This window comes from Thauera sp., from assembly GCF_035444905.1.
Classification (GTDB): Bacteria; Pseudomonadota; Gammaproteobacteria; order Burkholderiales; family Rhodocyclaceae; genus Thauera.
Genome location: NZ_DAOMPS010000033.1, coordinates 1 through 50,421, shown reverse-complemented (window position 1 = coordinate 50,421; position 50,421 = coordinate 1). Strand labels below are relative to the sequence as shown.

Below are 50,421 nucleotides of genomic sequence, written 5' to 3'. Positions count from 1 at the left end.
ACACCGGCGGCTACACCGTGGCGCTGGCCGCGTCGATGAAGCACATCTTCACCGGTGCGGCCGGCGAGACCATGTTCTCGACCTCGGACATCGGCTGGGTGGTCGGTCACAGCTACATCATCTACGGCCCGCTCATCGCCGGCATGGCCACCATCATGTACGAGGGCACGCCGCTGCGCCCCGACGCCGGCATCTGGTGGCAGATCGTCGAGAAGTACAAGGTCAGCGTGATGTTCTCGGCGCCCACCGCGGTGCGCGTGCTCAAGAAGCAGGACCCGGCCTTCCTCAAGAAGTACGACCTGTCCTCGCTCAAGCACCTGTTCCTGGCCGGCGAGCCGCTGGACGAGACCAGCCACGAGTGGATCATGAGTGAGCTCGGCATCCCGGTCATCGACAACTACTGGCAGACCGAGACCGGCTGGCCGATGCTCGCCATCTGCCGCGGCGTCGAGGACAGCCCGATCAAGCTCGGCTCGCCTGCCTTCCCGGTCTACGGCTACGACTTGCGCATCTTCCGCGAGGACGGCACCGAGTGCGGCGCCAATGAGAAGGGCATCGTCGGCATCTTGCCGCCGCTGCCGCCGGGCTGCCTGTCGACCGTGTGGGGTCAGGACGAGCGCTTCGTCAGCACCTACTTCAGCCTGTTCAAGGACCCGGTGGTGTATTCCTCGTCCGACTGGGGCATCAAGGACGACAAGGGCTACCACACCATCCTCGGCCGCATGGACGACGTCATCAACGTCGCCGGCCACCGTCTCGGCACGCGCGAGATCGAGGAAGCGGTGCAGACCCACCCGGCGATTGCCGAAGTGGCGGTGGTGGGTGTGGCCGATCAGCTCAAGGGACAGATGCCGATGGCCTTTGCGGTGGTGAAGGACGCCAGCACGGTCGACACCGCCGACAAGCGCGCCGCGCTCGAGAAGGAAGTGATGAAGAAGGTGGACGAGAGCCTGGGCGCCATCGCCCGTCCGGCCCGGGTGCACTTCATCGGCGGCCTGCCCAAGACGCGCTCGGGCAAGATGCTGCGGCGCTCGATCCAGGCCCTGGCCGAAGGGCGTGATGCGGGGGATCTGACCACGATCGACGATCCGAGTACGCTGGAGCAGATCAGGGAGGCGCTGAAGGGCTGAGGCGTGAGCCAGCCCAGATGAGCGAAGGCCCGCGCAAGCGGGCCTTCGCTCATTCAGGCGGCACGTGTGGCCGCGTCAGCGTTCCGCCATTTCAAAGCTGCGTTCGATCTCCGCGACCACCTCGCGCCACAGCGGTTTCATCAGCGTGCGCATGTTGTCGATCACGTCATGGACGTCGATCATCGACGGGATGCGCGTACCGCGGTGCTCGATTGGTCCGCCGATGCGGGTGATCCTCACCCCGAGCTTTGCGAAGTGGCTGGCCAGGCGCGGCTCCGTCAGCACGAAGAGGGTGTCGATGCCCTGGCGCGCAGCAACCGCGATGGTGCCCATGTAGAGGCCGACCGGGATGTAAGGAAAGCGGGGCTGTTCCTTCGTACCGAAGTCGCCGTCGTCGATGTTATTCACGCTCGACCGCTCTTCGCCCTTACGCCTGCGGTAGGTACGGTGTACCGCCAGGCGGGACACTTCGCCGATGCGGTGGCGCGGCAATGCGGCCGGGTCGATGATCGTGCGATCCAGCGTCTCGGCGCAGGCGCGCTCGAAAGGCAGCAGGGCACTTCGGTCCAGCGGATCCGTAAGGACGACACGTGCGCAGCCGACCGGCTGGTGCGGCGCGTCAACCGTACGCAACAGGCAATGGATGCTGCGCCCGTCATACGCGTCCGTCTCGCGCCCGTCCGCGCGGATCGGCTCGAAGCCGAGGTCCTTGCAGTAAACCTCATGCCGGATGCGGAAGACCTCATCCTGCAGCCCTTCGTCAACGGCGGCGTCGATACGGAAATAGCGGCGAAAGCCGTGACCGAGGTTCAAATGATCGAGAAGTGACACCACTGCCTCCACGGTCGGTGCATCGCACCGACGAGTTCTTCATTCGCGCGTCCGCAGCGCATCGATGATGCTCTGTCGCGACAGCCGCCATGCGGGGTAGATTGCCGCGACCGCGGTGGCAGCAAGACCGATCAGCCACGACTCGATGACCACCGCGGGGACCACCCGTATGAATGCATCGTAGCCCAGGTCGGCATTCGGTGGCGGCGGCATCGGAATGCCCACGCCCGAGATCATGAGCGCGAGCCCGACGCCGAGCACCACGCCGATCGTCGCGCCCAGAACGCCCAGCGTCACCGACTCGCTCATGATCAGCGATGCGACGACGCGCGATCTGTTACCTAATGCACGCATCGTGCCAAATTCCCACGATCGCTCCGCCAGACTCATGTTGATCGTGTTGATCACGCTCAGGCAGACCATGAGCAGCACCATCGCCTTGAGGAAGCCGAACTGCTGCTCGTAGAGCGCCACCGTCTTGCCGTAGAAGTCATTGAGTTGCTGCCAGTCGCGTGCGGCAAGCTCCTGCGCCGCGAGACTGGGGCGGAGGCTGTCGACCACGGCGCGCGTGCTTGCCGTGTCGTGCAGCGAGACGACGAGGCGGCTGACGCCCGTCGTTGCGAGCAGGTCCTGCGCGTCTGGCAGCGCAATGCGGACGGCGCGCGCATCGAAGTCCTTGGAAAAGCTCTGGAACACGCCGATGACCTCGACGTCGAGCGTGTTCATCGCTCCGTCCAGGGTGCTGACGAGCAGCGTTGCCTGATCGCCCGGCCCGAGCCGAAGCGCGCGCGCAACGCCCTCGCCGAGCATCGCGCCAAAGCGGTCGTCGTCTGCCAGCATCCTGCCCGCAACCAGGTGCAGGTGCGTGCCCAGCGCATTCTCCCGCGCGGGCTCCACGCCTTCGGCGATGATCGGATAGTCCGTCTTGCCATTGTTGAGCAGGCCGGAAAACGCCACCCGGCCCATCACATCCTTCACCTCGGGCAGGCTCGCGATGCGTTCGCGCACCGCCTGATGGTTCTCGATCAGGTAGCGCTCCGGCGTGCGCGAGCCATACGTGAACACGGCCTCGCGCCCGACCTGCACGTGCCCGCTCTGGGAATGGATCAGCGCTTCGCCCAGCTGCACGAAGATGTCGCGCACGAATCCGCCGGAGAGGATCAGTCCGCACACGCCGAAGATGATCGCGCCCAGCGTGACCAGCGTACGCACACGATTGCGCCACAGGTTGCGGGCTGCAAGCCGGGTCAGGTTCTGCATGGCGGCGTCCTATTGGCGGGTACGAAGTGCGTCGACGATCTCCAGCCGGGAGGCTCGCCATGCAGGGTAGACGCTGGCGAGCAGCGTGGTCGCCAGCGCGATGCCCGCCGCGGTCATCAGGTTAGCCGGCGACAGCAGGATGCCCGCCTCGTAGCCCCAGCTCATGCCGGGTCCCGGTGGCATCGGAATGCCGACCGCGCTGATGATCAGGGCCAGCACACAGCCAAGCACCAGTCCGGCCGCTGCGCCCACCACGCCCAGGATCAGGCCTTCGAGCAGGAACATGCTGCGGATGCCGCTGCGTCGCGTGCCGAGCGCCATCATCGTGCCGATCTCGCCCACGCGCTCCATCACCGCCATCGTCATCGTGTTGGAGATGGCGAGCACGATGATCACCGCGATGATCAGGTAGATCACGCCGACCTGCTTGGCGAACAGCGCCGAGGTCTTGTTGTAGAAGTCCGCCAGCTCGACCCAGGGCACCACCTGGTAAGTGTCCGCCGGCAGCGCCTGGCGCAGGCGTTCGAGCGCCACAGGCACGGCGTCGGTGTCGTCGAGGAAGACCAGGCGCAGGTGTTCACCGTCGGTCCGCATCAGCTCGCGCGCCAGTTCGATCGGGATGCGCAGCGCGGCGTCGTCGTAGGCCTGGGCGATGGACTCGAAGAAGCCGACGACGGTCGCCTCGACGGCGCTGATGCCGCCGCCTTCGGTGTTGGCGATCAGGACCAGGGGGGCGCCGATGCTGAGGCCGAGGTTCTGTGCGAGCCCGCGCCCGACGATCGCGCTCTTCGGTTCGCCCGGTGCCAGGTTCCGGCCCTCGGGAAAGCGCAGGCCGGACGCCATCGCCTGCTCGGCCAGCGGATCGACGCCCTCGCCGATGAAGGACAGGGTGATCTCGCCCGAACTCGCCAGGCCGGCCAGCAGAAGCCGCGGCGCGGTCAGTCGATAGCCGGGCAGGGCGGCGAGCGCGGACTGCTCGGTCGCGTCAGGGGGCGCCAGCAGATAGGCGTAGGGGTCGGCCCGACCGTTCTCGAGGAAGCCCGGCTTCATCAACTGCAGGTGGCCGAGCTGGGTCTGGATGGTGTTGTCGCGACCGAAGCGCAGGTTCCAGTCGATGAAGCCGGCGGCGAGGATCATGGCGACCACGCCGAAAACCACTGCCACGAGCGCTGCACGGCTGCGGTTGATCTGTCGGAGGACGTTGCGTATGGCGGACGTGAGAACGCTAGAGCGGGGCATGGGCGCGGACTGATCCAGGACGGACGGAGTCTAGCAGCCCCAGCCACCTCGACACCATTATTCCCTCGTCACTCTGCGATGAATGGAAGGCAAAAAGAAAAAACCGCGGACCGACGTGGTCCGCGGTTTCATAGGGCCTGAACTCAGCGCGTCAAGCCTTGCGGTTTGCCCGGCGGCCCAAGCCAATACCCAGAAGCCCCAGCCCGAGGAGAGCGAGCACGCTCGGTTCGGGTACGGTGGCGAAGGTGGCGCTTCCGTCTAGCGCCGTCTGCCACATGTAGGTGTCGCTCGCGGCCTGGCAAGCTGCCAGGGAGACGCCGGCACCGGATCCTGCGCACCACAGTTGGCTATTGGTCGGAATGGGAGGATCAACGTCGGTGTCAAGACGGAACGTGATCGAATTCGCCGTCGGGTCCGCCAGCCAGATGTCGTAGAAGCTCTGACCGCTCGCCGAATCGTTGAACAGGTTCTGGATGAAGGTGTTGCCGCCCGTATCATCCGTTCCGTTGTTGTCGAAGTCGAAGGAGACAAAGCCGGTCAGCAGAAGGCTGACCCCGGAAATCGCGGAAGCGGTGATGTTGATGCGCAAGACCTGAAGCGGTCCGGTTCCGTCTTCGTAGTAGAGCGCGAAATCGCCGGTGTTGAAGTTGACGCCGGTCGGCGTCAGCACGCCGCCGATTGAGTAGTCATATGTCAGACCCCACGCCGTTCCACCGTAGCCAACCCCGAGGAGCGACAAATCCGTTCCATACGGCGGGATGCCAATGCCACTGACGAAGCCTTCCGTGTCGGCCGAGCCGCCCGATGCATTGAGCGAATCAATGTTGACCTGGCCGGGCGAAACCGGGTAGGCGAAGGTGCCAACCGGAGTCAGGTTGCCCGTATCGGCTACTCCGCCGATGATGTTCGTCTTTGCGCCGGCGCTGAAACCGTAGGCGTTCATGACGCTCGCGCGATTGGTGTCGATGACCTGCGTGCCTGCGTCAGTGGGCAGCGCCCCCGCCGCCGGGATATAGATCGACGTCGCCAGCGTGCCGGTAAATCCCAACTCGTTGATGTCTGCCGTGACACTGTCGCCGTCGAGGGTGCCGCGATCGTTGCCAACGTCGAAGTAGAACGGTGCCGCCTGTGCCGCACTCATGCCGAGGGACAGGGTCGCAGCAACGAGTCCGCTCAGGATTTTAACTTTCATGACCATCTCCTTGTGGAGTTCTTGAATATCGTAGGCCGCCTAGGGTACGACCCCACGGAGTGCATAGCAAATCGCGTTCCAGGTTAACGTGAGATTTCCGAAAGGCTTGAAAATAAATAGGAAAAAAATTTGATGGCAGCATTTCTCGCAGGCTGCGGGCGCGCTCTGGATCAAGGAGTGTAAAAAAAACCGACACTGCTGGAAGCGTGCTGAATGCTTGTGCTGCTGGTGCGTCCGTGTCCTTGGTTCGGTAGCAGGCATCGCAGGCGTGCCTTGCCGCGCCCTGCAAGCTCATCGCACGGTCTGCACTGACCGGATCGGTACATCTGACCGGATCGGTACATCTGACCGGATCGGTACATAATTGCGGCCGGAACAGAGAACTGGGCTCTTCGTGATGACTACCGTATTCGACTACCAGCGCGCCTTTTCCCGCAACATCGGCTGGGTCTCGGCGGATGAGCAGGCGCGTCTGCGCCGCGCGCGTGTCGCCATCGCCGGGCTCGGTGGGGTGGGTGGGGGGCATCTGCTGACCCTGACTCGCCTCGGGATTGGCCGGTTTCACCTTGCCGACTTCGACCAGTTTGATGTGCATAATTTCAATCGTCAGGCCGGTGCGTTCATGTCGACGGTGGGTGAGAACAAGCTCGACGTGATGGCGAGCATGGCGCTGGAGGTCAATCCGGAAGCCGAAGTCGACCGCTTCCCGGCAGGGGTGACGGCAGACAACCTGGAGGCCTTCCTCGACGGTGTGGACGTCTACGTCGATGCGCTCGACTTCTTTGCGATGGATGCGCGCCGGATGGTGTTCAAGGCCTGTGCGGATCGCGGCATCCCGGCATTGACGGCCGCACCGCTGGGCATGGGGGTGGCGTTCCTGTACTTCAGGCCGGGCGGCATGAGCTTCGAAGAGTACTTTGGCGTCGAGGGGCAGGCGCGCAACGAACAGTTCGCGCGCTTCATCGCCGGTTTGTCGCCGGCGATGCTGCAGCGCACCTACCTGGCCGTGCCCGAGGCGGTGAACTTTGGCGAACAGCGTGGCCCGTCGACGGCCATGGCCTGTGAGCTGTGCGCCGGCGTGATGGGGACGGCGGTGCTGAAGGTGTTGCTTGGCAGGGGCGGGCTGCGTGCGGCGCCATGGGGCATGCATTTCGATGCCTACCGGCAGAAGCTGCGCTTCACCTGGCGGCCCCTTGGCAACCGCAACCCGCTTCAGAAGCTGCTGCTGGCTTTCATCCGGCCACGTCTGCACATGAAGTGAGGCGCAAAGAAGAAGCCGCTCCAGGGAGCGGCTTCTTTGGCCGGGCGGCTCGGGTTGGTGCGACCCGGCGACGTCTCAGGCGGCCTTGCGGCGACGCAGGCTGGCGCCGGCACCCAGCAGACCCAGTCCGAGCAATGCCAGCGTGCCAGGTTCGGGGACGCTCACCGAGATGGGCTCGGTGGTCACCGCGAATGCGAACTGCGCGGTGGTCGCCTGACCCTCTGCGGTCAGGAAGCCCTGGCAGATGTTGCTCGTTGTGGTGCTGTTCAGGGGCGCGCTGCCGAAGCCGAGGGCGGCGCACTGACCGTCGTTGAGGAAGGCGATCGGGCTTGCCGCGCCGCCTGGGCCGAGCACGAAGACCTGAGCGTAGTAGGTGATTCCGGCCAGCACGAAAGCCTGGTTCAGGTTGGGAAGACCCGCGAAGCCGAACAGGTCACCGCAGGGGGTGGTGGTGCCACCGGCACACGGGCCCGCATTGGACGTTTCGCGAAAGTCGAAATTGAAGGTGATGGTCGGGGCATTGACTGCGCCCGGATTCGGATCGCCGGCGGGATCCCATGCGGTGGGGGTGAGCGTCAGCGTATCGAGCAGGCTCCCGGTGAGCAGCGTGTTGTAGCTGGCGCTGATCGGGTTGTTCCAGTGCGTCAGCGAGATGCCGTTCGCTGTCACCAAGGGGACGGGGCCAATCGTGGTGGCGATGCTGCCGCTCACCGGGCCACCGCCAATGCGGGCGTTACCGGTGTCGCCCGAGCCGACGGTCAATGCGCTCCTGTCAGAAGTCGGACTCTGGAAGTCTGCCCCCGTCGCGCCCCATGACAGTTCATAAGGGGAGGTCGTCGTCGTTCCCGTGCCGCCTGTTTCATAGGTTGCGGCGATAAAGGTCGCGTTGGTCGAATAATTCCAGTTCGTTACCAGCGGTAGTGCGTTGGCGCTGCTGGCCGCGAAGCCCGCCGCGATCAGTGCGGCGACGGTGAGCGGCTTGACCGCCTTCAAGATCTGCATCCTGGCTTTCATTTTGCTTCTCCTCACGCGTGACGGTTGCGATTCCGTTCCTACGCTTTAGATGAAGCATGATCTGTGCCAAGAAAATAGGAAGCTATCTGGAATATGGCTTCATGCTGAATGAGGTGCTCAATGCGCTGACGGCAAATGAGAATTCGGATGCGTCAACAATTTCTGCCCAAAGTGGGTCGCGAATGGAATGCAGTTCAGGTCACAGGGAGTGTAAGAAAAGCCGACGCGGATCCGGCGTTCTGACCTAGCGTCCGACCATGTTGTCGCGATGAATCATCTCAGGCTCGTCGATGTAACCCAGCAGCCGCTCGATCTCCGCCGTCGGCCTGCGCGCGATGCGCCGGCACTCCGACGCCGAATAATTCACCAGCCCGCGCGCCACCTCCACGCCCGCGAGCGTGCGACAGGCCACCGCCGCGCCGCGCTTGAAGTCGCCGCGCACCTCGACCACGCCCACCGGCAGCAGGCTCTTGCCGCTCTTGAGCGCGGCCACCGCGCCGTCGTCGATGATCAGGTCCCCGGCGAGCTGCAGGTGGTCGGCGATCCACTGCTTGCGCGCCTGCAGCGGCGTGCTGCTGGCGTAGAGCAGGGTGCCGAGGGCCTCGCCCGCGGCCAGGCGCAGCAGCGGGTCGGCCTCGCGGCCGCTGGCGATGCAGGTGTGGGCGCCGCTGCGGGCGGCGCGCTGGGCGGCGCGGATCTTGGTGATCATGCCGCCCTTGCTGATCGCGCTGCCCGAGCCGCCGGCCATGGTCTCGTACTGGCGGTCCTCGGCGCGGCCCTCGGCGATCAGCGTGGCCGTCGGGTCCTTGCGCGGGTCGGCGGTGTAGAGCCCCTGCTGGTCCGTGAGGATGATCAGCGCGTCGGCCTCGATCAGGTTGGCGACCAGCGCACCCAGGGTGTCGTTGTCGCCGAACTTGATCTCGTCGGTGACCACGGTGTCGTTCTCGTTGATGATCGGCACCACGCCGAGCTGCAGCAAGGTGGTGAGCGTGCTGCGGGCGTTGAGGTAGCGGGTGCGGTCGGACAGGTCCTCGTGGGTGAGCAGGATCTGTGCGGTGTGCAGGCCGTGGCGCGAGAAGGCCTTCTCGTAGGCTTCGACCAGGCCCATCTGGCCGACGGCGGCGGCGGCCTGCAGCTTGTTCATCTCGTGCGGGCGCCGGGTCCAGCCCAGGCGCTGCATGCCGGCGGCGATGGCGCCGGAGGACACCAGCGCCACTTCGCGGCCTTCGGCGCGCAGCGCGGCGATCTGGCGCGCCCAGGCGTCGAGCGCGTCCTTGTCGAGGCCGGCGCCGTTGTTGGTGACGAGGGCGCTGCCGACCTTGACCACGAGGCGGCGGGCGTTGCGGATCTTGGTTCTCATCTCGATGCGTGCGAGGTCGAAGGGTCGGGAAAGGGGGGCAGGCGCCGGTCGGTCGCGGCCAGTGCCGGGTCAGGGTTCGATCAGGAGGCGCGCGCGCCATCCGGCCCGGCGTCGTCGCGGGCGTCGGCATCGTCGTCCGCCGCGTCCTCGGGCAGGGCGTCGTCGTCCTCGTCGCGCAGGGCTTCACTTTCATAGGCGGCGTCGGCGGCGGCGCGGGCGGCTTCGATCGCGGCCAGGCGCGCGGCTTCGGCGGCGTGGCGCTCGGCGCGCTCGGCCTCGATGCGCTCGCGCTCGGCGTCGAGGAAGTCCTGGATGGCGAAGATCAGCGCCTTGGTGCCGTCGCCCTTCAGCGCCGAGATCTCGAAGTGGCGCTCGACCGGGCCGTAGGCGTCGAGGAAGGCCTGCACGCGTTCGGCGCGCTCTTCCTCGGGGATGAGGTCGAGCTTGTTCAGCGCCAGCCAGCGCGGCTTGTTGTAGAGCGCCTCGTCGTACTTGCGCAGCTCTTCGACGATTGCCTTGGCGTCGGCCACGGGGTCGGCCTCGGGGTCGAAGGGCGCGAGGTCGACCAGGTGCAGCAACACATGGGTGCGCTGCAGGTGGCGCAGGAACTGGTGGCCGAGGCCGGCGCCCTCGGCTGCGCCTTCGATCAGGCCGGGGATGTCGGCGATGACGAAGCTGCGCGCCTCGCTGGTGCGCACCACGCCGAGGTTGGGCGCGAGGGTGGTGAAGGGGTAGTCGGCGACCTTGGGCTTGGCGGCGGAGACGCTGCGGATGAAGGTCGACTTGCCGGCGTTGGGCAGGCCGAGCAGGCCGACGTCGGCCAGCACCTTCAACTCCAGGTGCAGGTTGCGGAATTCGCCTTCCTGGCCCATGGTTTTCTTGCGCGGCGCGCGGTTGGTGCTGGACTTGAAGTGGATGTTGCCCAGGCCGCCGCGCCCGCCGCGCGCGATCAGCACGGTCTTGCCGTCCTCGTCGAGGTCGGCGACGAGCTCGCCGCTCTCGAGGTCCTTGAGCACCGTGCCGACCGGAAAGCGCAGCGTGATGTCCTTGCCGCCCTTGCCGTAGCAGTCGCGGCTGCCGCCGTTTTCGCCGCGTTCGGCGCGGAAGCTGCGGGTGTAGCGGTAGTCGATCAGGGTGTTGAGGTTGCGGTCGGCGACCGCATACACGCTGCCGCCGCGCCCGCCGTCGCCGCCGCTGGGGCCGCCCTTGGGGATGAACTTCTCGCGGCGGAAGGTGGCCGCGCCGTTACCGCCGTCGCCGGCGTAGACCTCGATGCGGGCTTCGTCAAAAAACTTCATGCCTGATCAACCTCTTCGTGGAGCACGCCGCACGGCGCGCCCCGGAAACAAAAAAGCCCTACCGCAAGGATAGGGCTTTTGTACTGCAATGCGATCGAACGCGTGCGATCAGGCCGCTTCCGGCACGATGATCACGGTGCGGCGACGCGACGGGCCCTTGATCGCGAACTGGACGGTGCCGTCCTTGAGCGCGAACAGGGTGTGGTCCTTGCCGATGCCGACGTTGTCGCCCGGGTGGTATTCGGTGCCGCGCTGGCGAACGATGATGTTGCCGGCGAGCACGAACTGACCACCGTAGCGCTTGACGCCGAGGCGTTTCGATTCCGAGTCGCGGCCGTTACGCGAACTACCGCCAGCTTTTTTGTGTGCCATGTCGGATTACCCCCTTCGCCTTAGGCCGAGATCGCTTCGATGCGAAGCTCGGTGTAGTTCTGACGATGCCCCTGGTGCTTCTGGTAGTGCTTGCGGCGGCGCATCTTGAAAATCTTGATCTTGTCGTGACGGCCGTGGGAAACCACGGTCGCCGTGACGGAAGCTCCGGCCACAACGGGCGTGCCGATCTTGACGGCATCGCCTTCGCCGACCATGAAGACCTGGTCGAGAGTGATTTCGGAACCCACGTCGGCCGGTATCTGTTCTACCTTGATCTTTTCGCCAGCAGCAACGCGATACTGCTTGCCACCGGTTTTTATCACCGCGTACATGGTGTTACTCCAGTTGATGAGTCTGCAAAGAATCGCGCACTATACGAATGCGCCGCGCGAAAGTCAATGAAAACAATGCCCCGGGCGCTTGTTTCAGCCTCCTGAGCAGAGTGTAAAGAAATCCGACACCCTCCCGCTGCGCCCGGGCGGCTGCGGATCAGGCCTCGGCCAGCGCCGGCAGCAGCGCGTCCAGCGCCTGGTGCTCGGTGCGGTAGTTCGCCCGCTCGCCGATGCGCGCCCACAGGCCGTCGCGCTCCATGGCGTCGATGACCTGCTTCTTGAGGCCGCAGAAGGCGATCGACTGGCCTTGCGCGTGAAAGCGCTCGAACAGGCCGGCGAGCGTGTGCAGCCCGGTGGCGTCGATGTCGTTGATGCCGGCGGCCGACACCAGCACGATCTTCACGCCTGGCTGCGCGCGCGCCGCGCCGAGCATGGCGTCCTCGAAGGTGGCGGCGGTGACGAAGCTGAGCGGGCTGTCGAAGCGCAGGATCACCAGTGCGGGGTGCGGGTGGGGCAGCTCGAAGCGCTCGCGGTCGCGGTAGGTGCCGTCGGCGTGCAGGCCGAGCAGGGCGACGCGCGGGCGCATGCTGCGGTACACCAGCAGCGCCAGCGACAGCATCAGCCCGGTGAGGATGCCGTTCTGGATGTTGGGCGCAAAGGCGAGGGTGGCGACGAAGGTGACGGCGGCGCCGGCGCCGTCGTCGCGGCTGCTGCGCCAGGCGCGCGCGAGCACCTTGAGGTCGATCAGGCTGACCACCGCCTGCAGGATCACCGCTGCCAGCACCGGCTTGGGCAGGTGCCACAGCAGCGGCGTCAGGTAGAGCAGGGTGAGCAGCACCACCGCAGCGGTGACGAGGGACGACAGGCCGCTGCGGGCCTCATTGACGTAGTTGAGCGCCGAGCGCGAGAACGAGGCGCTCACCGGCATGCCACTGCTGAAGGCGGCGGAGATCTTGGCCAGGCCCTGGCCGATCAGCTCCTGGTCCTGGCTCCAGGCCTGGCGCGTGCGCCCGCAGATGAGCTTGGCACTGGAGGTGGCCTCCATGAAGCTGACCATGGCGATGACGAAGGCCGCCGGCAGCACGGCGGCGATGAGCTCGGGGCGCAGCGGCGGCAGGCTCAATGCCGGCAGCCCGCCCGGCACCGCGCCCACCACCGCGCCGCCGCCCGCTTCGAACCCGGTCCACGCCGACAGCGCGGTGGCGCCGGCGACCACCAGCGGTACGCCGGGCAGGCGCGGCCACAGGCGCTTCGACAGCAGCAGGGCGGCGAGGCTGCCGAGACCGAAGGCGACCGAGGGCAGGTGCAGCGCCGCCATGCCGCCCAGCGCATTGGCGAAATCCAGCATCAGGTGTTGCGAACTCCTCATGTCGAGGCCGAGCAGGGGCGGAATCTGGGTTAGGCAGATGATCAGGGCGGCGGCATTGACGAAGCCCATCAGCACCGGCACCGACAACAGGTTGAGCAGCCAGCCCAGGCGCAGCACGCCGAGCCCGAGCTGGATCAGGCCCGACAGCAAGGCCAGCAGCAGCGCCAGGCCGACCAGATCGCCCCCCGCCTGGCCCGCCAGCGGCAGGATGCTCGCGCCCACCAGCAGGCCGGTGAGCGCCACCGGGCCGGTCGAGAGCTGGCCGCAGGAGCCGAACAGCGCCGCGACCACTGCCGGGATCAGCGCCGCATACAGGCCGACATGTGGCGGCAGGCCGGCGAGCTTGGCGTAGGCCAGGGCCTGCGGGACCATCACCAGGGCCACCGTGAGGCCTGCCAGCAGATCGCCGCGGACGCCGCCAGCACGCCACTGCGCGGGCCAGGCGAGAAACGGCAGCAGGCGGTGCAGGCGCGGGGTGGGAGGCATCGGAGGCGCGGGGGCGGGCCGCTGAGCGGCGCCGGCGTGTCGAAGGCGATGGCGGCGATGTTAAAGACAAAACCGGCGCGGGGCACGGTTTGCCCATTCTGATCCGCGCGTCGTGCGAAATTTCACGTTCCGTGTGTTTGCAGGCGGCTGACCGTGGCGATCGGCACGCCGGCAAGGCGGGCGGGTTGCTATGATCCGCTGCAGCCTCCAATAACGAAAACCATTCTCTCCAGTTTCGTCTCCCATGTCCTTCACCGCCGAAACCTGTGTTGCCATGCATGCTGGCGACCGCAAGGAACAGCAGGATCGCGTCGCACTGTTCGGCCACCCGAAGAAGCCGGGCATGATGATGGCCGTGCTTGCCGATGGCATGGGCGGACACAGTGGCGGTGCGATGGCGGCCGAGCAGGTGCTGATCCGTGCGCGCCAGAACTTCGAGGTCTATGCGCCGCTGCACGAGACGCCCGAGCACCTGCTCGGCAGCGTCATCGACGAGGCGCACACGGTGATCAAGCTCACCCGCTTCACCAGCGAGCAGGACCCGCACAGCACGGCGGTGGTCTTCCTGCTGCAGAACGGCAGGGCCTACTGGGCCCATTGCGGCGACTCGCGCATGTATCACTTCCGCGGCACCACGACGGTGTCGCGCACCGCCGATCATTCGCTCGTGGGCGAGCTGCAGCGCAAGGGTCGGCTGGACGAAGCGGGGGCGCTCAATCATCCGCAGCGCAACGTGCTGCTCGCCTGCCTGGGCAGCGAGCGCGAACCGCGCATCGAGCACGGCCGCGAGGAGGCGCCACACGCCGGCGACTGCTTCCTGCTGTGCTCGGACGGCCTGTGGGCCTACTTCAGCGATTCCGAGCTGGCCTCGACCTTGCAGGAGCTGCCCCCGCGCGCCGCCGCCGAGCGCCTGATCTCGCAGGCCCGCCAGCGCGCCTGCGGCGGCGGCGACAACATCGCGCTGGCCATCGTCAAGCTCGTACCGGCACCCCCCCAGCCCTTCCGTCCCGGCGCGCGCTGAGCGCCCGCATCGACGCCGACCTCGTGCATGGCAGGCACGCGGGCGCGGCTGTGCGCGCGCGCGGATGGTGCATTTGGATGATTACGCCTGCCCGGATTGCCGGTAATATGGCCTTCGCGTCGGCTCCTGGCGCTGCAAGCGCGGGGCAGGGAGAACTAACAAAGAGGGCGGCCGGCGCTTCTTTCGATTCTGTGTTGATACCGTTCTACAGGGAGGAATACGCCCATGCCTCTGATCATCGGAGTGCTAGCGGAGACCCATCCCGGCGAGCGACGCCTGTCCGTCGTGCCGGATGTGGTCAAGAAATATCAGGGCCTTGGTGCCCAGGTGGTGATGCAGAAGGGCGCCGGCAAGGCCGCGCACTTCCGGGACACCGATTTTGCCGACGTCAGCTTCGTCGATAGCGCCGCCGAAGTGTGTGCGGCCGCCGACGTGGTGTTCTGCGTGCAGGCCCCGCCGGCCGAGACGATCGCCGCCATGAAGCCGGGCAGCGTGCTGTGCGGCATGCTGCAGCCTTGGTCCAGTGCCGAGCGCGCGAGCCAGCTGGTTGACGGCCAGCTGACGGCGTTTGCGCTCGAGCTGCTGCCGCGCATCTCGCGCGCCCAGAGCATGGACATCCTGTCCAGCCAGGGCGCGGTCGCCGGCTACGAGTGTGCGCTGATCGCCGCCGACCATTCGCCCAAGTTCTTCCCCATGCTCACCTACGCCGCCGGCTCCATCCGTCCGGCCAAGGTGCTGGTGATCGGTGCCGGCGTCGCCGGCCTGCAGGCGATCGCCACCGCGCGCCGCATCGGCGCCATGGTCGAGGCCTATGACGTGCGTCCCGAAACGCGCGAGCAGATCGAGTCGCTCGGCGCCAAGTTCGTCGACACCGGCGTGTCGGCCGCGGGCACCGGTGGCTATGCGCGCGAGCTCACCGACGAGGAAAAGGCCAAGCAGGCCGAGCGCCTCGCGAAGGCGGTGGCGCAGTGCGATGCGCTGATCACCACCGCGGCCATTCCGGGCAAGGCGGCGCCGAAGATCATCACCGCCGACATGATCGCGCGCATGAAGCCGGGCGCGGTGGTCGTCGACATGGCTGCCGAGACCGGCGGCAACGTTGAGGGCACGGTCGCTGGCGAGAAGGTGTGGATCAATGACGTGCTCGTGATCGGCCCGACCAACATCGCCAGCCGCATGCCGGTGCATGCGTCCGAGATGGTGGCCAAGAACCTGTTCAATTTCATCTCGCCCTTCATCCGCGACGGCGCGCTCGCGCTCGACTGGGAAGACGAGGTCCTGTCCGGCAGTTGCCTGACGCATGCGGGCGAAGTTCGCCACGCCGGCGTCAAGCAGGTGCTCGGCCTGTAAGGGAGGACACGCCATGGATGGCTTTACCGCGTTGTACATCTTCGCGCTCGCCGCGTTCACCGGTTACGAGGTGATCTCGCGCGTGCCGGTGATCCTGCATACCCCGCTGATGTCGGGGTCGAACTTCGTGCACGGTGTCGTGCTGATCGGCGCCATGGTCGCACTCGGCCATGCCGATCCGGAAGACCCGGTGCAACTGGTGATCGGCTTCCTCGCCGTGTTCCTCGGCGCGGCCAACGCCGCCGGTGGCTACATCGTCACCGAACGCATGCTCGGCATGTTCAAGGCCGGCGGCCGCAAGGAAGGGGGTGTCAAATGACGTCTAACTGGTTCGTGAGCATGGCGTACTTCATCGTCGCCGTGGTCTTCATCCTCGGCCTCAAGGCGATGGCCTCGCCGGTCACCGCGCGCAAGGGCATCGTGTGGGCGGGCTTCGCCATGGTCGGCGCGACCGTGGTGACCTTCTTCATGCCCGGCCTCAACAACGTCGGCCTGATGGTGCTGGCCATCGTGCTCGGCGGCGGCGTGGCCTGGTACAGCGGCAAGATCGTCAAGATGACCGACATGCCACAGATGGTCGCCATCTACAACGGCATGGGCGGCGGCGCGGCCGCAGGCATCGCCGCGATCGAGCTGGTGCGCGGCGTGCAGCACGACGCCATCACCTCGACGCTGCTCGCGCTGGGCGCGATCATCGGCGCGGTGGCCTTCTCCGGCTCGTGCGTGGCCTTTGCCAAGCTGCAGGGCCTGATGAACAAGGCGATCCGCCTGCCGCAGCAGAACAACGTGAACTTCTTCCTGACGCTGCTGACCTTCGGCGTGGGCCTGACCGTGGCCTACTCCGATGCGCCCGGCGGCTTCGAGATCTTCCTGTTCTTCGTGCTCGCGCTGGCGCTCGGCGTGGTGCTGGTGATGCCGATCGGCGGCGCCGACATGCCGGTGGTGATCTCGCTGCTGAACGCCTTCACCGGCCTGGCGGTGGGCTTCAAGGGCTTCGTCATCGGCAACCCGGCACTGATCGTGGCCGGCATCGTGGTCGGCGCCTCGGGCATGCTGCTCACCCAGCTGATGGCCAAGGCGATGAACCGCCCGATCAGGAACATCATCTTCACCCCGCTCACCGGCGCGGCGGCCGAAGGCGGCGAGGCGGTCGAAGGCACGATGCGCGAGCTGTCGTCGATGGATGCGGCGGCGCTGATGCGCTACGGCCAGAAGGTCATCATCGTGCCGGGCTACGGCATGGCGGTGGCCGGTGCCCAGCACAAGGTGTGGGAGATGGCGCAGCTGCTCGAGGAGGGCGGCGTCGAGGTGGTGTTCGCGATCCACCCGGTCGCGGGCCGCATGCCCGGCCACATGAACGTGCTGCTGGCCGAGGCCGGCGTGCCCTACGACAAGATCTTCGATCTCGACGAGATCAACGCCGACTTCGCCCAGGCGGACGTGGCGCTGGTGATCGGCGCCAACGACGTGGTGAACCCGGTCGCGCGCACCGACAAGTCGAGCCCGATCTACGGCATGCCCATCCTCAATGCCGACATGGCGCAGAACGTCATCGTCGTCAAGCGCGGCAAGGGCGCGGGCTACTCGGGTATCGAGAACGCGCTGTTCTACAAGGACAACTGCCGCATGCTGTACGGCAGCGCGCAGGAAGCGATCGGCGAAGTGATCCAGCACGTGAAGACGCTGGAGGCCTGATGGAAACTCCCGCCAGCCGAAGGTGGGCGGGGGTGGTTCAAGTCTGGCGCGTGGCGGGCCGTTACCGGGGATGTCGTGTTTCCGGGAGCGGCCCGTTGCGTTTCAGGACTTCTTTGTTGTTGATCTGCCTTGCCGCATGGGCCGGGCTCGCCGCTGCGCAGGCGCCGGTGCAGGCCCGGCCGGGCGAGGCGCCCACGCCAGCGCCGGCTCAGCCGCCGCTGCAGTCCATTCAGGATGGCGCCGCGGATGCTGCCGCCGCGCGCGAGACGCCGGCATGGCGCAGCACCGCGGGCTACCCCTTTCCGGCGCTGGCCGACACGGTGGCGCGCATGCAGCATGTCGCCCAGGCGATGCAGCTGCGCGAGTACTGTGCGAACCAGCGCCTGGCGGATGAGTTCGTGCGCGAGCGCCTGCAGCGTTTCAGCCGCCTCACCGGGCGCGAGGAAGACTGCCAGACGCTGCTCGACTACTGAGCGCTGGCGGCGAGGAAGGCCTCGAACTCGCACGCCGGCATCGGCCGGCCGAACAGCGGGCCCTGCTGCAGCTGGCAGTCGAGCGCGCACAGGAAAGCCTGCTGGCCCGGTTCCTCGACGCCGCGCGCATATACCTCCAGCCCCAGCGTCGCGGCGAGGCCGCTGATGGCCTCGACCACCGCCTCGCTGTCCTCGCTCCTGCCCACGCCGCGTACCAGCGCGGGGTCGAGCTTGATCGCCTTCAGCGGATAGCGCCGCAGGCGCGGGATCGAGGACAGGCCACGGCCGAAATCGTCCACCGCCAGGCGCACGCCGATCTCGGCCAGCCTGCGCAGGGTCTCGGCAAGGTTGCTGCCGTCCTCGGCCATCACTTTTTCGTCGAGGTCGAGCTCGAGCCGCTGCGGAGGAAGGCCGCTGCTGCGCAAGCTGGCCGCGACGCGCTCGGCAAAGTCGCCATGGATCAGCTGCTCGATGCCGACATTGACCGTCAGTCGCGGCGTGCTGCCGCTGGCCGTGGCCGGCCATTGGCGGGCGAGGCGGCAGGCCGCGGCCAGTACCCAGTCGCCGACGCGGGCGAGCAGCGTGGGGTCGCTCACCGCGCCGATGAAGCGGCGAAAGGGCAGCAGGCCGAGTTCGGGGTGTTGCCAGCGCAGCAGGGCTTCGCCGGCGCACACCTGGCCGCTGCGGGCGTCGATCAGGGGCTGGAAATGCAGCAGCAGTTCGTCCGCCTCGAGGGCCTGGCGCAGGTCGTTCTCGAGGTAGGCCATGTCGAAGCCGAGGCTGTCGGCGAGGCCGTTGAAGAACTGGTGATTGTTGCCACCCAGGCGCTGCGCTTGGCCGAGCGCCGTGCGCGCGTGGCGCAGCAGCGTGTCGAGTTCGCGGCCGTCCTGCGGGAACAGGGCGATGCCGGCGCTGGCGGTGAGCTGCAGGCTGTGCGCGCCGAGCGCGAGCGGCTGCGCCACGGCGGCCAGCAGCGCATCGGCGACGCGGCCCGCGTCGCCGGGCAGGTCGAGCTCGGGCAGCAGGACCAGGAAGCTGTCGCTGCGCTCGCGCGCCACCAGCGCGCGGCTGCCGCCGGCCTGGTTCAGGCGGTGGGCGAGGTGCTGCAGCGCCGCGTCTCCCACGGTGTCGCCGTGGGCGCGATTGACGGCCTTGAAGCCGTCGATGTCGATGCGGAGCACGCCCATGCTGGTGCGCTGCGCCAGGGCGCGGGCGACGCCGTCGTCAAAGCGTGCTTCCAGCAGGCGGCGGTTGGGCAGGCCGGTGAGCAGATCGTGACAGGCCAGGTACATCGCCCGCATGTCGGCCTTGTCGTCCTGCGCCGGTTCGGCCTCGGGGCGGGGGAGGCGGCGCGCGCGCGCGGAGCCACGGGCGGGCGCGGCGGGGCCGGTGCGCGCCGGTGCGGTGGGCGCAGCGGGGCTGGTCGCGGCGAGGGCGGTGCCCGCCTGCGCAGCCGGGCGCGCGCCGGGGGCGCTGAGGATGATGGCGTGGATGCCCGGGCGCAGACGGGGCGCGGCGACGAAGTCGAGCGAGCACAACTCGCCGCCGGGCAGCGCGAAACTGAGCGTGCCGCGCTTCTCGCCCTGGATGAGGACGCGGGCGCGCGCGGCGAGGAAGGCCTCCTCGCTGGGAAACAGCTCGGTCAGCGGCCGGCCCGCCACCTGGCGGTAGTCACGCTGCAGCAGCCGGCAGGCGGCGCTGTTGGCGTCGAGGATGACCTCGTCGCCGGTGATGATCAGGCCTTCGTCGAGGAGTTCGAGCAGCGCCAGGTAGACGCCGGTCTCCGCACCCTCGGAAAGGTCGGGCACGAAGGGGTCGGGCGAAGAGGGCTCTGGCGAGGAGGGCAGGCCCGGTGGGCGTCCTGTGGGGTTCACTGGCGGCAGCGTGGAGGTGGGATCAGGCAGTGGGATCAGGCCTTTACGGCATCGACCCCAGAATACTTGATGCGCGGCTGCCGCCGAGGACGGAATAGGCGGGGCGGGCGGGCCTATTTCCGCCCCGGATGGGTGGGTTTCCCGAAGGGGTGGGCTTACTTGCGGCCCAGGCCGCCGAGCAGCACCGCGATCGGACGCTGGCCGCGGCGCAGGGGGTCGGGCTTGGAGGCGGCCACGCCGGTCGCTGCGGTGTCGGGGCCAAGCAGCGGTGCGACGGGGCTGACCGGCTCGTAGGGCTTGCTGAAGTCGAAGCCGTCGGCCGCGATCGTCGAACGCCCGCGCCGATTGGCGCCGCGCGCGCCTTCGCGACTGCTGTCGCGCCCGCCCTCGCGTGCGCCGGGGCGCCGGCCGTCCGGCGCGCGTTCGCGCGTGGCGGCGCCTTCGGCCTGCTCGGCGGGGGCGGAGCGGCGGCCGCGGTGGGCGCGCGAGCCGGCCTCGTGAAAGTCCGGGTCGGGGTCGAAGCCGGGCACGATCTCCTGCGGGATCTGGAACTTGATCAGCTTCTCGATCTCGTTCAGCCAGTGCTTTTCCTCCGCGCTGACGAGCGAGATGGCATTGCCGTGGTGGCCGGCGCGGCCGGTACGGCCGATGCGGTGCACGTAGTCCTCGGCCGTGTGCGGCAGCTCGAAGTTGATGACGAAGGGCAGCTCGTCGATGTCGAGACCGCGCGCGGCGACGTCGGTGGCGACCAGCACGCGCAGCTTGCCCGACTTGAAGGCCTCAAGTGTCTCGGTGCGCTGCTGCTGGCCCTTGTCGCCGTGGATGGCGTCGGCCGAGATGCCGGCGCGCTCGAGGTAGTGGGCCAGGCGCCCGCACATCAGCTTGGTATCGACGAAGACCAGCGCCTGGGTGTCGGGCTTGTGGCGCAGCAGGTGGGCGAGCAGGTTGCGCTTCATGCCCGAGGACACCGGGTGCACGACGTGGGTGATGGTCTCCGACACCATGTTGCGGCGCGCCACCTCGATCAGCTGCGGGTTCTTCAGCATCTGGTCGGCGAGCTTCTTGATCTCGTCCGAGAAGGTGGCCGAGAACAGCAGGCTCTGGCGCTGCTTGGGCAGCAGGGCGAGGATGCGCTTGATGTCGGGGATGAAGCCCATGTCGAGCATGCGGTCGGCTTCGTCGAGCACGAGCACTTCGACCTGGGACAGGTTGATCGACTTCTGCTCGACATGGTCGAGCAGCCGCCCCGGGGTGGCGATGACGACCTCGATGCCGCGGCGCAGTTCCATCTGCTGCGGCTTGATGTCCACGCCGCCATAGACGCAGATCGAGCGCAGCGGCAGGTGTTTGCTGTAGGTCTTGACCGACTCGAACACCTGCATCGCCAGCTCGCGGGTGGGGGCGAGGATGAGCGCGCGCGTCTGGTGGCGGGCCGGCGAGGTGCTGGTGTTGGCGTGGCGGGCGATGCGGTGCAGCAGCGGCAGGGTGAAGCCGGCCGTCTTGCCGGTGCCGGTCTGGGCGCCGCCCATGACGTCATTGCCGGCGATGACGATGGGGATGGCCTGGCGCTGGATCGGCGTCGGCTCGGTGTAGCCGGCGTCGGCGACGGCTTGCAGCAGTTCGGGAATGAGGCCGAGATCGGCGAAACTCATGGGCGCCTTTGCATTGAGTGCAGCCCCGCTGCAAAGGTGCGCGCGACTGCCGGAGTGGGAAAGCCCGGATTATACACGGCACGAAAAATCGTTTACCGCACAGGGGCTTCCCATCCCCGCGCGCGGCGGTGGGCGCAGCCTACTTCTTGAGCATCAGGAAGGCGGTCACTTCCTCGCGGTCGTGGTAGAGGTGCTTGATGCGCAGGTCGAAGGGGCCGACGCTGTTGAGCCGCTTGCGGATCAGCTCGCGGCACTGCTCGACCGCCTCGACGCGGCGCTTCATCGGCAGCTTGAGGTTGAAGATGGCGTAGCGGCAGCGTCCGGTGGCAACCCATTCGGCCATCAGCGAGGCGATGCGGCTGGGCTGCTCGACCATGTCGCACACCAGCCAGTCCACCGGCCGATGGGGACGCCAGGTGAAGCCGTCGGCGCGCAGGTGCTCGACCATCTCGGTGGCCATCACCGTGTCGCGCAGCGGGCCGTTGTCGATGGCGGTGACGCGCAGTCCGCGCTGCACGAGCTGCCAGGTCCAGCCTCCCGGGGCGGCGCCGAGGTCCACCGCGCGCTGGCCGGCGCGCAGCATGGTCTCGCGTTCGTGGTCGTCGAGCAGCACCATGAAGGCTTCGGCCAGCTTCATGGTCGAGCGGCTGGGCGCGCTCGAGGGCATGCGCAGGCGCGGGATGCCCATCGGCCAGCTCGAGCACTGGCCGGGCTGGCCGGCGGCGAGCCAGGCGGTGGTGGCGTCGGTGAACAGCACGTGCAGCACCGGCAGGCCGGCGCGGCTGGTGCGCAGGCAGCCGGCCTTTTCCAGGGCCTTGGTCAGCGGCTCGGTGAAGCGCTTGCAGAAACCCGAGCGCTGCTTGGCCTCGTCGGTATCGGGCGTCTCCAGCAGCACGCCGGAAAAGCGCTGGCCGCTGGCCTTGACCGCGTCGACGAGGGGGGTGGCGCGGTCGCGTTCGGGCAGCGCCTCCACCCGCGCGAACCAGGGCAGCAACTGGCGCGCGAAGCTGGCGCGCTGCCAGTCGGTGGCATTGCCGAAGCTGCCCAGTGGCGTCGGCTCGAAGGTCTCGTACACGACGTAGCCGGTGTCGGGCTCGGCGCGGACGAAGCCGATCAGTCCGGCCTCGGCAGCGAGGTCGTCGACCTCGGCGGCGAGTTCCTTCTCGAAACCGGCGCGGCAATAGCCGAGCAGGCCAGCGCAGTTCAGGCCGGCGGCGGGGGTGTGCTGATTCATTGGGCGAGGGCGCGCAGGCGCTGAAGTATGATTGGGCCCGGGTCTGCAGGACGTGCAGGATCTGCAGGGCGGGGCCGAGGCCCCCGATGATAAGCCGCCGCGGCCTCACTGGCGAGCCCGGCGCCCGCGCCGGGCGCCGGGGCTGGGCGCAGATGGGACAGGAGCGTGGATCAGCAAGCGTGAAATGGGCTATCGCCCGCTGGGCGATAAGGGCCGCCGGTGTCGGCGATCTGCCTCGGTACGATGACCTTCGGTCAGCAGAACAGCGAGGCCGAGGCGCGCAGCCAGCTCGATCTCGCCCTCGAGCGCGGCGTCAACTTCATCGGACGGTGCCGGGCGAGGGGGCGTCGCCTGGCGTCGATGCCTCGGCCGGCAGCGGCGTGACGGCAGGGGTTGGCAGCTGGGTGAAGCGCGACGGCACGACCTCGAGCTTGTGCGCCATCATGTAGTCGTTCATGTCGCGCCAGCCGGCGAACACGGCGGCCTTGTCCGCCGAGCCGTTGAGCGTGTAGCAGTCTTCCAGCGAGCGCCCGGCGTGACGGCAGGCGCTGCCGATGGCACGCCCTTCGGCCTCCATGCGTGCGGCGTCGCGCGCTGGGTTGGGCAGCTCGAGCAGCTCTGCGATCTGTTCGCAACCGGCCACCAGCGGCAGTAGTGCGATCAGGACGAGGGCGGGCAGCGAAGGACGCGAGGCGGGACGGCGCATGGCGGGAGGGGGCGCGGGGTCGTTGTCGAAGGGGTGCGCTGCGGCGCCGCTCGGTGATGGCGTTGAAGCGCTCTGATCCCATTAACGGCGGCCGTGACGGATTCTTGAAGACAGGCCCGCAAGTTACATCCGGGGCGTTCGTTTCGTGAGGCGGCGACACTATAATTCCGCTGCCTCCGGGCCGTCGGTCCGGGCTTCTCGTCATGTGTGTCAAGTCTATGAATAAAAAGCGTTTCAAGGGTTTGGTCGGGGTGGTCGTGGCGTGCGCAGCGGTCTGGCTGCCCTTGTCGGCGACGGCGGCCGCCGCGTCCCAGCAGGTCGAGCTCTTCCATCGTCTGCCCGAGAGCCGGGCGGCCGCGCTCAACGACCTCGTCGAGCGCTTCAATGCGCAGTCGAAGGACGTCCGCGTCGTGCTGAGCGACGCCGACTGGCGCGCGCGCACCGCGCCGCCCCATCTGCTCATCCTGGAGGGCGACGACGAGGACGAGTTCGTCGCCGGCAAGCCGCGCTTCAAGCCGCTGCACGCGCTGATGCGCGAGAGCGGAGTGGCGCTGCAGACCGTGCGTCCGCCGGCGATGATGACGCGCACCCCGGTGGACGCCCAAGGCCGCCTGCTGGCGCTGCCGATCGGCCTGTCGACGCCGGTGCTGTTCGTGAACCGCGACGCCCTGCGCCGTGCCGGCATGAACCCGGAAACGACCCAGGTCAACACCTGGTTCGAACTGCAGGAGACCCTGGGTCGCCTCGCCGACGCCGGCCACACCTGCCCCTACACCGTGTCCGAGCCCGGACGGGTGATGGTCGAGAACCTCAGCGCCTGGCACAACGAGCCGGTGGCGGCGGTGCGCGACAAGCGCACCGTGCCCAGCTTCAACGGCATGTTCCAGGTCAAGCACGTGGCGATGATGGCGAGCTGGACGCGCGCGCGCTACCTGCACGTGTTCAATGAGCAGGGCGAGTCCGAGCAGCGCTTCGCCAGTGGCGACTGCGCGGTGATTGCCGCACCGTCGGCGAGCTGGGTGGATTTCCGCCGCAGTGGCACGCTGGACGTCGGCGTATCGCGCCTGCCCTACTACGAGGACTTTCCCGGCGCGCCGCAGAACACCGTGGCCGACGGCCCGGCGCTGTGGGCGGCGGCGGGCAAGAAGCCTGCCGAGTACAAGGCCATTGCGCGCTTCATCAGCTTCTGGCTGCAACCCGAGAACCAGGTCGCCTGGCAGCGCGAGACCGGCTACCTGCCGCTGAACCGGGCCGGGCTGCTGGCGTCGCGCAGCGAGCTGCTCGGCGACGATCTCGAGAACGTGCGGGTGGCGGTCGAGCAACTGACGCACAAGCCGGCGACGCCGCAGTCCTCCGCCCAGCCTGCGGTCGAGCGGCAGAAGGTGCGCCGCATCCTCGACGAAGAGCTTGCCGGCGTGTGGGCGGACGAGAAGGCCGCCAAGGAGGCGCTCGACAACGCCGTGACGCGCGCCCAGGGCGGCAACTGAGCGCGGCCCGGGACGCGGGCGCCGCGCCCGGCGCGGCTTGACGCCGCGCGCGCGCGGCGCCTACCATCCGCCTTTTTCCGCGAGCGTGTCCGCCTTGTCCGTCAAGCAGCTTTTCGCGCCGATCGCCGCCGACATGCAGGCGGTGGATGCCGTCATCCGCGACCGCCTCCATTCGGATGTCGTACTCATCCGCCAGGTGGCCGAATACATCATCCACAGCGGCGGCAAGCGCCTGCGCCCGGCGCTGGTGCTCTTTTCCGCCGGTGCGATGGGCTACAAGGGCACCGAGCACCACGAGCTCGCCGCCGTGGTCGAGTTCATCCACACCGCCACCTTGCTGCACGACGACGTGGTCGATGAGTCCGACCTGCGCCGCGGCAACAAGACCGCCAATGCCCTGTTCGGCAATGCGGCCTCGGTGCTGGTGGGCGACTTCCTCTACTCGCGCGCCTTCCAGATGATGGTCGGGGTCGAGAACATGCGCGTGATGCGCGTGCTCGCCGACGCCACCAACGTCATCGCCGAGGGCGAGGTGCTGCAGTTGCTCAACTGCCACAACGCGGACGTGGTCATCGACGACTACCTGCGCGTGATCCGCTACAAGACGGCCAAGCTGTTCGAGGCCGCCGCACGACTGGGCGGCATCCTGGGCGGCGCCGACGAGGCGCTCGAAGGCCGGCTGGCCGAGTTCGGCATGCATCTGGGCACCGCATTCCAGCTCATCGACGACGTGCTCGACTACTCGGCCGACGAGGCCGACACCGGCAAGCACCTGGGCGACGACCTTGCCGAGGGCAAGCCCACGCTGCCGCTCATCCATGTCATGCAGCACGGCACGCCCGAGCAGGCGGCGACGGTGCGTAACGCCATCGAGAACGGCGGTCGCGACGATTTCGCTGCGGTGCTCGCCGCGATTCAGTCCACCGGCGCGCTCGAGGTGACGCGACGCCACGCGCAGGCCGAGGCCGAGCGCGCGATCGAAGCACTTTCCGCGCTTCCCCCTTCCATTTTCAAGGACGCGCTGCTACAATTATCGGACTTTGCAGTTAGGCGAACTTACTGATATAGTAGCGGGCTTGGCAGCAAGGCAAGAAAGTGTCGGGGAATAGCTCAGCCTGGTAGAGCACTGCGTTCGGGACGCAGGGGCCGGAGGTTCGAATCCTCTTTCCCCGACCAAAAATTCGGCTGGAATCGGCAGTTCAGCGCTGATCGATTCCGCAACAAGGTGGCGCAGACTTTCAAGAGTCCTGCGCCATTTTTTCGTCTGTACTCCGCGACTGGGGTCATGCGTGCGTAATTGCGCGCCTGATCCGGTGGCCTGCGCAGTATCATCGCGCATCGTTTTTCCGACGCGGCGAGGGCCTCGGCCTGGGTCGCCATCATCGACGGCTCAGACCATGTCGTTACCTCGCCTCTTCGCGCCGCTGCGCGTCGTGCCGGCGCTCGCCGCCTGCCTCTGCACCGGTGCCTCCCTCGCGGCTGCGCCCGGCGATCTGGTGCGCCTGCTGCCCCTGTCGCTGGAAGACCTCATCAACACGCCGGTGGTGACGGCCTCGCGCCGATCCGAGGCGCGCGACCACACGCCGGCGCACATCATGGTGATCACGCGCGAGCAGATCCGCGAGCGCCGCTACCGCAACCTCGCCGATCTGCTCGAGGATCTGCCGGGTGTGGACTTCATGCGCGGGACCAAGTCCTCGACCTTCAACAACTTCAGCGTGCAGGGCTACAACAGCAACAACAAGCTGCTGATCATGCTCGATGGTGTGCGCATCGACCATCCGGCCGGCGGCAAGATTCCGGTGGCGGAGAACTTCGCGCTCTTCCAGGCGCGCCAGGTCGAGGTCTTGTACGGCCCGGCGGCGGCGCTGTATGGGGCCGACGCGGTGGCCGGGGTGATCAACATCATCACCGACCGCCCGGCCGCGGCGAACGAGAGCTGGGTTTCGGTGGGGGCAGGACGCTTCGACAGCCGCGAGGCCAGCTTTCTTGCCTCTGCCCGCGCGGGTGAGCAGCTTGCCTTGACCGTGGGCGGTCATCGCCAGGCGAGCGACCGCGCGCCGCTCGACCGGTACTACCCGGCCGACTTCCCGCGCGTGGATGCGAAGACCTTTGGCGGCAATGTGGTCGTGCCGGCGGCGGCGCGCGAGGCCTATGCGGGCGACATCGCCAGTCACAGCGTCTTTGCGCGCCTGGATGTGGGCGATGCGCTCTCCCTTGGCCACTACCGAAACTTCTTCCGCCAGCTCACCAGCACGGGCGACCGCCCGGACAGCGCGCTCTATCTGCGCGATGCGCGTTGGGAAACGCTGACCGAGACGACCTATGCACGGCTGCGTTTCGAGCTTTCGCCCGACCTCAGGGGGGAGCTGCTGGTCGATCACTCCGAGCTGGAGGTCGATCCGCGCTCCAAGTACCTCAATGTCTTCACCGGCTTCCAGGACAAGGGCTATCTGTACGCCAGGTCGCGCCGCACGGGCATCGAGCAGTCGCTCGACTGGCGCTTCTCCGACCACCACAGCGCCCAGGCCGGTCTGGGCTACAACGACTATGATTCCTTGCTGACGCCCGATCTGCCTCGGCCTTACGACCGCGGTCGCGGGCCGGCGGACCAGGGCCTCAGCTATCCCAACACCACGCTGCCGATCCAGATCGGCGAGGCCCGTTATCACAACGTGCATGGCTATGCCCAGCTCCAGTCGGACTGGGGCGAGGCCTGGTCGACGATGCTGGGGCTGCGCTACGACGACCACTCCGCCTACGGCAGCAGCCTCAATCCGCGTCTTGGTGCCGTGTGGCGAGCGAGCGAGCAGCATGTGTTCAAGGCCCTGGCCGGCAAGGCCTTCCGTGCGCCCTCGCCGGAGGAGTCGCTCGGCACCTTCGGTTCGTTCACCGGCGACCGCGATGCGCAGGGGCGCTACCTCGGCCAGGGCTTCCGGGTGCCCAACGACCGTCTCGAACCCGAGGTCGCGCGCACCTACAGCCTGACCTGGGACTGGCGTCCGCGGTCCGACCTGAACTTCATCACCAACGTCTACCACAGCCGCATCCGCAACCTCGTCGTGACCCAGAACCAGAGCGTGCCGACCCAGTTCATCGACGGCGCGGTGCTGCGTGACACCACGGTCAAGGGCAACGCGGGCGAGGAGGTGCATCGCGGTCTCGACTGGATCGCGCAGTGGCGCTTTGGCCTCGGTGAGCGCTGGGACGGCGATGTGTGGGGCAGCTTCAGCTGGGTGGATGGCGATATCCGCGAGCTCGACGACGGCCCGCGCAGCGAGCTCAGCTACGTCGCCCGGCGCAAGCTCAAGCTCGGCGCCACCTTCCGCTACCTCGACCGGCTGACGATCACGCCGCGCCTGCGCTGGATCGACGACACCGCCACCGGACGCAACAGCCGGGTGCTGGACGGCAAGCGCCTCTCCACGGACGCTCATGTGGTCGCTAGCCTGCACATCGGCTGGCATCGTCTGCTCGACGGCAAGGCCAGCCTGTGGCTGGACATCGACAACCTGTTCGACCGCCGCTACGACGCCGCGCACGGTTCGGCCAGCACCACCTTCGTCGACATGCCGCAGCAGCCGAGGACGTGGATGGCCACGCTCGAGTACCGCTTCTAGGGGCGCGCGCGTCGATGCTGCAACGTCTGCGCCTCGCCGTGCTGGCGACGCTGGTGGCCTGCGGGCCACTGGCGTCGCCCACCTTCGCGCAGGCGCCGGCCGCCTCCGAGCAGGCGCTGAAGGCGGTGCTGTTCTACAAGCTGGCGCTATTCACCTACCGCGAACGAGACGGCAGTGATGCCCCCGTGTTGTGCACCCTCGGTCGCACGCAGCTCGACGAGGCCCTGCGCAGCCTTGTAGACACCCAGGCAGATGGCCTGCCCGGGCGCTTTCGGGCGCTGCGCAGCCCGGGCGAGGCCGGCGACTGCGACTTCATCTTCGTCGGTCGCTCCGAGGCCGATCGCCTCGAGCGGCTGCTCGTCGAGCTGGCGCGGCCGGGCCTGGTGACGGTGTCCGACATTCCCGGCTTCGCGCGTGCGGGCGGGATGGTCGAGCTGGGGGTGAAGGGGCGTCGTGATGGCCTGGCCATCGTCATCAACCGCCGTGCCGCACGCATCGCGGGTGTCGAATTCATGGCGCAGTTGCTGCGGCTCGCGGAGGTGTCCGATGACTAGGCCGGCGACGCCGCGCGGGGCGCGGCGGCTGAGGCTGCCGGCCACGCTGGGCGGGCGACTGCTGCTGCTCGGCTCGCTGTCCCTGGTGGCCGCGGCGAGTCTGGTCTTTGCGCTGATGAGCCTGCAGCAGCAGCGCCTGCTGCGCAGCGAGTGGGCCGCCTCGCTGTCGGCACAGGCCGAGCTGATCGCCACCAACAGCATGGCGGCGGTGTCCTTTGGCGATGCCGCCGAGGCGCACCGACTGCTGTCGGCCTTGTCGAGCAGCCGTTTCGTCCTCGATGGGCGCATCGTGCTGGCCGATGGCAGCGTCTTCGCGCGCCATGCCGACGAGGCGCAGCCAAGGCCCGGGCGCGAGTTCATTCCGGCGATCCGGCCGACGCTGGCCGGCCATGTCTTCAATGAGCACAGCATCACGGTGTGGGCGCCGGTGTTCGAGGGCAGCCGGCCGGTAGCGAGGGTGGAGCTGCTCGCCTCGCTCGAGCAGATCCAGGCGCTGTCGAATCGCGCGCTGCGCGACTCGCTGCTGGTCCTGCTGGGGGTGCTGCTGGTCTCGCTGGCCTTCGGCTGGCTGCTGCTGCGCCGGCTGCTCGCACCGGTGGGCGAGCTGGGCGCGCTGATGCACCGCCTGGCGGCCGACGCCGGCTTGCCCGACCGGGTCAGGCCGCGCGGCGGCGAGGAGATCGCCGCGCTGGGGCGCGGCTTCAACCAGCTCATCGACACCATCCAGGCGCGGGATGCCGAGCTTGCGCAGTACCGCGGCAACCTCGAGCGCCTGGTCGAGGCACGCACGCGCGCGCTGGAGCGTGCGATTGCCGACGCACGCGAGGCCAATCGCACCAAGTCGAGCTTTCTCGCGCGCATGAGCCACGAGATCCGCACGCCGATGAATGCCATCGTCGGGCTCGGTCGCCTGCTGCAGCGCAGCCGCCTGTCGCGACCGCAGCGCGACCAGGTCGACAAGATGCTGGCGTCCTCGGAGAGCCTGCTCGGCATCATCGATGATGTGCTCGATTACTCACGCATCGAGGCCGGCAAGCTGTCGCTCGAGTCGATTCCCTTCGAGGTGGGCGAGGTGTGCCAGCGTGCGCTGGGCGTGGTCGCGCTGCGCGCCGAGGAGAAGGGCGTCGAGCTGCTGTTCCGCTGCGCGGCCGATGTGCCGCGCCGCCTGATCGGTGACCCGTTGCGGCTCGGCCAGGTGCTGATCAATCTGCTCGGCAACGCGATCAAGTTCACCCCCAAGGGCGAGGTCATGCTCGCGCTCGAGCGTTGCCAGGGCGCCCGCGGCGAGGCGATGCTGCGCTTTGCGGTGCGTGACACCGGCATCGGTATTGACGAGCTCTATCGCGGGCGGTTGTTCGAGGCCTTCAGCCAGCTGGACGACTCCGTGACGCGGCGCTTCGGCGGCACCGGTCTGGGTTTGTCGATCTGTGCCCAGCTCGTGCGCATGATGGACGGCTCGATCGAAGTCGACAGCGAGCCGGGAGCGGGAACGGTGTTTCGCGTCCTGCTGCCCCTGGCTTTGGCGGAGGATGCAGCGGCGGTGCCGGCCCGAGCCGTCTCGGCGAGCTATCGGCGCGCACTGGTGGTGGATGACAACGCCACTGCCGCGGCGCTGCTGGTCGAGCTGCTCGAGCGGCTGGGACTTGCCGCGCGCGCCTGCGCAAGCGGCGAGGAGGGGCTGGAGGCGCTGCAGCAGGCGGCGGCCCAGGCGGCCTTCGATCTGGTCCTCGTGGACTGGCAGATGCCCGCCATGGACGGCCTGCAGTTCGCCGCCCGCATCGATGCCCTCGGCCTGCCGGGCGCACGCCCGGCGGTGGTGCTGGCGATCACCGTGGGGGCCTACGAAGCGGTGGCCGAGCGCCTGATCAGGTCGGGCGTCGACTCGGTCCTGGTCAAGCCGGTGACCGAGGCGGCCCTGCTCGAGGCGCTTGCCGAGGCGGCCAATCCCGCCGTCGCCCTTGATGCGCACGGGGCGGGCGCAGGCGGCGCGCCCGATCCGGCGGGCCTGGCGCGGATCCGTGGCGCGCGCGTGCTGATTGTCGACGACCTGCCGCTCAATCGCGAGGTGGTGCGCGAGTTCGTCAGCCTGGCCGGGCTCGAGGTGGTGGAGGCAGCCAATGGGCGCGAGGCCATCGACCGGCTGGCGGCGGGCGACATCGCCCTCGTGCTGATGGACGTGCAGATGCCGGTGCTCGACGGCCTGGCGGCGACGCGGCTGATCCGGGGCGACGCGCGCCACCGCGACCTGCCCATCCTCGCCATGACCGCCCACGCGATGAGCGGCAGCCGCAAGCAGAGCCTGGCGGCCGGCATGAACGATCACCTGACCAAGCCGATCGACCCGCAGCTGCTGTACGCGGCCTTGCTGAAGTGGATTCCCCCGGCCGACTACGCATCCGCCGCCGTGCACGCGGCGGCCGGCAGTGTGCAGCCTGCGCGGCTGCCGCCGCTCGAGGGCATCGACAGCGAGCGCGGCCTGGCCAACCACATGGGGCGACCCGGCCTGTACCGGCGCATCCTCAACGGCTTTCGCGAGCAGTTCGCGCATGCCTCGGCGGATCTCTCTCGCGCGCTCGCGCAGGGCGAGGTGGCGGCCGCCCGGCGGCTCGCGCATTCCCTCAAGTCGGCCGCGGCCACCATCGGCGCGACGGCGCTGTCCGTGCTGGCCCGGCGCGCCGAGTCGGCGCTGCAGGCCGGGCAGCGGCCCGAGCCTGGCGAGCTCGCCGCGCTGGCCGCCGAGCTCGATCGCGTCCTCGGCGCGCTGGCACCGCTGGCGTCCACCGCCGCGCCGCGGCCCGCCGGCGTGGCCGACGACCTCGCCCGCGCGCAGGGGCTGCTGCTGCGGCTGGGGGAGCTGCTCGAGCGTCATGACGCGGCCGCCGAGGGCCTGGTCGGCGAACTCCTCGAATGCCTGCATGACGAGGCCCAGCGCGCCCGCATTGATGTGTTGCGCGAACTCATCGAGGATATCGAGTACGAACGTGCGCTGGTGCAGCTCGATGCGCTGCGCCAGGATCTGGAACGGATGAACTGATGAATCCCGCCTTCACTGTCCTCATCGTCGACGACGAGAAACACAACCGCAGCCTTCTGACTGAACTGCTGGGCGAGGACTACCGCCTGATTCTGGCCAAGAACGGCGAGCAGGCCCTCGAGCGCGCGCGCGCGCACCGCCCCGACCTGATCCTGCTCGACGTGCTGATGCCGGGCATGGACGGCTATGCGGTGCTGCGCCAGCTCAAGCACGACGACGCTACGCGCGACATCCCGGTCATCTTCATCACCGCACTCGACTCCACCATCGACGAGGAGAAGGGGCTCGAACTCGGCGCGGTGGACTACATCACCAAGCCCTTCCATCCACCCATCGTGCGCGTGCGGGTGCGCAACCACCTGCAGTCGGTGCATCAGCGCCGCCTGCTCGAGCAGCTGGCGATGCTCGACAGCCTCACCGGCATTCCCAACCGCCGCCGCTTCAACGAGGTGTTCGAGCTCGAATGGCGGCGCTGCCTGCGCAAGCGCGACGCGGTGTCGCTCGTTGCCATCGACATCGACCACTTCAAGCGCTTCAACGACGACTTCGGCCACACCGAGGGCGACGAGGTGCTGCGCCGCATCGCCGGCACGCTGCAGCGCGCGCTGCGGCGGCCGGCCGACTTCGTGTGCCGCTACGGCGGCGAGGAGTTCGTCATCCTGCTGCCCGGCATCCCGATGGAGGGCGCGCTCGCGCTGGCCGAGTCCGCTCGCTGCGATGTCGAGGCGCAGCGCGTGCCCGCGCCCGGTGGCATGCAGCTGCCGGTCACCGTCAGCATGGGGGGCGCGACCTGCCTGCCGCAGCGCGCCGAGCCCGATCACGCGCTTTTTGCGCGCGCCGACGCGGCGCTGTACGCGGCCAAGCGGGGCGGTCGCAATCGCGTGGTGTGGTCGCCGGCGCCCGCCGCGGGCGAAGCCGCCGCGCCCTTCGCAGCGGCCGCCGGGCGCGACTGAGCGCTGCCGCCTTCAGCGGCGGCGGGCCTCGAGCAGGCCGAGCAGCCGATGCACGGCCTCGTGCGTCGGCACCGCCATCCCCTCGCGCCGGGCAAAGGCGATCAGCACGCCGGTGATCGCCTCGAGTTCGGTGCGCCGGCCCGCCAGCACGTCCTGCAGCATGCTCGCGCGGTTGGCGCCGGTGGCCTCGGCCACCGCATGGACCCGCGCATGGGCGGCGGCTTCGTCCAGCGTCAGCCCCTGCGCGCGCAGCACCGGCCAGGCCTCGGCCACCAGCGCATCGAGCCAGATGCGGTAAGGCGGCGCCAGTAGTTCGCCATTGCGCACGCGGAACAGCGCTGCGAGCGGGTTGATGGCGAGATTGACCAGCAGCTTCGCCAGCCGCGCCGGAACGATGTCGTCGACCACGCGGGCATCGAAGCCGGCCTGCGCCAGCAGCGCCGCCAGCGCTTCGAAGCCGGGCGGCATCAGCACCTCGCCGTCGCCTGAGGGCGTCACCCCGCTGTCGTCACGAAACGCCCCCGCGGTGGTGATGCCCTGCGCCGTCAGCGGCAGCGCGCACTGTGCCCGCAACACCGGCTCGGTCAGCCCGTTCTGCAGCGATAACACGCCCTGCGGCTGCATGCGCGCCGCGGTGCGCGCCGCCTCCGCCGTGTCGCCCGCCTTGACCAGCACGATCACCCACTGCGCCTGCGGCGCCGCTTCGGGCGCCCATGCCTCGGGCATGAAGCGCTCGTCGCCGACACGTACCCCGGCGCGCAGCACCGCAGCGGCGGCGGCGTCACGCGCGACCAGGGCGACACGCGTGGTGCGCGCCAGCCGCGCCGCGAAGCTGAGGCCGAGCGCGCCGGCACCGATGAGGGCAATGGGATAGCGGGCAGGGGCGGGCGGAGTCGGGGTCATCGAGGGCTCGAAGGGCGGTGGGTGGCCGCGGCGCCTGCGCGATGGCGGCCTGGCGTCGGCGCGTGCGCGATTCTAGCCGCGCGGCGGCCGCGCTGTTCCGAAGTTTCGTTTCGGATCAGGGGCGGGCAACGCCCCGGTGGAACATCTGGAGCAGGGCCGCAGCCCGCCGCCGACCCGCATCCCCATGTCTGGCGCGCCCTGCAGCGTGATGGCACAGCGATTGCACAAGGCCGCCCCAGGCCGGCGCTTCGCCCCGGCTCTGCAGTGCAAACGACAAGACGACCATCCACGAGGAGGAAACAATGGACAACACGACGATGCGAAAGGGATCCCGGGCAGCGCAGGGCAGGCGGCTCGGCCTGCTGGCCGGGGCGCTGCTGGCGCTCGGCATGGGACCGGCCCATGCGGTGAGCTTCACGCAGGGGGATGCCACGCTCGACATCAACGGCACCATCAACGGCTTCTACTCCCACCGCAGCGCGGAATCGGGCGGGGTCAAGACGAACAACTCGGCGCTCACCAACGGCCTGCTGCCGGGCTGGATCAACTTCGTGTTCACCACCAAGGTGGACGGCCTCGACATCAAGGCCCATGTCGGCTTCGCCCCCGGCATCAACGACAAGTCCGACGTCGTTGGCCTGCCCAGCGATCCGGGCTGCGGCGGCGCCACCGGCTGTGACAGCCCCTTCACCCAGATCGACACCCGCAACCTGTACTTCCAGTTCGGCAACCAGGAGTGGGGCACGGTCAAGTTCGGCCGCGACATCGGCCTGTTCGGGCAGAAGATCATCCTGTCCGACATGACGCTGCTCGGCCTCGGCGGCAACAGCTACGCCTCCACCCCCTTCAACACCACCTTCGGCATGATCGGCCACGGCTACATGTACACCGGCTTCCAGCCGCAGATCACCTACACCACGCCGACGATGGGCGGGCTGTCGGCCTCATTCGGCATCTTCGACCCGAACAAGTTCGCCGGCGACGAGACCAAGGATCCCGGCATCCAGGCGATGGCCAACTACGACTGGGAGGCCGGCACGGCCAAGGGTTCGCTGTGGGCGGGGGCGATCCACCAGCGCACCAGCGGCGCCGGCAGCTTCAACGCCGGTGGTTTCGAGCTCGGCGCCAAGATCGGCATCGGCGCCTTCGAGGCGGTGGCCTACGGCTTCGACGCCAGCGGCCTGGGCCTGTCCACGGTGGGGGCGCTGTTCTTCTCGCCCTTTGCCAAGAACGATGGCCGGGGCTACTTCCTGCAGGGCACCTACACAGTGGGGAAGACCAAGTTCGGCCTCAACTTCGGCGAGAACCGCGACCGCGGCGGCCTGCTGACCGATACCAACACCTTCCGCTCGGCCACCGTCGGCGTCTATCACAGCCTGAACAAGTACATCACCCTGGTCGGCGAGTACAACCAGGAGAAAGGCGAGGGCAGCGACCTGTTCCCCGGCGACCTGAAGACGCGGACGATTTCCGTCGGCGGCATCCTGTTCTTCTGAGGGCGCGCCCGGGGTGCTCCATAAACCCTGGACAAATGGAGCAGGTGGAGCAGCCCGGGCAATGCTCCAGCCGATTTTCTGAACGAGCACAAGCCCAAGGGGCCACGCAAGTGACTGAACTGCAAGAGATCGAGTTGCTGGCACGGGCCCTGCTGAACGAATCCCGTGGCAACTTGCCCGCACACCGTAAAGATCGAGGAGACGACACCATGCTGTATGCACTGCCCGGCCAGGCCGATGCCAAGGTCCAGTTCAAGACCCGCTACGATAACTTCATCGGCGGCCAGTGGGTGGCCCCGCTCAAGGGCCAGTATTTCGACGTGATCACGCCGATCACCGGCTGCAAGTACACCCAGGCCGCACGCTCCACCGCCGAGGACATCGAGCTCGCGCTGGACGCCGCGCATGCCGCCTTCCCCAAGTGGGGCAAGGCCGACGCCACCACCCGCTCCAATGTCCTGCTCAAGATCGCCGACCGCCTCGAGGCCAACCTCGAGCTGCTCGCCTACGCCGAGACCGTCGATAACGGCAAGCCGATCCGCGAGACACTCAACGCCGACATCCCGCTCGCGGTCGACCACTTCCGCTACTTCGCCGGCTGCCTGCGCTCGCAGGAAGGCGGCATCTCGGAGATCGACGAGAACACCATGGCCTACCACATCCACGAGCCGCTGGGCGTGGTCGGCCAGATCATCCCGTGGAACTTCCCCATCCTGATGGCGGCGTGGAAGCTGGCGCCGGCGCTGGGCGCGGGCAACTGCGTGGTGCTCAAGCCGGCCGAGTCGACGCCGATCTCGATCCTGGTGCTGATGGAGCTGATCGCCGACCTGCTGCCACCGGGCGTGCTCAACATCGTCAACGGCTACGGTCGCGAGGCCGGCATGCCGCTCGCGACCAGCAAGCGCATCGCCAAGATCGCCTTTACCGGCTCGACCTCCACCGGGCGCGTGATCGCCCAGGCCGCTGCCAACAACCTGATTCCCGCCACGCTGGAACTGGGCGGCAAGTCGCCCAACATCTTCTTCGCCGACGTCATGGACAAGGATGACGCCTTCCTCGACAAGGCGATCGAGGGCCTGGTGCTGTTCGCCTTCAACCAGGGCGAGGTGTGCACCTGCCCGAGCCGCGCGCTGATCCAGGAGTCCATCTACGACCGCTTCATGGAGCGGGCGCTCAAGCGCGTCGCCGCGATCAAGCAGGGCAGCCCGCTCGACACCGACACCATGATGGGCGCGCAGGCCTCGGCCGAGCAGATGAGCAAGATCCAGTCCTACCTCGCGCTCGGCCGCGAAGAAGGCGCCGAGGTGCTGATCGGCGGCAACCGCGCCCAGCTCGGCGGCGATCTGGCCGACGGCTACTACATCCAGCCGACGCTGTTCAAGGGCCACAACAAGATGCGCATCTTCCAGGAGGAGATCTTCGGGCCGGTGCTCGCGGTGACCACCTTCAAGGACGAGGCCGAGGCCCTGGCGATCGCCAACGACACCCTGTACGGCCTGGGCGCCGGCGTGTGGAGCCGCAACGGCAACGTCGCCTACCGCATGGGCCGCGCCATCCAGGCCGGTCGCGTGTGGACCAACTGCTACCACGCCTACCCGGCGCACGCGGCCTTTGGCGGCTACAAGGAGTCGGGCATTGGCCGCGAGACGCACAAGGTCATGCTCGACCACTACCAGCAGACCAAGAACCTGCTGGTGAGCTACAGCGAGAACAAGCTCGGCTTCTTCTGATCGGCACCCTGTTTCTCCCTCTGCCCGTAGTTGGGTAACTTGCCGGGGGCGGGCGACCGCCCCCGTTTTTTTCTGCTCTACAGAGGAGACGAGCATGGTCGAACGCGTGATCGCCACGGCGGCCACCCTGGCGCTGATCGCGCAACTCAAGGCCGAGTATGGTCCGACGCTGATGTTCCACCAGTCCGGAGGCTGCTGCGACAACAGCGCCGCCAACTGCTACCTGCCCACGGATCTGACCATCGGCCCCTACGATGTGCACCTCGGCGACATTGGCGGCGTGCCCTTCTACATCAGCGCCTCGCAGTACGAATACTGGAAGCACACGCAGCTGATCATCGACGTGGTCGACGGCCACGGCGGCACCTTTTCGCTCGAGGGCAACACCGGCAAGGCCTTCCATACCCGGTCTCGGCTCTTCACCGACGACGAGTTCGCCGAGATCGAAGCGGAGGACCGCAGGCTCGGGCGGTGACGACAGCTTGGCGAACAGGATAGGTAGTGGATGCGGGCACCTTTCTTGCTCTGAATCTCTCCTGAAGCCGGATGCGCCATGGTGGCGCAACTCGGCGCCGAGGATCATCGATGGGGCAGGCGGCGGGCGTGATGCGCGCGCCGCGAGTACCCGTCGGCATGGGGAGACAGGAAGATGGGGCAGATTCACGCGCGTGCCACGCAAGGTGGTGAGCTCGAGTCCTTGCGGCGGCGATACCTGGAGCGCGGCGACGTACCCGAGGGTGGGCTTTCGGCTCCGGTGCTGCGTTCCTGGGAGCGCTGCCAGCGCCTCGGCCTGGAGATTGGCGAACGCGGCCGGCCCGCCAACACGACGCGTGCCGACCTGATGCTCGCACGTGAGCGCAACGCCACCCTGCTCAACCACGCGGGCGGCGTGATGGAGCACCTGTACGAACAGATCCGCGCCTCGGGCAGCATGGTGCTGCTTGCCGACGCGAGCGGGCTGATCCTGCACGGTGTCGGCGATCCATCCTTCGTTGACCGTGCGAGCCGTGTCGCCCTGCAGCCGGGCGCGAGCTGGAGCGAATGCCAGCGCGGCACCAATGCCATCGGCGCCACCCTGATCGAACGCGCACCGGTCGAGATCTTCGGCGCCGAGCATTACCTCGAATGCAACGGTGTGCTCACCTGCAGTGCTGCGCCCATCTTCGATACGAAGGGCGTCTTGCTGGGCGCGCTCGACATCTCCAGCGACCACCGCAAGCCCCAGCCCCATACCCTGGGCCTCGCCCGCATGGGGGTGCGGCTGGTCGAGCGCCGCATGTTCGAGAGCGAGCATGCGCGTTACGCCCTGTTTTCCTTTCATGACCGCCCCGAGGGCGTCGGCGGCCTGCAGGAGGGGCTGCTTGCAGTGGATGCCGACGGTGAGATCGTGGCGGCGGACTGCCAGGCGTGCATGCTGCTCGGCATCGAGGGTCGCCGCATCGGGCGCCTGGGGGCTTTCGGCAACCTGTTCCGCAGCGGTTTCGGGACCGTCATCAGCAGGGCGGGGCGTGATCCGGCCGCGCTGATGGAACTCGAGCTGCGCGACGGCGCGCGTGTGTACGCGCGGGTCCGTGTCAGCCCGGCCTGGAATTCGAACGCCCAGGCCGGGCCGAGCGGCCGCGTGCGGCTGGCGCAGGGGCAGGATCCGTCGCGTTCGGCGCGCCAGCGCATCACGCTCGAAACCCTGGCCACGGGCGATGCGGGCCTGCAATTCACGCTCGACCGCTGCGCCAAGGTGATCGGGCGCAAGATCCCGGTGCTGATCCAGGGCGAGTCGGGCTCGGGCAAGGAACTGCTCGCGCGCGCCTGCCACAACAGCGGGCCCCGTGCGGACGGCCCCTTCGTCGCGGTGAACTGCGCGGCGATTCCCGAACACCTGATCGAATCCGAGCTCTTCGGTTACGTCGGCGGCGCCTTTACCGGCGCGCGCAAGGAGGGCGCCGTCGGCCGAATCCAGCAGGCCGACGGCGGCACGCTCTTCCTCGACGAGATCGGCGACATGCCGCTGGCCATGCAGGCCCGGCTGCTGCGGGTGCTGCAGGAGCGCTGCGTGCAGCCGGTGGGCGGGGGCGAGCCGGTCGCGGTCGACATTGCGCTGCTGTGCGCCACCCACCGCAACCTGGGCGACCTGGTCAAGGCGGGGCTGTTCCGTGAGGATCTCTACTACCGCGTCAACGGCCTCACGGCGTCCCTGCCGCCGCTGCGCGAGCGCACCGACCTGCGCCAGCTCGTGCGCCGCCTGATCGACGACAGCCGCAACCGTCCGGATGCGCGCGCCATCGCCGTCGACGCCACGGCGCTGCGCCTGCTCGAATCCTATGCCTGGCCGGGCAATATCCGTCAGCTGCAGAACGTCCTCGAGGTGGCGCTCGCGCTGCTCGATGCGCACGAGGACCGCATCCTGCCCGAGCACCTGCCCGAGGAGCTCCAGTGCGCGTCGCCCCTCACGCGCGCGGCGGCGGCCCCTGCTTCAGTGGCGACGCCGCCGGCCGCATCCCGCGCACCGCTGCGCGGCCGCCGCCCCAAGGACATCGACGACGCCACCATCCGCGAGGTGCTCGAGCGCTTCGACGGCAATCTCTCCGCCGCGGCGCGCCACCTGGGCGTGGCGCGCAACACCTTGTACCGGCGCATGGGCTGCGATTTCTGAACGCCTGCGCGCGGTCACGCTGGCAGGGCCATGGAAGGGCGCAGGCTCAGAAACGATAGCTTGCGCTCGCGCCGGCGAACCAGCTGCGCTCGGGGCCGGGCTCGTAGTAGCGGCCATTGCCGTCACCCACGATGACCGAGCCGATGTGCTTGCGGTCGAACAGGTTGTCGACGCGCAGCAGTTGCGCCAGCGTCCATGGGCCATGCTTCTGCTCGGCGGACAGGCGCAGGTTGAACAGCGTGTAGCCGGGTGCCGGGCGGTCGTCGTTGAGATCGTTGACGTACACCTTGCTTCGATACAGCGCCTCGCCCGCCACCGTGAGGTCGGCGATCGGCTTCCAGGCGAGTTCCGCATACGCGGCGAACTGCGGCACGCCGGGGATGCGATTGCCCGCAGGCACGGTCGCGCCGCGGCTGACGAAGGCCTCGTCGTACTCGGCCTTCAGCCAGGTCAGCGAGGCACGTCCGGTCAGGCTGGCACTGAACTCGGACTCTGCGGCGAGCTCGATGCCTTCGCGCAGCGTGCGGCCCGCGTTCTGGTAGCTGGTACGCCCGCCGCTTGATTCGGCAACGACGATCTCGTCCTTCGTTTCGATGCGGAAAACTGCCGCATTGACGCGGGTCGTGTCGCCGACGAAGGCCTTCAGGCCCAGTTCGGCCTGTTTGCTGGTGGAGGGTTTCAGGCCGAAGTTGAAGCCGGTCGATGGCGTTGCGTAGGAGAGTTCGTTCAGCGTCGGCGTCTCGAAGCCTTCGCCGTAGCTCGCATAGGCATTGAGCACCGGGCTGATCGCATACACGACGCCGAGCGCAGGCGTGGTTTCGGTATACCGCGCGCTGCCACTGTCGTCGCCATTCGTGGCGACGATGTAACGATCATCGACCTTGAACGCCACGCGGGAGTGGCGGATGCCCGCTGACCATTGCCACGGCCCCTGCTTCCACAGCGCCTGGAGGTAGGGGTCGGTGCTGGTGATGGTGTCGATCTCGTTGCGGCGCAGATTGCCCTTGACGCCCAGGGTCGTGCCGACGAAGTTCTCGTAGCCGCGGCGATCGTCTTCCGAGCGGTCGTAGTCGAGGCCGACGGTCACGGTCAGCTCGCCGTCGCCGAAGCTGCGCTGGGCGATCCAGCGCGCCCCCAGGCCGTAGAAGTCGCGGTCGAAGTCGACCACGCCGCCGGCGTGACGCGCGTTGCCCTGCGGCCCGGTGGGAATCGACTGGTACTGGGTGACGCTGCGCCGCCCGCTGTAGGCGGACACCTGCAGCCTGTCCTCGCCCAGGCGGCGCTCGTAGGTCGCGCCGCCCTGCAGGTGGTGGATGCTCTTGCGCGTGTTGAACTGCTTCGCGACGTCCTCGACGGCGCGCGGATCGCGTTGATAGGTCTCCCACCTCACCCCCAGCGGATCCAGCGTGTCGGGCTGGCGCAGGCCGTTGGCGACCAGGGTCAGCGTGCTGTCCTCGTCCGGACGGAAGGTGAGCTTGGCGAAGCCCTGGTCGCGGCGGGTCTTGCTGTGGTCGCGGTAGCCGTCGGTGTCGAAGCGCGAGGCGTCGACGACGAAGCCGACGCCGGACTGCTCGCCCTCGAGGCCGACGCCAAACTTGCTCGTCCCCCAGGCGCCGAACAGCGCGTTGGCGCGCAGCCGCGGCGCGCCCTCGCCGTTGCGCGAGAAGAGCTGGATCACGCCGCCGGCGTGGTTGCCATACACGGTGGAGAAGGGCCCGCGCATGACCTCGATGCGCTCGGCGGTGTCGAGGTTGAAGGTGGCGGCCTGGCCCTGGCCGTCGGGGTTGGTGGCGGGGATGCCGTCGGCAATGAGCTTGACGCCGCGCACGCCGAAGGCGGCGCGGGCGCCGAAGCCTCGCACCGAGATCTGCAGGTCCTGGGCGTAGTTCTGGCGGTTCTGGATCACCAGGCCGGGCACGCCGGCGAGCGCCTCGGAGGCATTGACGCCGAGGTTGCCCGCCTGGTTGGCGCGCATGTCCACCGAATCGACCGAGTAGGGCAGGTCGAAGCTCTCGGTCGCGACCGGGCTGCCGGTCACCACCACCGGGTTGAGCACCACGGCACTCGGGCTCGCCGTGGCGCCATCCTGCGCGCCGGCAAGACAGGCGAAGCCGGCCAGCGCGCCCGGAACGCCGAGGCGGATCAGCTGTGCGAGCGTCTTCGTGCGCGGCTGCGCGCGGCCGGCGGTACGGGGAGCGGGGGCGACGGGGACGGCGCAATGCTTGGGTTTCACGGTCGGACTCCTCGGCGGGGCAGGGCTGGCCGGGCATTGTCGCCGATGGCCCCTTGTCGCCGCCTCAACGCAGGGCCGAGCGCCGCCTACAGAAAATCATGAGACCGTCGGCGCGGGCCGCATTCAGCGCGCTTCGGCGCGGCGGCGAGGGTTCAGCCTGCCGCCCAGGTGTCGAAATCGCCATGCTCGGCGAAGTGCGCCAGGGCCCCGATCAGCGCGCGGGCCATCGCCGGCTCGAAAGGGCTGTGGCCGGCCTTGTCGACCAGCAGCAAGCGGCTGCCGGTCAGCGCCGCGTGCAGGCGCAGCGCATTGCGCGCGCGGCACACCAGGTCTAGCCGGCCGTGGAGCAGGGCGGTGGGAAGGCCGGCCATGCGCTGCGCCGCCTCGAGCACGCCGTCCTCGTCGACAAAGCAGCGGTGGGCGAGGTATTGCGCCTGCACGCGGTACTTGTCGATCAGCGCCGCCAGCGCCTCGGCGTCGCGCGCGGGCGGTGGCGGCGCCGGCCGCGCGGGTGCGATCACCGCGTCTTCCCACGCCGCCCAGGCTTGCGCCGCCTGGGCGGCAACGCGCGCGTCGGTGCCGCCGAGCGCGGCGCACAGCGCGGCGAGCGCGCGGCCCTCTGCGGCTTGCGGCACGGCCGCGCACAGTGCGGCCCAGGCCTCGGCACAGATCGCGCCCGCGCCCTCAGGGCCGAAGAACCAGTCGAGGTCGGCCTGCCCGGTGAGGAAGCTGCCGCGCAGGATGGCGCCCAGGCAGGCCTGCGGGTACGCGCTGCAGTAGGCCACTGCGAGTGCCGCGCCCCATGAGCCGCCGAACACCAGCCAGCGCTCGATGCCCAGGTGACGGCGCAGGCGCTCGATGTCCTCGACCAGCTCGCGCGTGGTGTTGGCGTGGCAGGCGCCGCGCGGCGTGCTGCGCCCGCAGCCGCGCTGGTCGAACAGCACGACGTGAAAGCGCGCGGGATCGAAGAGCTGGCGCTGGCGGGCATTGCAGCCACTGCCGGGCCCGCCGTGCAGGAACAGCACCGGCAGGCCGTCCGGGTTGCCGCAGCGCTCGAAGTAAAGGCGGTGGCCGTCACCGACGTCGAGCAGGCCGTGCGCGAGGGGCGGCGCGGGCGGGAAGAGGGGGGAGGGGGGGAAGGGGGTGGCGTCGGGCGGCATGGCGTGGGGAGGCGGCTTGGGTGAGAGCGGGTCCGGGATACGGTCGGGCTGGGGCTGATTCACAGGTTCTCAGCCACCGACGGCTGCCTCGGCCCTGGGAAGGAGCAGGCCAACCGTTGCAATCCGCGGTCCGATCATCTCGCACACCCTGAGCCTCGTCCCATCGAGCACAAGGCCTTCATCGACGGCCGGATCCTGCTTGAGGCGCTCGCGGATGACGCGCTCGAGGCTGTCCCCGTCGGCAGCCGGCAGATGAATGCCGTAGGAGTTGCGCACGTCTTCGACCCTGGTGCTGCCCTTGAGTCGGAGCTCGAGGTCGGGCAGGGGGTCGGTGGCGACCTGCCCTGCCTGCGAGAAGGTGCGATCGACGAAGGGCCGGGTGTCCGGGCGAAGCACCGCAAACAGGTGGTCGTTGGCGCGCAGCGCCGTCGAGCCGCGCGGGGGAATGACGTCCTTGGCGCGCGTGATCATGGCGATCACCGTGCTTTCTGGCAGTGCCAGCTCAGAGAGTCGCCTGCCCACGGCACGCGAGTCGGCCGCCAGCGTGTACTCGACGATGTCCGCGTTGACGGTGTCGAGCGAGGTGATCTCCAGCGTCGCCGCGGGCTTGGCCGGGGGCGCTTCGGCGAGGCCGAGCCGCCGCGCGACGTGGGCCAGGGTGCCACCCTGCACGGTGGCGGAAATGAGCACGACGAAGAAGACCACGTTGAAGATCAGCGGCGCAGCCGGAACCCCGAAGATCAAGGGGAAGATCGCCAGCACGATGGGCACCGAGCCACGCAGGCCGACCCACGACACCAGTGCGATCTCCTTCCGCTCGAAGCCGAAGGGCTGCATCATGGGCCACACCGCGAGCGGGCGCGCGAGAAAGATGAGGACGAAGGCAATCAGCAGCCCCTCCAACCATACTTCGAGCAGGCCCTTGGGATCGATGAGCAGGCCCAGCACGACGAACATCGTGATCTGGCTGAGCCAGGCCAGACCGTCGTGAAACAGGAAGACGCCGCGCTGAAACACGAAGCGGCTGTTGCCCACCACGACGCCTGCGACGAAGATCGCGAGAAAACCGCTTCCGCCCAGGTTTGCCGCCAGGCCGAAGGCCAGCAGGCCGCATGCGGTGACCAGCACCGGATACATGCCCGACGCCTGCAGGTGGATGCGGTTGATGATCGCGACCGCCGTCCAGCCCACCCCGAGCCCAATCGCCGCCCCGATGCCCATCTGTTGCACGAACAGCGTCAGCAACCCGAGGCCGAACGGAACATCGTGCACCAGTACTTCCAGCAGACCGACGGTGAGGAAGATCGCCATCGGGTCGTTCGATGCGCTTTCGACCTCCAGCGTGGACTTGAGGCGCTTGCGGATGTGGATGCCCGCATTGCGCAGCTGGGCAAACACGGCGGCGGCATCGGTCGAGCCGACGATGGCACCGATCAGAAGCCCCTCGAGCAGGGATAGACCCAGAATCCACGCGGCGGCTACGCCGGTGATGAGTGCCGTCACCAGCACCCCCAGCGTCGCCAGCAGGGCGGCAGGCTTCCACACCGACCTGATCGATGACAACGGCGTCTGCAGGCCGCCGTCGTACAGGATCAGGGCCAGGGCCACGGTGCCGAGCGCGTGCGCGGCACCCGGACTGTCGAAGGCGATGCCGCCGATGCCGCGCTCGCCGGCAAGCATGCCGACGATCAGGAAGAGCACCAGTACCGGCAGGCCCAGCCTGGCCGAGGCCTTGCTGGAAATGACGCCGACGAGGATCAGCACGGCAGCGAGAAGGAGGATCTGGTCGATCAAGAACATAGGGAAAGAGGCCGTCGATGAAATCGGTGGAGCGTGGGGCGAGGTCTTCGGATCGGACATGCGCGATCAGCATTGCCGTTGCCGCAGCATCCCAGCGGCAACGGCTTCCTGTCGTCGAGATCACTTTGTATAGTCCCGGCGTGAAGAAGTCGACTGGAGCGGACTGCATGAACTCGGCGATCGGCATGAGCGGAGCACCCAAGAAGATCCTCCTCGCAACGGATCTCAGCCCACGCTGCGACAGGGCGCTGGACCGCGCGCTGGTGCTTACCGCCGAGTGGGAGTCGGAACTGGTCGTGCTGCATGCGCTTGAAGCGTTCGAGGGCAGCGGCCTGGCAGAGGCCAACCTGCCATCCTGGCGACGGCCTCCCGATCCGGTCAGCCTGGTGCGAAAGCAGCTGCGTGCCGACGTGGGCAGCACGGTGGGCAAGGTCACGGTACGCATCGAACAGGGCGACCCCCTCGACGCCATTGCACGCGTGGCGGAAGACGAGCACTGTGAGTTGATCGTCGTCGGTACAGCGCGAAACGAATTGCTCGGACGTTTCAAGCTGGGTCGGACGGTCGATCGACTGCTTCGCCGTGTGCAGATTCCAGTCCTGGTCGTCAAGAATCGGGCGCGGGGTCCCTACCGTCAGATCGTCGTCGCCACCGATTTCTCCGACGCCTCGCGTCACGCCCTGGATGCGGCGGCGCGATTCTTTCCCGAGCAGAAGCTGCTGGTTTTCCATGGCGACGTTCCTTCTGCGCACGGCAACCTGACTGATTCACCTGCGTTCCGCCATGAGCATCAAGAGGCCATCAGGAGTCGGTACGCGGCTTTTCGGAAAGCATTGGACAGGCGGCCCGGTTGGCAGGAACCACAAGTGCTGATCGAGGACGGTCCGCCGGTCAGGCTCCTGCGCGATCTCGTGCGTGCACAGGAGGTGGACTTGATCGTTCTCGGCAGCCAAGGACGCAGCATGCTCCACGAGCTGCTCATCGGCAGCGTTGCGAAAGCCATGCTGGAAGACATTCCCTGCGATGCCTTGCTCGTCCGCGCGCCACAAACGGGCGCTGACGCCTAGGCTCAGGCGGTGTCCGCCCGGCCATCAAGATCAGGCCGGCGCGCCTGCCCGAACGGGCGCGCGTGCTTCAGTTCGGGCTCGTCGATGAAGGACGGTTGCGCTTGGCCAGGTCCGACTCCTCGATCCACTCCTGCCACACCGCCATCAGCACGGCAAGCACGACCGGCCCCAGGAAAAGGTCGACCAGGCCGAATGCGGCCAAGCCACCGAGGACGCCGAACATCACCAGCAGGAAGGGGATCTGTGCTGCCTCGCTGATGACGAGCGGGCGAATGAGGTTGTCCACCCAGCTCACGACCAAGGCGCCACACAGCAGCAGGCCGACGCCGGTCGCCGACTCGATGACGTCGTGCAGCGGCCCCATCCCTTGCACCTCGCCATACTCGTCGATCACGAACACGATGTAGGTGCCCGAGGCGATGGCGAGCACGTTCATCGGGCGTGCCACGAGGCCGGCAATGCCTTCCGGGTTGATCAGGCCGATGCGCTTGGGGACGAGCTCGCCGACCACGATCGAGACATAGGTGATGACCACCACGACGAGGACGGTCGCCGTCATCACCCTCGCATATGTCAGCGCTCGGCGTGACCGAGATCGTGGAAGGCGAGGCCTGAAGGCGCGCTGGTGGCGCCAGCCCTCGGGCATCAAGATTTTCATGAGGCCCGGTTCCGCACTTTCGTGATGCGAATTATTCCGCGTCCAGTCACTCTTATACACACGGCCGGCGAACCGGTCGGCGGTGCCAAGGAGCGGCGCCGATCCCACCCAGAGACGACACAGGAGACGACCATGAAATGGGAAACCCCCGCAGCCAGCGACATGCGCTTCGGCTTTGAAATCACGATGTACATCGCCAACCGCTAAGGCGTGATCCGGGGCGGCGCGGCGCGCGTCCCCGCGCCACGCCGCCCTTTTTGCGTGCCCCTCGCGTGCGTGTCACTGCCGCGCATGCTTCAGGAGAACCGATGAAGATCCGCGTGCTCGGTTCCGCCGCCGGTGGCGGCTTTCCGCAGTGGAACTGCAACTGCCCCAACTGCGACGGTCTGCGCAAGGGACGCATCCGCGCCCAGGCGCGCACCCAGTCGTCGATCGCCGCCAGCGGTGACGACGAGAACTGGGTGCTGTTCAACGCCTCGCCCGACGTGCTGCAACAGATCCGCAGCTTTCCAGCGCTGCAACCGGCGCGCGCGTTGCGCGACACCGGCATCGCGGCGATCGTGCTGATCGACGCCCAGATCGACCACACCACCGGCCTCTACATGCTGCGCGAGCACCGCAAGCCGTGGCTGGTATGGTGCACCGCCTGCGTGCGCGAGGACCTGTCGGTGGGCAACCCGGTGTTCGGCGTGCTCGGCCACTACAGCGGCATCGCCTGGCGCGAGCTGCCGCTGCAGGCGCGCTTTGCCATCGACGGCGCGCCCGGCCTCGGCTTCGAGGCGCTGGCGCTCACCAGCAACGCGCCGCCGTACTCGCCACACCGCGACCGCCCGCAGCCGGGCGACAACATCGGCGTCACGCTCATCGATGCGGCCAGCGGCCAGCGCCTGTTCTACGCCCCCGGCCTGGGCGAGATAGAGCCCCACGTGTGGGCGGCGATGCAGGCCGCCGACTGCGTGCTGGTCGATGGCACCTTGTGGACCGACGACGAGATGATCCGCCTCGGCGCCTCGGCGAAGACCTCGCGCGCCATGGGCCACCTGCCGCAGTCCGGCGCCGGCGGCATGCTCGAGTGGCTGGACAAGCTGCCGGCGACCACACGCAAGGTGCTGATCCACATCAACAACACCAACCCGATCCTCGACGAGGACAGCCGCGAGCGCGCCGTGCTGGCCGACCACGGCATCGAGGTCGCCTTCGACGGCATGGAGATCGCGCTGTGAGCTACATAGACCAGATCAGCATCGAGCACACCGCAGCGCTCGCCGCCCGCGCCGACGCGCTGCCGCCGTGGAGCGCGGCCGAGTTCGAGGCCCTGCTGCGCGAGAAGGGTACGAGCTACCACATCTACCACCCCTTCCACGTGATGATGGCCGAGGGCAAGCTGACCCGGGAGCAGCTCCAGGGCTGGGTGGCGAACCGCTTCTACTACCAGATCTCGATCCCGGTGAAGGACGCCGCCATCCTGTCCAACTGCCCCGAGCGCGCGATCCGCCGCGAGTGGATCCAGCGCATCCTCGACCACGACGGCTTCGAGATCGGCGACGTCAAGGACCCCGGCGGCATCGAGGCCTGGATCCGGCTGGGCGAGGCGACCGGCCTCTCCCGCGACGACGTCACTTCGCTGCGCTTCGTCGCGCCGGCCACGCGCTTCGCGGTCGACGCCTACATCAACTTCGCCCGCCAGCGCCCGTGGCAGGAGGCGGTGGCCTCCAGCCTCACGGAGCTCTTCGCGCCGCACATCCATCAGCAGCGCCTGGACACCTGGCCGACGCACTACCCCTGGGTGGACACCGCCGGCCTGCAGTACTTCCGCAACCGCCTCACCCAGGCGCGGCGCGACGTCGAGCACGGCCTGCGCTTCACGCTCGAGTACTTCAGCCAGAGCCGGGCGATGCAGCAGCGCGCGCTCGACATCCTGCAGTTCAAGCTCGACGTACTGTGGGCGATGGCCGACGCGATCATGCTGAGCCAGTGCGAGGTCGCGATCGTCGGTCCGCGCAAGGGGGCGGCGCGATGAGCGAGACGGCGACGATCGGCCGCGAGGCCACCCCGCGCGTGTCCAGGCGCTTCCGCCTGCAGTGGGAGGAGGCGCAGCAGGCCTGGGTGCTGCTCTACCCGGAAGGCATGGTCAAGCTCAACCAGAGCGCGGGCGAGATCCTGCGCCGCTGCGACGGCGCGCGCAGCGTGGCCGAGGTGGTCGCCGACCTCGAGCAGGCCTTCGTCACCACCGGGCTCGAGGCCGACGTGCTCGCCTTCCTCGAGCTGGCGCGCCGGCAGCAGTGGGTGGAGGTGTGAGGTGAGCATCAATCTGGCGCGCCAATGTCTGCCGCGCCTACAGGGCGGACCCGCCGCCAGTACATTTGCTGCCCGCGCGCTGGCGTTCGCCGGAGGCTGCCAATCATGACTGCACCCATTCCCGTCCAGCCCGGCCCGCCGCTGTGGCTTCTGGCAGAGCTCACCTACCGCTGCCCGCTGCACTGCGTGTTCTGCTACAACCCGGTCGATTTTGCCCACACCCCGGACGAGCTCTCGACCGAGGACTGGCTGCGCGTGCTGCGCGAGGCGCGCGCGGCGGGCAGCGTGCAGTGCGGCTTCTCTGGTGGCGAGCCGCTGCTGCGCGACGACCTCGAGGTGCTGGTTGCCGAGGCCCACCGGCTCGGCTTCTACACCAACCTGCTGACCTCGGGCGTGGGCCTCACCGAGACGCGGGCGCGGGCGCTGAAGGACGCCGGGCTCGCCCACATCCAGCTCTCCTTCCAGGATTCCACCAAGGAGCTCAACGACTTCCTGTCGCACACCCGCACCTTCGAGCTCAAGCAGAAGGTGGCGGCCACGATCAACGACAACGGCTGGCCGATGGTGATGAACTGCGTGATCCATCGCCTCAACATCGACTACATCGACCGCATCATCGACATGGCGGTGGAACTGGGCGCCGAATACCTCGAGCTCGCCAACAGCCAGTACTACTCTTGGGCGATGCTCAACCGCGACCAGCTGCTGCCCTCGCGCGCGCAGATCGAGCGCGCCGAGCGCGTCACCAACGAGCGCCGCCAGCGCTACGGCGACCGCATCCGCATCTTCTTCGTCGTGCCCGACTACCACGAGACCCGCCCGAAGAGGTGCATGAACGGCTGGGGCAATGTCTTCCTCACCGTCACGCCCGACGGCACCGCCTTGCCCTGCCACACCGCGCGCATGCTGCCCGGGCTCGCCTTTCCCAATGTGCGCGACATGGACGTGCGCCGCATCTGGTACGAGTCGGAAGGCTTCAACCGCTACCGCGGCGACGGCTGGATGAAGGAGCCTTGCCGTAGCTGCCCGGAGAAGGAGAAGGACCTCGGCGGCTGCCGCTGCCAGGCCTTCATGCTCACCGGCGATCCGGCGGCGGCCGACCCGGTGTGCGACAAGTCGCCCGCACATCACAAGGTGATCGAGGCGGTCGAGCGCGCCGAGCGTGGCGAGCCGGCGGTGGTGGAGCGGCCGCTGGTGTTCCGCGGGCCGGAGGAGTCGCGCCGGCGCAAGGCGGGATTGCTGCAACCGGGCGGCTGAGGCCTGTCGTCTCAGCTCGCGCCGCGCAGCTTCTGCACGCTCATCACCGCGGCGAGCACGATCGCCCCGGCGACGATGCCGACGCCGGCGCCCGCGCCGATGTTGATCAGCGCGCCGCCCACGCCGCCAAATCCGTCGGCGAAATGTTCCACCGCATGTGCCGCGCTCGGCCAGCCGTGCAGCAGGATGCCGCCGCCGACCATGAACATCGCCGCGGTGCCGACCACCGACAGCGTCTTCATCAGCCAGGGCGCGAAGCCGAGGATGGCGGCGCCGACACGGCGGGTGAAGGCCGAAGCGCTGCGCTGCAGGTGCAGGCCTAGCCCGCATTTCTCACACCCTCACGATTCGCCCCCGGTGGCGCGGCTTTTT

Annotated in this window: 42 protein-coding genes, 1 tRNA gene and 2 pseudogenes; 24 read left to right on the top strand and 21 right to left on the bottom strand. The window is 68.3% G+C overall.

What is annotated here, in order from left to right; genetic code table 11:
* On the top strand, nucleotides 1–1,130 hold a 1,130-nt coding region (locus PLC66_RS14635; protein ID WP_324541664.1), incomplete at its 5' end, for an AMP-binding protein.
* Nucleotides 1,131–1,205: 75 nt separating this feature from the next.
* On the opposite strand, the gene PLC66_RS14630 is transcribed toward PLC66_RS14635, so the two are convergent.
* The 4 genes from PLC66_RS14630 to PLC66_RS14615 form a co-directional block, all read right to left on the bottom strand.
* Nucleotides 1,206–1,961 carry a PEP-CTERM/exosortase system-associated acyltransferase gene (locus tag PLC66_RS14630; RefSeq protein ID WP_324541663.1) on the bottom strand — a complete coding sequence of 252 codons (756 nt, stop codon included), beginning with the start codon at nucleotides 1,959–1,961 and terminating at the stop codon, nucleotides 1,206–1,208.
* 39 nt (nucleotides 1,962–2,000) lie between these two features.
* On the bottom strand, nucleotides 2,001–3,221 hold the full coding sequence (locus PLC66_RS14625; RefSeq protein WP_324541661.1) for an ABC transporter permease: 1,221 nt from the start codon (nucleotides 3,219–3,221) through the stop codon (nucleotides 2,001–2,003).
* Nucleotides 3,222–3,230: 9 nt separating this feature from the next.
* Nucleotides 3,231–4,385: an ABC transporter permease gene (locus PLC66_RS14620; protein ID WP_324541659.1), complete on the bottom strand. Its 1,155-nt coding sequence runs from the start codon at nucleotides 4,383–4,385 to the stop codon at nucleotides 3,231–3,233.
* 226 nt (nucleotides 4,386–4,611) lie between these two features.
* On the bottom strand, nucleotides 4,612–5,652 hold the full coding sequence (locus tag PLC66_RS14615) for a PEP-CTERM sorting domain-containing protein (RefSeq protein WP_324541657.1): 1,041 nt from the start codon (nucleotides 5,650–5,652) through the stop codon (nucleotides 4,612–4,614).
* Nucleotides 5,653–6,049: 397 nt separating this feature from the next.
* Between PLC66_RS14615 and PLC66_RS14610 the strand changes: the two genes are divergently transcribed.
* Nucleotides 6,050–6,913, top strand: coding sequence for a ThiF family adenylyltransferase (locus PLC66_RS14610; protein WP_324541655.1), 864 nt, complete (start codon nucleotides 6,050–6,052; stop codon nucleotides 6,911–6,913).
* 75 nt (nucleotides 6,914–6,988) lie between these two features.
* On the opposite strand, the gene PLC66_RS14605 is transcribed toward PLC66_RS14610, so the two are convergent.
* From PLC66_RS14605 to PLC66_RS14580, 6 genes are all read right to left on the bottom strand, one after another.
* Nucleotides 6,989–7,927: a THxN family PEP-CTERM protein gene (locus tag PLC66_RS14605; protein ID WP_324541653.1), complete on the bottom strand. Its 939-nt coding sequence runs from the start codon at nucleotides 7,925–7,927 to the stop codon at nucleotides 6,989–6,991.
* A 244-nt stretch (nucleotides 7,928–8,171) separates the two neighbouring features.
* Nucleotides 8,172–9,287 (bottom strand): glutamate 5-kinase, encoded by a 1,116-nt coding sequence (proB, locus tag PLC66_RS14600; protein ID WP_324541651.1) that lies wholly within the window; start codon nucleotides 9,285–9,287, stop codon nucleotides 8,172–8,174.
* Between the two features lie 80 nt (nucleotides 9,288–9,367).
* Nucleotides 9,368–10,585, bottom strand: a complete 1,218-nt coding sequence (gene cgtA, locus PLC66_RS14595; RefSeq protein WP_324541649.1) for an Obg family GTPase CgtA — start codon at nucleotides 10,583–10,585, stop codon at nucleotides 9,368–9,370.
* 108 nt (nucleotides 10,586–10,693) lie between these two features.
* Nucleotides 10,694–10,957, bottom strand: a complete 264-nt coding sequence (gene rpmA, locus PLC66_RS14590; RefSeq protein ID WP_324541647.1) for a 50S ribosomal protein L27 — start codon at nucleotides 10,955–10,957, stop codon at nucleotides 10,694–10,696.
* Nucleotides 10,958–10,977: 20 nt separating this feature from the next.
* Nucleotides 10,978–11,289 (bottom strand): 50S ribosomal protein L21, encoded by a 312-nt coding sequence (gene rplU / locus PLC66_RS14585; RefSeq protein ID WP_324541645.1) that lies wholly within the window; start codon nucleotides 11,287–11,289, stop codon nucleotides 10,978–10,980.
* Between the two features lie 157 nt (nucleotides 11,290–11,446).
* On the bottom strand, nucleotides 11,447–13,144 hold the full coding sequence (locus PLC66_RS14580; RefSeq protein WP_324541643.1) for a SulP family inorganic anion transporter: 1,698 nt from the start codon (nucleotides 13,142–13,144) through the stop codon (nucleotides 11,447–11,449).
* Between the two features lie 244 nt (nucleotides 13,145–13,388).
* Between PLC66_RS14580 and PLC66_RS14575 the strand changes: the two genes are divergently transcribed.
* From PLC66_RS14575 to PLC66_RS14555, 5 genes are all read left to right on the top strand, one after another.
* Nucleotides 13,389–14,165 (top strand): PP2C family protein-serine/threonine phosphatase, encoded by a 777-nt coding sequence (locus tag PLC66_RS14575; protein WP_324541641.1) that lies wholly within the window; start codon nucleotides 13,389–13,391, stop codon nucleotides 14,163–14,165.
* A gap of 225 nt (nucleotides 14,166–14,390) precedes the next feature.
* The gene (locus PLC66_RS14570; RefSeq protein ID WP_324541639.1) at nucleotides 14,391–15,515 is read left to right on the top strand and encodes an NAD(P) transhydrogenase subunit alpha; all 1,125 of its coding nucleotides are present in this window, start codon (nucleotides 14,391–14,393) and stop codon (nucleotides 15,513–15,515) included.
* A gap of 13 nt (nucleotides 15,516–15,528) precedes the next feature.
* Nucleotides 15,529–15,834 carry an NAD(P) transhydrogenase subunit alpha part 2 gene (locus PLC66_RS14565; RefSeq protein ID WP_324541637.1) on the top strand — a complete coding sequence of 102 codons (306 nt, stop codon included), beginning with the start codon at nucleotides 15,529–15,531 and terminating at the stop codon, nucleotides 15,832–15,834.
* Nucleotides 15,831–17,210, top strand: a complete 1,380-nt coding sequence (locus tag PLC66_RS14560; RefSeq protein ID WP_324541635.1) for an NAD(P)(+) transhydrogenase (Re/Si-specific) subunit beta — start codon at nucleotides 15,831–15,833, stop codon at nucleotides 17,208–17,210. Before PLC66_RS14565 ends, PLC66_RS14560 begins: the two co-directional genes overlap by 4 nt.
* A gap of 116 nt (nucleotides 17,211–17,326) precedes the next feature.
* The gene (locus PLC66_RS14555; protein WP_324541633.1) at nucleotides 17,327–17,683 is read left to right on the top strand and encodes a hypothetical protein; all 357 of its coding nucleotides are present in this window, start codon (nucleotides 17,327–17,329) and stop codon (nucleotides 17,681–17,683) included.
* Here PLC66_RS14555 and PLC66_RS14550 read toward each other — a convergent pair.
* The 4 genes from PLC66_RS14550 to PLC66_RS14530 form a co-directional block, all read right to left on the bottom strand.
* Entirely contained in the window at nucleotides 17,677–19,557 is a 1,881-nt protein-coding gene (locus PLC66_RS14550; protein WP_324541631.1) for a putative bifunctional diguanylate cyclase/phosphodiesterase, read from the bottom strand. The genes PLC66_RS14555 and PLC66_RS14550 overlap by 7 nt on opposite strands.
* A gap of 155 nt (nucleotides 19,558–19,712) precedes the next feature.
* The gene (locus tag PLC66_RS14545) at nucleotides 19,713–21,209 is read right to left on the bottom strand and encodes a DEAD/DEAH box helicase (RefSeq protein ID WP_324541629.1); all 1,497 of its coding nucleotides are present in this window, start codon (nucleotides 21,207–21,209) and stop codon (nucleotides 19,713–19,715) included.
* Nucleotides 21,210–21,348: 139 nt separating this feature from the next.
* Nucleotides 21,349–22,443 (bottom strand): 23S rRNA (cytidine(2498)-2'-O)-methyltransferase RlmM, encoded by a 1,095-nt coding sequence (gene rlmM / locus PLC66_RS14540; RefSeq protein ID WP_324541627.1) that lies wholly within the window; start codon nucleotides 22,441–22,443, stop codon nucleotides 21,349–21,351.
* Between the two features lie 319 nt (nucleotides 22,444–22,762).
* Nucleotides 22,763–23,149, bottom strand: a complete 387-nt coding sequence (locus tag PLC66_RS14530; protein WP_324541625.1) for a hypothetical protein — start codon at nucleotides 23,147–23,149, stop codon at nucleotides 22,763–22,765.
* Nucleotides 23,150–23,367: 218 nt separating this feature from the next.
* Between PLC66_RS14530 and PLC66_RS14525 the strand changes: the two genes are divergently transcribed.
* The 7 genes from PLC66_RS14525 to PLC66_RS14495 all read left to right on the top strand — a co-directional run bounded on the left by PLC66_RS14525 (nucleotide 23,368) and on the right by PLC66_RS14495 (nucleotide 32,797).
* On the top strand, nucleotides 23,368–24,636 hold the full coding sequence (locus tag PLC66_RS14525; protein WP_324541679.1) for an extracellular solute-binding protein: 1,269 nt from the start codon (nucleotides 23,368–23,370) through the stop codon (nucleotides 24,634–24,636).
* A gap of 94 nt (nucleotides 24,637–24,730) precedes the next feature.
* The gene (gene ispB, locus PLC66_RS14520) at nucleotides 24,731–25,699 is read left to right on the top strand and encodes an octaprenyl diphosphate synthase (RefSeq protein WP_324541677.1); all 969 of its coding nucleotides are present in this window, start codon (nucleotides 24,731–24,733) and stop codon (nucleotides 25,697–25,699) included.
* Nucleotides 25,700–25,735: 36 nt separating this feature from the next.
* Nucleotides 25,736–25,812: transfer RNA gene (locus PLC66_RS14515), tRNA-Pro, on the top strand.
* A gap of 221 nt (nucleotides 25,813–26,033) precedes the next feature.
* The gene (locus tag PLC66_RS14510; RefSeq protein WP_324541623.1) at nucleotides 26,034–28,256 is read left to right on the top strand and encodes a TonB-dependent receptor plug domain-containing protein; all 2,223 of its coding nucleotides are present in this window, start codon (nucleotides 26,034–26,036) and stop codon (nucleotides 28,254–28,256) included.
* Between the two features lie 14 nt (nucleotides 28,257–28,270).
* Entirely contained in the window at nucleotides 28,271–28,810 is a 540-nt protein-coding gene (locus PLC66_RS14505; protein WP_324541621.1) for a YfiR family protein, read from the top strand.
* The gene (locus tag PLC66_RS14500) at nucleotides 28,803–31,844 is read left to right on the top strand and encodes a hybrid sensor histidine kinase/response regulator (RefSeq protein WP_324541619.1); all 3,042 of its coding nucleotides are present in this window, start codon (nucleotides 28,803–28,805) and stop codon (nucleotides 31,842–31,844) included. The genes PLC66_RS14505 and PLC66_RS14500 overlap by 8 nt, the downstream gene beginning before the upstream one ends.
* Nucleotides 31,844–32,797 carry a diguanylate cyclase gene (locus tag PLC66_RS14495; RefSeq protein WP_324541617.1) on the top strand — a complete coding sequence of 318 codons (954 nt, stop codon included), beginning with the start codon at nucleotides 31,844–31,846 and terminating at the stop codon, nucleotides 32,795–32,797. The genes PLC66_RS14500 and PLC66_RS14495 overlap by 1 nt, the downstream gene beginning before the upstream one ends.
* Nucleotides 32,798–32,809: 12 nt before the next feature.
* On the opposite strand, the gene PLC66_RS14490 is transcribed toward PLC66_RS14495, so the two are convergent.
* Nucleotides 32,810–33,700, bottom strand: coding sequence for a ketopantoate reductase family protein (locus tag PLC66_RS14490; RefSeq protein WP_324541615.1), 891 nt, complete (start codon nucleotides 33,698–33,700; stop codon nucleotides 32,810–32,812).
* Nucleotides 33,701–34,002: 302 nt separating this feature from the next.
* Here PLC66_RS14490 and PLC66_RS14485 point away from each other — a divergent pair, with 302 nt between their 5' ends.
* The 4 genes from PLC66_RS14485 (at nucleotide 34,003) to PLC66_RS14470 (ending at nucleotide 39,576) form a co-directional block, all read left to right on the top strand.
* Complete coding sequence (locus tag PLC66_RS14485; RefSeq protein WP_503012218.1) at nucleotides 34,003–35,196, top strand: porin; 1,194 nt, start codon at nucleotides 34,003–34,005, stop codon at nucleotides 35,194–35,196.
* 209 nt (nucleotides 35,197–35,405) lie between these two features.
* The gene (adh, locus tag PLC66_RS14480) at nucleotides 35,406–36,926 is read left to right on the top strand and encodes an aldehyde dehydrogenase (protein WP_324541675.1); all 1,521 of its coding nucleotides are present in this window, start codon (nucleotides 35,406–35,408) and stop codon (nucleotides 36,924–36,926) included.
* Nucleotides 36,927–37,020: 94 nt separating this feature from the next.
* Entirely contained in the window at nucleotides 37,021–37,401 is a 381-nt protein-coding gene (locus PLC66_RS14475; protein ID WP_324541611.1) for a DUF779 domain-containing protein, read from the top strand.
* A 174-nt stretch (nucleotides 37,402–37,575) separates the two neighbouring features.
* On the top strand, nucleotides 37,576–39,576 hold the full coding sequence (locus PLC66_RS14470; protein WP_324541609.1) for a sigma-54-dependent Fis family transcriptional regulator: 2,001 nt from the start codon (nucleotides 37,576–37,578) through the stop codon (nucleotides 39,574–39,576).
* 46 nt (nucleotides 39,577–39,622) lie between these two features.
* On the opposite strand, the gene PLC66_RS14465 is transcribed toward PLC66_RS14470, so the two are convergent.
* The 3 genes from PLC66_RS14465 to PLC66_RS14455 all read right to left on the bottom strand — a co-directional run bounded on the left by PLC66_RS14465 (nucleotide 39,623) and on the right by PLC66_RS14455 (nucleotide 44,769).
* On the bottom strand, nucleotides 39,623–41,809 hold the full coding sequence (locus tag PLC66_RS14465) for a TonB-dependent receptor family protein (protein ID WP_324541607.1): 2,187 nt from the start codon (nucleotides 41,807–41,809) through the stop codon (nucleotides 39,623–39,625).
* A gap of 152 nt (nucleotides 41,810–41,961) precedes the next feature.
* Nucleotides 41,962–42,969 carry a prolyl aminopeptidase gene (gene pip / locus PLC66_RS14460; RefSeq protein ID WP_324541673.1) on the bottom strand — a complete coding sequence of 336 codons (1,008 nt, stop codon included), beginning with the start codon at nucleotides 42,967–42,969 and terminating at the stop codon, nucleotides 41,962–41,964.
* Nucleotides 42,970–43,038: 69 nt separating this feature from the next.
* The gene (locus tag PLC66_RS14455; protein WP_324541605.1) at nucleotides 43,039–44,769 is read right to left on the bottom strand and encodes a potassium/proton antiporter; all 1,731 of its coding nucleotides are present in this window, start codon (nucleotides 44,767–44,769) and stop codon (nucleotides 43,039–43,041) included.
* 167 nt (nucleotides 44,770–44,936) lie between these two features.
* On the opposite strand from PLC66_RS14455, the gene PLC66_RS14450 reads away from it, so the two are divergent.
* A complete protein-coding gene (locus tag PLC66_RS14450; RefSeq protein WP_324541603.1) occupies nucleotides 44,937–45,836 on the top strand; it encodes a universal stress protein in 900 nt (299 codons plus the stop codon).
* A 67-nt stretch (nucleotides 45,837–45,903) separates the two neighbouring features.
* Here the strand turns inward: PLC66_RS14450 and PLC66_RS14445 are convergent.
* Nucleotides 45,904–46,173 (bottom strand): annotated as a pseudogene (locus PLC66_RS14445) (AI-2E family transporter); the annotation flags it as partial.
* A 63-nt stretch (nucleotides 46,174–46,236) separates the two neighbouring features.
* Nucleotides 46,237–46,389, bottom strand: a pseudogene (locus tag PLC66_RS14440) (CNNM domain-containing protein); the annotation flags it as partial.
* Between the two features lie 237 nt (nucleotides 46,390–46,626).
* Here PLC66_RS14440 and pqqA point away from each other — a divergent pair.
* The 5 genes from pqqA (at nucleotide 46,627) to pqqE (ending at nucleotide 50,049) form a co-directional block, all read left to right on the top strand.
* Nucleotides 46,627–46,701, top strand: a complete 75-nt coding sequence (pqqA, locus tag PLC66_RS14435) for a pyrroloquinoline quinone precursor peptide PqqA (protein ID WP_002927495.1) — start codon at nucleotides 46,627–46,629, stop codon at nucleotides 46,699–46,701.
* Between the two features lie 101 nt (nucleotides 46,702–46,802).
* On the top strand, nucleotides 46,803–47,717 hold the full coding sequence (pqqB, locus tag PLC66_RS14430) for a pyrroloquinoline quinone biosynthesis protein PqqB (protein ID WP_324541601.1): 915 nt from the start codon (nucleotides 46,803–46,805) through the stop codon (nucleotides 47,715–47,717).
* The gene (pqqC, locus tag PLC66_RS14425; protein ID WP_503012217.1) at nucleotides 47,714–48,514 is read left to right on the top strand and encodes a pyrroloquinoline-quinone synthase PqqC; all 801 of its coding nucleotides are present in this window, start codon (nucleotides 47,714–47,716) and stop codon (nucleotides 48,512–48,514) included. Before pqqB ends, pqqC begins: the two co-directional genes overlap by 4 nt.
* Nucleotides 48,511–48,792: a pyrroloquinoline quinone biosynthesis peptide chaperone PqqD gene (pqqD, locus tag PLC66_RS14420; protein ID WP_324541599.1), complete on the top strand. Its 282-nt coding sequence runs from the start codon at nucleotides 48,511–48,513 to the stop codon at nucleotides 48,790–48,792. The genes pqqC and pqqD overlap by 4 nt, the downstream gene beginning before the upstream one ends.
* Before the next feature lie 105 nt (nucleotides 48,793–48,897).
* On the top strand, nucleotides 48,898–50,049 hold the full coding sequence (gene pqqE / locus PLC66_RS14415) for a pyrroloquinoline quinone biosynthesis protein PqqE (RefSeq protein ID WP_324541597.1): 1,152 nt from the start codon (nucleotides 48,898–48,900) through the stop codon (nucleotides 50,047–50,049).
* Between the two features lie 11 nt (nucleotides 50,050–50,060).
* Here the strand turns inward: pqqE and PLC66_RS14410 are convergent, their stop codons facing one another.
* On the bottom strand, nucleotides 50,061–50,360 hold the full coding sequence (locus PLC66_RS14410; protein ID WP_324541666.1) for a DUF808 family protein: 300 nt from the start codon (nucleotides 50,358–50,360) through the stop codon (nucleotides 50,061–50,063).
* Between the last annotated feature and the right edge of the window lie 61 nt (nucleotides 50,361–50,421).

Excerpts from the sequence above, each read along its gene's own strand:
- PLC66_RS14625 (WP_324541661.1), bottom strand. The coding sequence starts at position 3,221 with ATGCAGAACCTGACCCGGCTTGCAGCCCGCAACCTGTGGCGCAATCGT.
- PLC66_RS14615 (WP_324541657.1), bottom strand. The coding sequence starts at position 5,652 with ATGAAAGTTAAAATCCTGAGCGGACTCGTTGCTGCGACCCTGTCCCTC.
- PLC66_RS14610 (WP_324541655.1), top strand. The coding sequence starts at position 6,050 with ATGACTACCGTATTCGACTACCAGCGCGCCTTTTCCCGCAACATCGGC.
- PLC66_RS14605 (WP_324541653.1), bottom strand. The coding sequence starts at position 7,927 with ATGAAAGCCAGGATGCAGATCTTGAAGGCGGTCAAGCCGCTCACCGTC.
- proB (WP_324541651.1), bottom strand. The coding sequence starts at position 9,287 with ATGAGAACCAAGATCCGCAACGCCCGCCGCCTCGTGGTCAAGGTCGGC.
- cgtA (WP_324541649.1), bottom strand. The coding sequence starts at position 10,585 with ATGAAGTTTTTTGACGAAGCCCGCATCGAGGTCTACGCCGGCGACGGC.
- rpmA (WP_324541647.1), bottom strand. The coding sequence starts at position 10,957 with ATGGCACACAAAAAAGCTGGCGGTAGTTCGCGTAACGGCCGCGACTCG.
- rplU (WP_324541645.1), bottom strand. The coding sequence starts at position 11,289 with ATGTACGCGGTGATAAAAACCGGTGGCAAGCAGTATCGCGTTGCTGCT.
- PLC66_RS14580 (WP_324541643.1), bottom strand. The coding sequence starts at position 13,144 with ATGCCTCCCACCCCGCGCCTGCACCGCCTGCTGCCGTTTCTCGCCTGG.
- PLC66_RS14575 (WP_324541641.1), top strand. The coding sequence starts at position 13,389 with ATGTCCTTCACCGCCGAAACCTGTGTTGCCATGCATGCTGGCGACCGC.
- PLC66_RS14570 (WP_324541639.1), top strand. The coding sequence starts at position 14,391 with ATGCCTCTGATCATCGGAGTGCTAGCGGAGACCCATCCCGGCGAGCGA.
- PLC66_RS14565 (WP_324541637.1), top strand. The coding sequence starts at position 15,529 with ATGGATGGCTTTACCGCGTTGTACATCTTCGCGCTCGCCGCGTTCACC.
- PLC66_RS14560 (WP_324541635.1), top strand. The coding sequence starts at position 15,831 with ATGACGTCTAACTGGTTCGTGAGCATGGCGTACTTCATCGTCGCCGTG.
- PLC66_RS14545 (WP_324541629.1), bottom strand. The coding sequence starts at position 21,209 with ATGAGTTTCGCCGATCTCGGCCTCATTCCCGAACTGCTGCAAGCCGTC.
- rlmM (WP_324541627.1), bottom strand. The coding sequence starts at position 22,443 with ATGAATCAGCACACCCCCGCCGCCGGCCTGAACTGCGCTGGCCTGCTC.
- PLC66_RS14530 (WP_324541625.1), bottom strand. The coding sequence starts at position 23,149 with ATGCGCCGTCCCGCCTCGCGTCCTTCGCTGCCCGCCCTCGTCCTGATC.
- PLC66_RS14525 (WP_324541679.1), top strand. The coding sequence starts at position 23,368 with ATGAATAAAAAGCGTTTCAAGGGTTTGGTCGGGGTGGTCGTGGCGTGC.
- PLC66_RS14510 (WP_324541623.1), top strand. The coding sequence starts at position 26,034 with ATGTCGTTACCTCGCCTCTTCGCGCCGCTGCGCGTCGTGCCGGCGCTC.
- PLC66_RS14505 (WP_324541621.1), top strand. The coding sequence starts at position 28,271 with ATGCTGCAACGTCTGCGCCTCGCCGTGCTGGCGACGCTGGTGGCCTGC.
- PLC66_RS14500 (WP_324541619.1), top strand. The coding sequence starts at position 28,803 with ATGACTAGGCCGGCGACGCCGCGCGGGGCGCGGCGGCTGAGGCTGCCG.
- PLC66_RS14495 (WP_324541617.1), top strand. The coding sequence starts at position 31,844 with ATGAATCCCGCCTTCACTGTCCTCATCGTCGACGACGAGAAACACAAC.
- PLC66_RS14490 (WP_324541615.1), bottom strand. The coding sequence starts at position 33,700 with ATGACCCCGACTCCGCCCGCCCCTGCCCGCTATCCCATTGCCCTCATC.
- PLC66_RS14485 (WP_503012218.1), top strand. The coding sequence starts at position 34,003 with ATGGACAACACGACGATGCGAAAGGGATCCCGGGCAGCGCAGGGCAGG.
- adh (WP_324541675.1), top strand. The coding sequence starts at position 35,406 with ATGCTGTATGCACTGCCCGGCCAGGCCGATGCCAAGGTCCAGTTCAAG.
- PLC66_RS14475 (WP_324541611.1), top strand. The coding sequence starts at position 37,021 with ATGGTCGAACGCGTGATCGCCACGGCGGCCACCCTGGCGCTGATCGCG.
- PLC66_RS14470 (WP_324541609.1), top strand. The coding sequence starts at position 37,576 with ATGGGGCAGATTCACGCGCGTGCCACGCAAGGTGGTGAGCTCGAGTCC.
- pip (WP_324541673.1), bottom strand. The coding sequence starts at position 42,969 with ATGCCGCCCGACGCCACCCCCTTCCCCCCCTCCCCCCTCTTCCCGCCC.
- PLC66_RS14455 (WP_324541605.1), bottom strand. The coding sequence starts at position 44,769 with ATGTTCTTGATCGACCAGATCCTCCTTCTCGCTGCCGTGCTGATCCTC.
- PLC66_RS14450 (WP_324541603.1), top strand. The coding sequence starts at position 44,937 with ATGAACTCGGCGATCGGCATGAGCGGAGCACCCAAGAAGATCCTCCTC.
- pqqB (WP_324541601.1), top strand. The coding sequence starts at position 46,803 with ATGAAGATCCGCGTGCTCGGTTCCGCCGCCGGTGGCGGCTTTCCGCAG.
- pqqD (WP_324541599.1), top strand. The coding sequence starts at position 48,511 with ATGAGCGAGACGGCGACGATCGGCCGCGAGGCCACCCCGCGCGTGTCC.
- pqqE (WP_324541597.1), top strand. The coding sequence starts at position 48,898 with ATGACTGCACCCATTCCCGTCCAGCCCGGCCCGCCGCTGTGGCTTCTG.